Consider the following 57671-nt stretch of genomic DNA (forward strand, 5'->3'; position numbering starts at 1 on the left):
GACGCTGTGCCTGCAGGTCGGCCAGAACGGCGACGCCTACCACCTGTATCCGCTGTACTCGAGCGCCGGTGGCTACCTGTTCGGCCAGGGCGCGAACGGCGACTACGACCCCAAGGACCTGGGTGTCGGCAAGCCGGAGTCGGTCGCCGCGTTCAAGAAGATCGCCACGCTGGGTGAGAAGGGGTCGGGCGCCCTCAAGCGGTCGATCACGCCGGAGAACTCGATCGCGACGTTCACCGGCAAGAAGTGCGCGTTCCTGGTGAGCGGCCCGTGGGCGATCACCGACGTCAAGAAGGCGAACATCAAGTACGACATCAGCCCTGTCCCCGGTTTCGACGGCGGGCAGCCGGCCCGGCCGTTCCTGGGTGTGCAGAGCTTCTACGTCGCGTCGAAGGGCAAGAACAAGGCGCTCGCGCAGGAGTTCGTCACCAACTACGTCACCACGCCGGATCTGGCCGTCGCGCTCTATCAGGCCGAGCCCCGCCCGCCGGCCCTGACCGCCGCGTTCGACCAGGTCAAGGGTGCCGACGCCGACCTCGCGAAGTTCATCGACGCCGGCAAGGACGGCCGGCCGCTGCCCGCGATCCCCGAGATGGCGGCGATCTGGGACCCGTTCGGCAAGGCCGAGGCCTCCGTGGTGGGCGGCGCTGACCCGGACAAGACCATCACGGCCGCAGGCAAGACGATCTCGGCCGCGATCAAGTAATGACGGCGACGAAGCTCGGCGGGCCTGAGATCCAGGCCCGCCCGGCCCCGGGACCCGGCAAATCGCCCAAAAGCGTAACGGGCGCGCTGATCAAGGCCCTGCTCCTGGGCCTGACCATCGCGATCGCCATCTGGGCCGCCTTCCCGCTGATCGACAACGAGGCCTGGATCGGTCTCGCGATCCTCATCGCGACCACGGCGGGCCTGCTCCACCTGTACCTGACCCCGCGCCACATCCCCCTGAAATACCTGGCCCCCGGCACGATCCTGCTGATCCTGTTCCAGGTCTTCCCGGTGCTGTACACGGCGAGCACGGCCTTCACCAACTTCGGCGACGGCCACCGCGGCAGCAAACAAGAGGCCATTGTGGCCATCCAGACCGCGTCGGTCACCCAGGTGCCCGGTTCCCAGCAGTACGCGTTGACGGTGGCGACGACCGGCGACCCGGCCACCGGCCCCCTGGTCTTCCTGGTCACCGACCCGGTCACCAAGCAGGTCTCGGCCGGTGACGCCGACGGCCTCAAGCAGGTGGACGCCACCGTCAACAGCGCCGGGCGGGTCACGGCGGCCGACGGCTACACGATCCTCACCACCGGACAGGCGAGCCTGCGCAGCGCCGAGATCACCGACCTCGCCGTCCCCACGGCCGGTGGCGCCATTCGGTCGTCGGGCCTGTCCCGGGCGTACGAGGGAAGGGCCGGCCGTGCCTATGACGAGGGCTGCGACTGCATCCGGGACACGACCACCGGTCAGGCGTGGACGGCTGACGAAACTGCCGGCGCGTTCGTGGACGGCAACGGCGAACGGCTCGCGGAGGGCTGGAAGGTCGGCGTCGGGTTCAGCAACTTCACCCGCGTGCTCACCGACCCTGCGATTGCCGGCCCGTTCCTCCGTACGCTGGTCTGGAACTTCGCCTTTGCCATCGCGTCGACCGGCGGCACGTTCGTGCTCGGGCTGCTGCTGGCACTCGCCATGCACTCGCCCCGGGTCCGCGCCCGTACGGCGTACCGGGTCCTGTTGGTGCTTCCGTACGCGATGCCGTCGTTCGCGATGCTGCTGGTCTGGCGCGACATGTTCAACACCGACTTCGGCCTGATCAACAACCTGCTCGGGCTCGACGTCGACTGGTTCGGGGGCAGCGCCTCGGCCCGGCTCGCGGTGATCCTCGTGCAGCTGTGGCTGGGTTATCCGTACATGTTCCTGGTGGCGACCGGCGCTCTGCAGGCGATCCCGCGCGAGCTGTCGGAGGCGGCCCGCATCGACGGCGCTAGCGCGTGGGGCGGTTTCCGGCGGATCACCCTGCCGCTGCTGATGGTCGCGCTGACCCCGCTGCTGATCTCGTCGTTCGCGTTCAATTTCAACAACTTCAACGCGATCTATCTGACCACCGAGGGCGCGCCGTTCCCGGCCGACAACCCGGCCAACGGCGCCACCGACCTGCTGATCACCTACACGTACCGGATCGCGTTCGGCGGCGGTGGCGCCCAGTACGGCTACGCGGCCGCGATCTCGATCTTCATCTTCCTGATCGTCGCGCTGGTGTCCGCGATCAGTTTCCGGCGAACCCGCCACCTCGAGGAGGTCCACGCATGAAGAAGTTCAGCCGGGACCGCGAGGAGGTCCGCTCATGACATGGGTCAAGCAGGTCGGGTGGCGGCACCTGGTGGGCGTGCTCATGCTGGTGTTCGCGATGGCGCCGATCCTGTTCGTCGTCTCGGCCGCGATCAACCCGCTGGGCACCCTGTCGTCGAGCGAGATCGTGCCGACCGGCGCCTCGTTCGGCAACTTCTCGCGGCTGTTCGCCGACACCGAGTTCGGGCGCTGGTTCGTCAACTCGATCGTCATCGCCGCGGTCTCGTCGGCCGCCTCGATCTTCATCTCGGCGCTGGCGGCGTACGCGTTCAGCCGCCGCCGGTTCCGCGGCCGCCGGGTGGGTCTGCTGTCGGTGCTGCTGATCCAGATGTTCCCGCAGTTCCTGGCGATCGTCGCGATCTTCCTGATCTTCTCGGCGGTCACCGATTACTGGCCGGCGATCGGGTTCAACACGTGGTGGGGCCTGATCCTGCTCTACCTGGGCGGCGCGCTGGGCGTGAACACCTGGCTGATGAAGGGTTTCTTCGACACCGTGCCGCGCGAGCTCGACGAGTCGGCCACGATGGACGGCGCCACCCACCCGCAAGTGTTCTTCCGCATCCTGTTGCCGCTGGTCGCGCCGATCCTGGCCGTCACCGCGCTGCTCGCGTTCATCGGCACGATCAACGAGTTCCTGATCGCCAACGTGTTCCTGACCGACGCCGGCGCCAAGACCCTGCCGGTCGGGTTGACGGGTCTGGTGGCCGGGGAGCGCAACGCCAACTTCGGCATGTTCTGCGCGGGCACGCTGCTCACCGCTGTCCCCACCGTGCTGGTGTTCCAGCTGCTGCAGCGCTACATCACCGACGGGCTCACGGCCGGGGCGGTCAAGGGATGAACCCGCGCCCGCATCACGACGGCAGCGAGCTGTACGTCAGCGATCCCGCGCCGGCGCTCGGCGACACGGTCACCGTGTTCGTCCGGGTGCCGCGCGGGACCGGCGTGGCGCGCGTGCACCTGCGCTCGGTCCGTGACGGCGAGCCGGTCTTCACCTCGGCAACGGTCGACCGTAAGGACGGCGGCGACACCTGGTGGCGCGCCGAGCTGACCGCGCACAACCCGATCACCAGTTACCGCTTCCTGCTCGGCGCCACGAGCGGGGTGCGGTGGCTGACCGCGTACGGGGTCACCAACCACGACGTCCCCGACAGCACCGACTTTCGTCTGGTGGCGCAGCCGCCCGCCCCGCGATGGGCGCGCGACGCCGTCATCTATCAGATCTTCCCCGACCGGTACGCCCGTTCGCCCGCCGCCGATCTGCGTGAGACCCCGGACTGGGCGATCCGCGCGGCGTCCTGGGACGAGCCCGTCGAACCCGGCCCCGATGCCACGCGCGTGCTCTACGGCGGCGACCTCGACGGCATCGCGCGGCGGCTCGACCATGTGACCGCGTTGGGCGCCAACACGATCTATCTGACCCCGTTCTTCCCGGCGCGATCCAACCACCGGTACGACGCGGCCGGGTTCGACCGGGTCGACCCGCTGCTCGGCGGCGACCGCGCCCTCGAGCGCCTGTCCGCGGCGGCCCGCGAGCGCGGCGTACGGCTGATCGGCGACCTCACCACCAACCACACCGGGGACGCGCACCCGTGGTTCGCCGCGCGGCCCGAGTTCTACTACCCCGGCGTGTTCTGGCTCGGCGTGCCCAGCCTGCCCAAGCTGAACTGGGCCGACCCGGGCCTGCGACATGAGTTCCGCGCGATCGCGCAGCAGTGGCTGTCCGAGCCGTACGGGCTCTCGGGCTGGCGCGTCGACGTCGCCAACATGACCGGCCGGCACGGCGCCGACGACCTGAATCACGAGGTGGCCGCGCTGCTGCGGGGGGCCGTCCTCGACGGCTTGCTGATTGCCGAGCACGGCCACGACGCGACCGGTGACCTCGACCGCGACGGCTGGCACGGCACGATGAACTACGCGGGGTTCACCCGTCCGGTGTGGAGCTGGCTGCGCGCCGAGACGGTTCCGTTCGACGGTTTCCTCGGCAACCCCGAGGAGCTTCCCGTACGCGATGCGAGCGCTCTCGTGGCCACCATGTCGGCGTTCGCCGCGCAGATGTCGTGGCGTTCGTGGGAGGCGTCCTGGCAGCTGCTCGGATCGCACGACACGGCCCGTATCCGTACGGTGGTCGGCGACGCCGGACGGCAGCACGTGGCCGCGGGGTTGTTGTGCACGCTGCCCGGCACGCCGATGGTGTTCGCGGGCGACGAGATCGGGCTGACCGGCGGGGGCAACGAGTCAGCCCGGGCGCCGATGCCGTGGGATCGCCCGGACAACTGGGACAACACGACACTGGGCCGCTATCGCGACCTGATCGCGCTGCGAAAGGGCGCGCCGGCGTTGACCCGTGGCGGGCTGCGCTGGATACACGCCGAAGGCGACGTCCTGGCGTTCCTGCGCGAGAGCGCCGCACAGAGCGTGCTCGTGCTGGCCGTGCGGGGCGGCGACACCAAGATCAGGCTGACCGGTCTGCCTCCCGACACCACCCTGGAAAGCCTTTACGGCGGCGCCACGCCGCTGCACATTGAATCCGATGGTTCCACCGTCATCGATGTCTCGGGCCCGGCCGTCCAGGTCTGGGACCTCCCGTAGAAGGGGACATAGTGGTCTCTCGAAGCCGGCGGCTCCTCGCCGCCGCCATAACCCTGACACTGCCTTTCCTCATAGCCGTTCCCGCGCGGGCCACTCTTGCGGCTGCCCCCAAGGCCCCGGCCGACGCCGTCATCGCGCAGTGGGGCGCCGACAAGCCGGGCGACAACGAGCAGTACTACTTCGTGCTGCCCGACCGGTTCGCCAACGGCGACAAGGCCAACGACAAGGGCGGCCTCAAGGGTGACCGGCTCGCCACCGGCCTCGACCTGGCCGACAAGGGCTTCTATCACGGCGGCGACCTGGCCGGCGTGATCAACAAGCTCGACTACATCCAGGGGCTCGGCACCACGGCGATCTGGCTCGCGCCGGTCTTCAAGAACCGGCCCGTGCAGGGCAGCGGCGACGACGTCTCGGCCGGCTACCACGGCTACTGGATCACCGACTTCACCCAGGTCGACCCGCACTTCGGCACCAACGCCGAGCTCAAGAAGCTGGTCGAGAAGGCCCACAAGCGCGGCATGAAGGTCTTCCTCGACATCATCGCCAACCACACCGCCGACGTGATCCGTTACGCCGAGGCCAAGTACGACTACATCGACAAGGCGACCAGCCCGTACGAGGATGCGCAGGGCCGCCCGTTCGACGACCGCGGCGCCGAGTTCCCGAAGGTGTCGACGGCCTCCTTCCCCTACACGCCGGTCTTCCCGAGCGCGGCCGACAAGACGGTCAAGAAGCCGGCCTGGCTCAACGACCCGACGATGTACCACAACCGCGGCAACTCCACCTTCGCCGGTGAGAACAGCGAGTACGGCGACTTCTTCGGCCTCGACGACCTGTGGACCGAGCGGCCCGAGGTGGTGCGCGGGCTCACCGACATCTACGCGTACTGGATCGGCGCCACCGGCATCGACGGGTACCGTCTCGACACCGTCAAGCACGTCGACCTCGGCTTCTGGCCGCAGTTCGCCGCGGGCATCGAGAAGGCCGCGGCGCGCGCCGGCAAGAAGGACTTCTTCATGTTCGGCGAGGTCTACAGCGCCGACCAGGAGGTCGAATCGACGTACGTACGCCGGGGCGGCCTGCCCGCCACCCTGGACTTCTCGTTCCAGGAGGCGGCGAAGGGCTTCGTGGCCGGCAACGGCTCGGCGCGGGCCCTGGCCGACCTGTACGCCAAGGACGACCTCTACACCGCGCGGAACACCGACGCCGGGCGGTTGCCGACCTTCCTCGGCAACCACGACATGGGCCGGATCGGCTCGTTCCTGAAGGGCGACGACGCCCTGCGCCGCGACCAGCTCGCGCACGAGCTGATGTTCCTGACCCGCGGGCAGCCGGTCGTCTACTCCGGCGACGAGCAGGGCTTCACCGGGCCGGGCGGCGACAAGGACGCGCGGCAGGACATGTTCGCCTCGCGCACCGCCGACTACCTCGACGACGACCTGATCGGCACCGACCGCACGCACGCGGTCGACAACTACAACACCGCGCACCCGATCTATCGCACGATCGCCTCGCTGGGCGCGCTGCGCAAGGCCCACCCGGCGCTGCGGGGCGGGGTGCAGGTGACCCGGCACGCGGCCGAGGGGGCGGGCGTGTTCGCGGCTTCCCGGATCGACCGGGGTCAGCGGGTCGAGTACGTGGTGGCGGCCAACAGCGCGACCACCGCGCAGACCGTCACCCTCGACACGTGGACGCCGTCGGCGCGGTTCCGTGGCGTCTATGGCACTTCGGACGTTTCGCCGTCAACCCCTGACGGCAAGCTGACCATCACCGTGCCGCCGCTGTCGGCAGTGGCACTCCGCGCGGACAAATCGGTCCCAACGCCGAGTGCGGGTCCGGGCGCGGAGTTCACCTCCCCGACGGACGCCCTGGTGCCCACGCGCGCGAAACTGGCAGTGAAGACCACCGGCGACCCCCTCGCCACGGTCACCTTCGCGGCGCAGGTCGGCGACGGTCCCTGGCAGCTCGTCGGCTCGGGCGCCGGCTCGGCCCACCACGACCTGACCGGGCTCGCGGGCGGCGCCACCGTGCGCTACAAGGCGGTCGTCCGCGACAGCAAGGGCAGGCTGGCGTCGGCCACCACTTCGATCAAGGTCGGTACGCCCGTCACGACCACCAGCCCGGACTACGCGGTGGTGCACTACCAGCGTCCGGCCGGCGGCTACGACGACTACGGGCTTTACGTGTTCGGGGACGTCGACCCGTCGATGACGACGACGTGGCCCGCCGGGCAGCCGTTCGTCGGCGAGGACGCGTACGGGAAATTCGCCCTGGTGAAGCTGGCCCCGAACGCCAAGAACGTCGGGTTCGTCGTGGTCGGCAAGGACGGGGTCAAGGACGTCGACGCAGATCGCTTCTTCGACCCGTCGCAGCACGGCGAGATCTGGATCGAGCAGGGCGATGCCGGGATCGTCACCACGCCGCCCAGCGTCGAACAGGACCCGAACTCGGCGATCATCCACTATCGACGCGCCGACGCGGACGGATGGGGGCTGCACGTCTGGGACGGCGCCGCCAACCCGACCGACTGGGCCGCCCCGATGCCCCCCACCGGAACCGACTCGTTCGGCCCGTACTGGAGAGTGCCGCTCGCGGCCGGGGCCACCGCGCTGAAATACATCCTGCACAAGGGCGACGACAAGGACCTGCCCGACGACCAGCAGCTCACGTTCGCCGAGGGCGGCCGCGAGATCTGGTTGCTGGCCGGGACCTCGCCGCGGGTGGCGCCGGTGGTGAAGAAGACCGGCTCCGGCGGCGTGATCGACGTGACCAAGTCGTCGGCCGTCTGGCTCGACCGGGGCACGATCGCCTTCAAGCCCGGTGGCTCGACCGACGGCAAGGTCTACGACCTGGTGTACGCGCCCGGCGGCATCACCAACGACGTGACCGGCGACTCCGTACGCCTGACGGTCCGGCCCGGCGGCCTCACCACCGCGCAGCGGGCCCGGTTCCCGCACCTCTGGCAGTACGACGCGTTCCAGCTCCCCAAGGGGGTGAACGTCAAGGACGTGCTGCGCGGGCAGGTCGTGCTCACCGAACGGGACGCGGCCGGCGAACTGCTGGCGGCCACCGGAGTGCAACTCGCGGGGGTGCTCGACGACGTCTACGCGGCCGCGGCGGCCGACGCCCAGCTGGGTCCGGTCGGCACCACGCTCTCGGTGTGGGCGCCCACGGCCCGTACGGTGGAACTGCAGCTCTTCGACACGCCGGCAGCCCAGCCCTCGACCGTGGCGATGCGCCGTGACGACCGCACGGGAATCTGGTCCGTCCGCGGCCCGGCGTCGTGGAAGGGCAAGTACTACACGTATCGGGTCACCGCCTGGCAGCCCGCCGCGCAGAAGCAGGTCACGGCCGCGGTCACCGACCCGTACGCGCTGGGTCTTTCCACCGATTCGAAGCTGAGCCGGATCGTCGACCTGGCCGACCCGGCGCTCGCGCCCGCGGGATGGTCGTCGCTGCGCAAGCCGCCCCCGGTGCCGAACGCGAAGATCCAGATCTCCGAGCTGTCGGTGCGGGACTTCTCGATCGCCGACCAGACCGTCCCGGCGGCGCGGCGCGGCACGTATCTGGCCTTCACCGAGGCCGCCGGCGACGGCATGAAGCACCTGAAGGCGCTGGCCGGCGCCGGAGTCACGCACCTGCACCTGCTGCCGGCGTTCGACTTCGCGACCATCCCCGAGAAGCGCGCCGACCAGAAGACGCCGGCGTGCGACCTGCCCGCGCTGCCTCCGGACTCTGAGGAACAGCAGAAGTGCGTGGCCGCGGTGGCCGCCGAGGACGGCTACAACTGGGGTTACGACCCGCTGCACTACACGGTGCCCGAGGGCGGGTACGCGGTCGAACCCGATCAGCGGACCAGGGAGTTCCGGCAGATGGTGGCCGGGGTCAACAAGGCCGGGCTGCGCGTGGTGATGGACGTCGTCTACAACCACACGTCGGCCGCCGGCACCGATGCCAAGTCGGTGCTCGACCAGATCGTGCCCGGGTACTACCAGCGGTTGCTCGCCGACGGCACGATCGCGAACTCCACCTGCTGCGCCAACACCGCGCCGGAGAACGCGATGATGGGCAAGCTGGTCGTCGACTCGGTCGTGACCTGGGCGCGGGCGTACAAGGTGGACGGTTTCCGCTTCGACCTCATGGGCCACCACCCCAAGGCCAACATCCTGGCCGTACGGGCGGCGCTGAACCGGCTGACGGTCGCGCGCGACGGCGTCGACGGCAAGGCGATCAACCTGTACGGCGAGGGGTGGGACTTCGGCGAGGTGGCCGGGGACGCGCGCTTCGAGCAGGCCACGCAGGCCAACATGGCCGGTACGGGGATTGCCACCTTCAACGATCGGCTGCGGGACGCCGTACGGGGTGGAGGGCCGTTCGACGAGAACCCTCGGGTTCAGGGCTTCGCCACTGGGCTGTTGTCGGCGTCGAACGGCGACCCGGTCAACGGGGACCCGGCTGCCCAGCAGGCGCGGCTGCTGCATTACCAAGACCTGATCAAGGTGGGGCTGAGCGGGAACCTGGCTTCGTACCGGTTTGTGAACTCCGCCGGTGAGGCCGTCACCGGGGCGGAGGTGGACTACAACGGCTCGCCGGCCGGTTACACGGCGGCGCCGGGGGAGGCGATCACCTACGTCGACGCGCATGACAACGAGATCCTGTACGACGCCATGGCTTTCAAGTTGCCTGCCGCTACGGCGTCGGTGGAGCGGGCGCGGGCTCAGTCGGTGGCGTTGGGATTCACCGCTCTGGGGCAGGGGGCCGGGTTCGTCACCACCGGGTCCGAGCGGTTGCGGTCGAAGTCGCTGGATCGCAATTCGTACAACTCGGGGGATTGGTTCAACCAGATCATCTGGGATTGCGCTGCCGGCAACGGGTTCGGCCGCGGGTTGCCGCCCGCCGCTGACAACTCGGGCAAGTGGCCATATGCGCGGCCGTTGCTGGCGTCGCCTGCGCTCGTGCCGTCGTGTGCTGATGTGGCGCTGGCCGACACCCGCTACCAGGAACTGCTGAAGATCCGCGGCTCGTCGCCGGTCTTCGGCCTGCCGACCGCCGCCGAGGTGCAGAAGAGGCTGTCGTTCCCGCTCTCCGGAGCGGCCGAGACCCCGGGGGTCGTCACCATGACCCTGGACGGACGGGAAATCGACCGCACCTGGAAGTCGGTGACGGTGGTGTTCAACGGCACCTCGGCGGCCACCACCCAGACCGTCAAGCCGCTCGCGGGCCGGACGGTCGCTCTCCACCCGATCCAGCGCGACTCCGCCGACCCGCTGGTTCGCACGGCTTCGTTCGCAAAGGAAACCGGGACCTTCACGGTGCCGGCCCGGACCGTGGCTGTGTTCGTGCAGAGCTAGCCGGACCGTCTGAACGGGCGGCCGTGGATGACGTCCGCGGCCGCCCGCGTCGAGAATGCATCGCAGCGAGCCCATGAAAGCATTACCGGGATACCCCGGGAGCTCGTCGATTCTCGGGATTGGGTAATGTACGTGCGCGGTCCAAGTTGCGGTCTCGCGCGACCGGAATCTTCCATTCGCGGGTCCGGGGCGGCACCGGCCGCTACCGTTGTTTCGGCGCGAACGCATCTGCGGCGAGCCGATCCACAGGCGATCAGACAGTCGAGGAGCGTTCGTGCTCTCAGGGCAGTTCACCGCGGCCGGAAATGAGTGGCGGCGTAGCCGGTCATGCGTCGGCGAGGGGCATTGTGTCGAAGTTTCGACCGCTGACGGTGGCGCCCGGATTCGGATGCGAAACTCGACCGCGCCGGAGACCGTGCTGGTTTTCGACGTGGCGGAATGGCGTGACTTCCTGGACGCGATCAAAACCGGCGAGCTGCCGCTCACTCACTGATCGTCATGGCTGAGCAGGTCGCCGCGGGTCGGCCGGCAGAATTCGCGGGCCCGTGACGGCGGGCCGGCCCGCAAGGCCCGCAGATACTCATCGTTGACCAGATCGCGGAAGTGTTCCCGACGACGGCGCCCACTTTTGCGCTGTTGCCACTCGTTGTGTTTCTCCCAGAACATCCGGGGAACCTCGGAGTCAAAGAAGCTTCGAAGGTATTGGCGCACCTGCGTCTCGCCGAGGACGCCCAGATCGTAGAGTCGTGCCCAGTTCTTGATGACCTTGCTGCAGTAGTAGAAGAGGTCTTCGTCGACGCCGTCAGGTGCGACTCGCGCACCCCAGCATTGACGATACTGAGGATTTTCCATTGCCAGCAGTACCAATTCCTCGGCGAAGTCGGCAGCTGCGTCCCGCCGCATCTGCCGCAGCTGACGATACTGCAGGAGAATAGACGCCGCGACGACGAAGAGGGCGGCGCAAGCAACCATCGCGGACGCACCGCCGTAGGCTTGCCCGACGTCGGCGATCACCGAGTAGTCCTTGTCGTCGTAGAGTCGCCGCATGAACGCGGGAGAGACGATCACGCCGATGGTAGCGCCGGCGAATACGATCAATGTGAGCGCGGGCACAAGCATCTGCAGAATTCTTCGCGCAGGCGTTGACGCCTGGAGTTCACCGGCCATCATCCGAACTCCTCAGTTGCTACTGCCGTCATTATGACGGAAGGTGCAACGTTCTCGCGCAACTCATTCATCCGTGCCAGAAAGGAACCAAGCAATCCGCCATCATGCATTCCGCTATGTAGCAAATCGCTGGTTGGCGATGTGCGGGGCACGCGGCAAGAAGACGCTGCTCAATTAGATCACGAAGGTGATCCGCGTCGCACGAGCGACACTCGGCGACCCGCCACCGCCCGCGATTCCGAAGACTGCCATTTCGGTCAGCCGACGGTGACGCTTTCCCGCTCCTGAGCGGGCTGGTCGGACGGGCGGCGGATGCGGCCCGCGACGCCGAGCGCGACGGCGACGAGGATCGCCGTGCCCGAGACGACGCCGACGAGCGTGGTGGGCAGGTCGAACAGTTTCAGGGCGCTGGCCAGCAGCACGATCACGAGGGCGGCCCGCACCAGCCCGGCCGGGGCCCGCGACGAGACCCGCGAGCCGATCAGCACCCCCGGGATCGAACCGACCAGCACGGCGGCGGCCAGATCGAGGTGCAGGTCGCCGAAGAAGGCGTGGCCCAGCGCCGCCGCGGTGACCAGCGGAACGGCCTGCACCAGATCGGTGCCGACCAGGCTGTTGGCGCGCAGCGCCGGATACATGGCCAGCAGCGCCACGATGATCAGCGACCCCGAGCCGACCGATGTCAGCCCGACGATCAGGCCGCCCATCGCCCCGAGCAGGGCGGTCGGCAGCGGCTTGACCGTGATCCGGCCGTCCGGTTCGCCCTTCCTGCGGCTCGCCCAGGCCTTGAGCAGCAGCCCGCCCGCGGCCAGCAGCAGGGCGACACCCAGGGCGACCCGGATGGTGTGCTGCATCGACTCGTCGTCGCCGAGCAACCGCAACAGCAGCACCCCGAGGAACGCGCTGGGCACGCTGCCCGCGCACAGCCACCGCACCAGCGACCAGTTCACCGTGCCCCGCCGGGCGTGCACCCAGCCCCCGAACGGCTTCATCACCGCGCCGGCGGCAAGATCGCTCGAGACCGCGGCCACCGGCGGCACACCGAAGAACAGCACCAGAATGGGTGTCATGAGGGCGCCGCCGCCCATGCCGGTCAGCCCGACGACGATGCCGACACCGAGCCCGGCCAGCGCGAGGGTCCAATCCACCGGACGAGTCTGAAAGACCATCCCCTTCCTTGTCCACTAAATCAGTGGACTTTGTCGAGATTCCCACCTGATGGGTCGGCGACCGTGATCCGACGGGTGGGCCCGCCCGGGGTGGGTAAGTCACCGGACATGGAACAGCTGCAGTGGCTCGCCGTGGTCCGGCACGGCCAGAGCACCGGAAACGTCACCGCCCAGGACGCCGAGACCGGCGGCGCGGAAGAGATCGACATCCCCGAGCGCGACGTCGACGTGCCGCTGTCCGACCTGGGCCGGGAGCAGGCCGAGGCGGTCGGCGCCTTCCTCGCGAAACAACCCGACGACGAACGCCCCGGAATCGCGATCGTCTCGCCGTACCTGCGTGCCCGCCGGACCGCCGAGCTCGCGCTGGCCGGCACCGGCATCCGGGCCGTCGTCGACGAGCGTCTGCGCGACCGCGAGCTGGGAATCCTCGACCTGCTGACCGCGTACGGCGTGCAGCAGCGGCTGCCCGGCGAGGCGCGCCGCCGGGCCCGGCTGGGCAAGTTCTACTACCGGCCGCCGGGCGGCGAGTCCTGGGCCGACGTTCTGCTGCGCCTGCGCGCGCTGCTGCGGGAGCTGCGCGAGGACCACCCGGACGGCCGGGTCGTGCTGTTCGGCCACGAGGCGATCGTGCTGCTCGTCCGTTATCTGGCCGAAGGGCTCAGTGAGGCCGAGCTGATGGCTGTCGCGCACGACACCGCCGTCGCGAACTGCTCGATCAGCAGCTGGCGCCGGCAGGACGGCGAGCTGCGGCCCGAGCTGTTCAACTCGGTCGAGCATCTGCACCGCGACGGCACACCGCCGACCAAGCAGGAGGACGTCGATGCCAAGGTCGACTGACGAAACCGTCATCACGCCGGCCGTGCTGCGGGACTGGCCGCTGCCCGACCCCGGGAACAGCAAGGAGTCGCGCGGCACGGTCCTGGTTGTCGGCGGTTCCAAGTTCAACCCGGGCGCGGTGCTGCTGGCGGGCGTGGCAGCGCTGCGGGCCGGGGCGGGACGGCTGCAGCTGGCCGTCGCCGAGGAGTCCGCGGTGGCGATGAGCATCGCGGTGCCCGAGGCCAAGGTGATCGGCCTGCCCGACGGCGACGAGCTGACCGCGCTGGCCTCGAGCGCCGACGTGATCGCCCTCGGTCCCGGCCTCGACGACATCGACAAGACCACCGAGCTCATGCGTACGGTGCTGGGCGCGGCCGGCGAGGACACGGCGGTGGTGCTCGACGCGTACGCCCTGGGCGCGCTCAGCAAGGACGCAAACCTGCTCCGCCAGCGCCGCACCGTCCTGACCCCCAACTTCACCGAGGCCGAACACCTGCTGGGCCGCTCACCGGACGGCGACGACCCGGCCGCGGTCGCCGCCGAGCTGGCCGCGCGCTACCGGGCCGTGGTCTCCCTGTACGGCCACATCGCCACCCCCGACGGCCATCACTGGTCCGAACAGAGCGGCGACGCCGGCCTCGGCACCTCAGGCAGCGGCGACACCCGCGCCGGAGTCGTCGCAGGCCTCCTCGGCCGCGGCGCCGACCCGGCCCAGGCCGCCTGCTGGGGCGCCTACGCCCACGCGGTGAGCGGCCAGCGCCTGATGCTCCGCCACGGCCGCACCGGTTTCCTGGCCCGCGAGCTCGTCGACGAGATCGCCGGCACGATAGCCATGATCTGACCCCGCTCGACGGCCCAGCGTGCGCCTCCGCCTCGGGCCCGCGGTGCTGGGCCCAGAGCCGCCCCCTCGCCCTCCGGCTGACCCTCACGCCGGGGTCCCCGCCCGCCCTACTCGGCAACGGCCCTTCTCGGGAATCGCCGCCCAACTTCCCCGCCCCATTCCCTTCCCAGCCTGCCCACGTAGGTTCCTAGATCGTTGACCGGAAATTCGGTGCTGGTGGAGACACGCACGGCCGGGTTCGTGACGTAAAGACGAAGAGTGTCCATGATCGGCGTTGCTTACCCGAACGTCGAACCTCACAAGGAAGCCGTGTTGGACGCCGACCTGGACACTCTTCTGATCGCACTGTACGTGGAACTCGACGACCGGATCATCCCGGCCTCACGCCCCCGCCGGGCCCGGCGGGGACCTGGCAGGCCACCGCTGGTCACCGACGCGGAACTGTGCTGCCTGGCGGTGGCGCAGGTTCTGCTGCGCTACAACGACGAACACCACTGGCTACGTGCCGCGCCGGGCAGGGTCGGGCATTTGTTCCCCCGCCTGTTGAGCCAAAGCGAATACAACGAACGCCTCAAGAACGCAGCCGACCTGTTCGAAGCAGCCCTGCGCTGGCTCGCCGGGCGGACACCGGGCAGCGCCGAACCGCTGCGCCTGATGGACGCCACACCGATCGGGTGCGGGCAGTCCAAGACCACCGCGCAACGCTCGGATCTGTTCGGCTACGCCGGCTACGGCTACGAATCAGCGCACTCCCGCTGGTACTGGGGCACGAAACTGTTGCTGATCACCACCCCGGACGGCACGGTCACCGGGTTCAGCCTGGCGAACCCGAAACTGGCCGGCGAACGCGAACAGACCCGCCAGACCCTGACCCGCCAGCCGATCAACCGGCCCGAACCCGGCAGCATCATCGTCACCGACAAGGGCCTCTCCGGCGCCGACGTCGAAGAATTCCTCGACGACCTGGACCTGACCCTGGTACGCCCGGCCCGCCGGGACGAGAAAACCCCGCGCCCGTTCCCGAACTGGCTGCGCCAACGCATCGAAGCGATCATCTGGACCCTGAAAAACCAGCTCGGCCTCGAACACCACAACGCGCGTGTCCCCGCCGGACTCTGGACCCGCGTCCTGCAACGCCTCCTCGCCCTCAACGCCGTGATCTGGCACAACTGGACCATCGACGCACCGGTCAAACGCTCACTAATCGCCTACGACCACTAACCCCGCCACCAGCACACAATTTCCGGTCAACGATCTAGGACGCCGGTGCCCGCTGGTTTGCGCCGCTTGCCCGGGCTGGCTTAACCCGATTCCCCTAGGTTCCTAGGACGCCTTCGCGTCGGGCCGATCGGCTGGTCGTGCTCCGGCCGCGGGGCGGGGCCGCGTTCTGCGTCACAATCGTCGGTGGAGATCGCCAGGGTGGAGCGGGAGGCGTAGTGTACGAAACAGTTTCGTTTCGCAAAGCAGGCCGGATCGGGGGTTGTCATGGTTGAGCAGGCGCGAACCGCCTCGCCGGCTGTGCGGTCCCGGCGCCTCGACAGCGAGCGTGAGCAGGCGATCCTGCGCGCCGCGTACGAGTTGCTGAGCGAGACGGGCTATCAGGGGCTGCGGGTGGACGCGGTGGCCGCCCGGGCCCAGGCGAGCAAGGCGACCCTCTATCGGCATTGGCCCACCAAGGCCGAGCTGGTCACTGACGCCGTCCGGACGTGCAAGGCAGCCGAGGCGCCGCTGCCCGACACCGGGTCGCTCCGCGGCGACCTGCTGGCGTGGTTCGACGACATGGCCTGCATGATCAGGAGCGAGGAAGGCCCCCTCCTGGCCGGCCTGTTCATGGCCCTGCACACCGATCCGGAGCTCGCCGCGCAACTGCGCCGGATGCGTGAGTCCAAGATCCCGTTCGCGGAAACCATCTGCGCGCGGGGGGAGGCTCGTGGCGAGTTACGTCCCGGCTACGACACCAAGCTGATCGACGAGATCGTGCCGGCCGTGATCTTCATGCGTGGCTTCGCACTCGGCGAGTCTGTCGACCAGCCGTACCTCGAGCACCTCGTCGACGACATCATTCTGCCCCTGCTAAGACGCTGACCCCGTACGCCCGATCGACGCCCCGTCGCTGACGAGGGTGGATCTCCGCATGCCCTGAATTGGGGGACCCCTTCATGTCCATCTCGACCTCCGACGCCTCGACTCCGCCGGATATGTCGCCCAAACCACGAAACAGGTGGTTGGCGCTGACCGTTATCGCGGTCTCCCAGCTGCTTATCGTGCTTGACGCCACGATCGTCAACATCGCCCTGCCGACGGCCCAGACCGCGCTCAACATCAGCGACGCCGACCGGCAGTGGATGATCACGGCGTACACCCTGGCCTTCGGTGGCCTGTTGCTGCTCGGCGGCCGGATCGCCGACTTCACCGGGCGCAAGCGGGCGTTCATCATCGGCCTGCTCGGCTTCGCCGCCGCGTCGGCGCTGGGCGGCCTCGCCACCAACGCCGAGACGCTGTTCGCGGCCCGCGCTCTGCAGGGCGCGTTCGGCGCGCTCATGGCCCCGGCCGCGTTGTCGCTGCTCACGGTCACGTTCACCGAGCCGCGCGAGCGGGCCCGGGCGTTCGGCGTCTACGGCGCCATCGCCGGTGGTGGCGGCGCCGTCGGCCTGCTGCTGGGCGGGCTGCTCACCGAGTACGCCTCCTGGCGCTGGACCCTGCTGGTCAGCACCCCCATCGCGATCGTGGCCGCGCTGGCCGCCGTCCGCTTCGTCGGCGAGAGCCGCGCCGAGGGCAACACCCGGTACGACCTGCCCGGCGCCCTCACCTCCACGGCCGGCCTGGTCGCGCTGGTGTACGGCTTCACCAAGGCCAGCGAGGACGGCTGGGGCTCGCCCGTCACCGTCGCCTGGCTGATCGGGGCCGGTCTGCTGCTGGTCTTGTTCGTCGTGATCGAGCTGCGCAGCTCGCACCCGCTGCTGCCGATGCGCGTCATCCTCGACCGTAACCGCGGGGGAGCGTACGTCGCGGCTCTGCTGATCGGCTCCGGCCTGTTCGGCGTCTTCCTCTTCCTCACCTTCTACCTGCAGCAGACCCTCGGCTACTCGGCCCTGATGACCGGCGTCGCGTTCCTGCCGTTCACCCTCGGCATCATCGCCGGCGCCGGGTTCTCGGCCCAGGTGCAGACCCGGGTCGGCCCGCGGCTGCTGATGTTCGGCGGCCTGCTGCTCTCGACGATCGGCATGGTCATGCTGACCCGCATCGGCGTCGACACCGGCTTCTGGACGCACGTCTTCCCGGCCGAACTGGTGATCAGCTTCGGCATGGGCGTGACGTTCGGGCCCATGTCCAACACGGCTCTTGTCGGCGTGGCCAACCACGACGCCGGGGTGGCCAGCGCGCTGATCAACACGACCCAGCAGATCGGCGGCTCGCTGGGCACGGCCCTGCTCAACACCATCTTCACCTCGGCCGTTGCCGGTTACCTGGCCGACCACCGCGCCGAGATCACCAGCCCCGACCAGGTTCCGGCCCTGCAGGCGGTGGCGACGGTCCACAGCTACACCGTCGCCTTCTGGGTCAGCGCGGCCCTGATCGGCCTGGCCGCCCTGGTCGCGGTGATCCTGGTGCGCGCCGGCCGCGAAGAGGTCGCCGCGAACGAGGGCGTCCCGGTCGGCGTCTGACCTGCCGTACGGTCTGCCGCGCGGTCAACGGTGACCGCGCGGCAGCCGTACGGGCTGGTCCTGAAACGCCTCTGCCGCGGGGCCGGCGGTCAATCCTGGGTGCGCGGCAGACGCACAACGACTTTTGTGCCCGCCTGCTCCTGCGACGACAGCGTGATCGAGCCCCGGTGGCGTTCCACGACCACGCGGCTGAGCGCAAGCCCGAGCCCGGCACCGGGAATGCCGGTGTGCCGGGCGTTGCCGCCGCGATACAGCCTCCGGAAGAGCCGGGCCTGCTCGGAAGGCGCCACCCCCAGGCCCTGGTCGACGATCGTCAGCACCGCCAGCTCGCCGTGCTCGTCGTCGAGCGAGACCGTCACCGTCGAATCGGGGCGGCTGAACTTGATCGCGTTGCTGAGCAGCGCGTCCACCACCTGCCGCAGCCGCCCGCCGTCCCCGTCCACGACCAGCTCCGGGGGCAGCTCGGCCTCGACCGTGATCCGCCGGTGCTGCGTGCTCGCCGTCTGGGCCTCGATCACGCCGGCCACCACCTCGGCGAGGTCGACCGGCTCGATCACCAGCCGGGCGTGCCCGGACTCCAGCGCGGCCAGGTCCAGCAACTTCTCGACCAGGTCCCGCAGCCGGGCGTTGTTGCGCTGCACCACGTCGAGCAGCTCGCGCACCTCGCCCAGCAAGACGTCGTCGGGGGACTCGGCGATCAGATCCACGTACGCCCCGATCGAGGTCAGCGGCGTGCGCAGCTCGTGCCCGACCAGCGAGATGTACTCGTCGGTGGCCGCCGCCAGATGCAGGGCCAGCACCTCCGCCCGGCGCTGCTCCAAGAAGGTCCCGATGAGCGCGGCCAGCCCGGTCAGCAGCACAGCGAGGGCGGGGTCGGGCTCCTGCCGGGCGTACGTGAAAAAGGTCATCACCCCGATCACCCGGTCGCCGCCGTGCACCGGCACCGCCCCGGCCGCCGTGAAGGCGCTCTCGGACACCATCGTGGGCAGCACCGGCGACTCGGGCGAGTGCAGGTCGGGCACCCAGATCAGCTCGGCCCTCTCCCAGCACCGGCCGGCCAGCCCCACCCCGCGGGCGAAACTCACCGGCGTCGGCAGCGGACACTCCCCCGGGGCGGTGTAGCAGCCCGCCGGGCGCAGCAGGTCGGTGATCTCATCGACCAGCCACAGCCGCAGGTACGGCCACCCGAGCGTCTCGCCGATCGCGCACAGGATCCGGTCGGCGGCGTCCGAGGCGTCCTGGAAGTCGGCCAGCACCTTGAGCACCTGGTTCTCGCAGTCCTGGTACTGCTGGGTGCGATGCTGGGTCGTCACGTCGTGCATCGCCGACACCGCCCCGCTAATGGTGCCGTCCTTGTCCCGTACGGGGGTCGCGTTGACGGCGAACCAGCGGGGCCGGCCCGAATCGTCGTGGGCCAGGACCTCGGCCTGCTTGACGTGCTCGCCGGCCAGCGCCCGGGACAGGGCCCGCTCGTGGGTACGCAGGGGAGTGCCGTCCTCGCGCAGGATCGCGAACCGATGGTCGTCCGGGGCCTCGGGCACGTCGCCGACGCCGTCCGTGGTGAACATGCGCATCGCCTGGTTCACCAGCACCACCCGGCCGTGCCGGTCACACGCGGCCACCCCGGCCTCGAGACAGTCGAGCAGCGCCTCCAGGAAGGCCGGATCGCTGGGCACGATGTCCGGCTCGGCCGCGCGCGTCGGAACGGCGTCGAGGTGGGTGCGCAGCGCCGCGGTCAGCTCGGGCACCCCGAACGGCTTGCCGATCACCGCCAGCGCGCCGGTCGCGGCCAGCCGGGGGTCGCCGGGCAGCAGGTAGGCGGTGATCAGCACGACCGGTGTGGCGGCCACCCGCTGGTCGTCGCGGACCGCACGGCACAGTTCCAGCCCGTCCAGGTGCGGCATGTCGATGTCGGCGACCAGCAGGTCGGGCCGCCGGTCGAGGACCGCTCGGAGCGCCTCCCGGCCGTCACCGGCGACGACCACCTCGTGCCCGAGCCGGCGCACCACCTCAGCGATCACTCGCTGGTGATCGGGGTTGTCCTCGGCCACCACCACAACAGCCACGCGTGCCAGGCTAGGGTGGTCGTTACACGGCGCGAGCGGCTTTGGCCGATGATCCCCGCTTCGTGGCGCCTTGGCCCCTTCCGCTGCGTGACATCAGACTCTTCCGGCGGCCGGGCAGTGCGCTGCCGCCCCAACAGGGGTAGGTGAACAGAGTGCCGGTCAACAACGTCGGACTGAGGTCCGAGCGCGGGCCCGTCCTCGCCGCCGTGATGCTGTCCACCGCCCTGATCGCGATCGACTCCACCATCGTCGCGACCGCGGTGCCCTCGATCGTCAAGGACATCGGCGGCTTCACCGAGTTCCCCTGGCTGTTCTCGATCTATCTGCTGGCTCAGGCCGTGTCGGTGCCGGTCTACGGCAAGCTCAACGACCTGTTCGGCCGCAAACCGGTGATCCTCTGGGGCATCGCGCTGTTCCTGCTCGGCTCGATCCTGTGCGGCGCGGCCTGGAGCATGCTCTCGCTGATCATCTTCCGGGTGGTGCAGGGCCTCGGCGCCGGCGCGATCATGCCGACCACCATCACGATCGTCGGTGACCTTTACTCCGTACGGGAAAGAGCGAAGGTCCAGGGGTACGTGGCGAGCGTGTGGGGCGTCTCGTCGGTGATCGGCCCGACGCTGGGCGGCGTCTTCAGCGAGTGGGCCGACTGGCGCTGGATCTTCTTCATCAACATCCCGCTCTGCCTGCTCGCCGGCGCCATGATCATGCGGCGTTTCCACGAGCGGAAGCAGCGCGGCCGTCCCGTCATCGACTACCCGGGCGCCGCGCTGCTCACGGCCGGCCTGACCCTGGTGATCCTGGGCGTGCTCGAGGGCGGTCAGGCCTGGGCGTGGGCATCGCCGACCAGCCTGCTCGTCCTCGGCGGTGGCGTGGCGCTGCTCGTCGTGTTCGGTTTCGTCGAGCGTTCGGCCGCCGCCCCCGTGCTGCCGCTGTGGGTGTTCCGCCGCCGCTTGCTGGTGACCAGCGGCCAGCTCGCCATCGGCGTCGGCGCGATCCTGCTGGCGCTGAGCGCGTACGTGCCCGTTTTCGTGCAGGACGTGCTCGGTCACGGCCCGCTGGTGGCCGGTTTCGCCCTGGCCGCGCTCACCCTGGGCTGGCCCATCTCGGCGAGCCAGGCCGGCAAGGTCTACCTGAGGGTCGGTTTCCGGGTGTGCGCGCTGATCGGCGCCACCCTCGTGCTGATCGGCTCGTCGCTGTTGCTGCTGCTCGACGAGCAGTCGTCGGTCTTCACGGTCGGCGGGTTCTGCCTGTTCATCGGCCTCGGCATGGGCTTGACGGCGGCGCCGACCCTGATCGCCGCCCAGTCCAGCGTCGGCTGGTCCGACCGTGGCGTGGTCACAGCCAACAACATCTTTCTGCGTTCCCTGGGCAGCGCCCTCGGCGCGGCGGTCTTCGGCGCCATAGCCAACGCGACCATCGGTGGCGACGACGTCGACCCGGCCCGCCTCACCCTGGCCGTCCACCGCATCTTCATCGGCATGGTCCTGGTCGCGGTGGTGATGGTCGCGCTGGCCGCGTTGATCCCGCGCTCCGCCGACGCCGTCACCACACCGGAAAACCTCGACACCGCCCCGGACGACGCCCCCACATCCAGCCGTTGACGCATCGGCCGGTCGTCCGCAGTCGCAGACGCACCCCCCGGTGAACCGAGGGGTGCGTGTCGTTCGAGCTGGTCAGCCGGCCGTGTACGGGTTCCCCGTGCCCGGGACCTTGACACCCAGGCCCTTGCGCGCCTGCTCGGCCTTGCGGAACACGTCGACGATGTCGTACGCGATGCTCACGCCCGTCGTGAGCATGACGACGACCGAGATCCAGCCCTGCAGGTCGACGTCGGTGCCGTTGAAGCCGGTGAACGCCGGGTTGAAGAAGTTGTCGCTGCTCAGCAGATAGATGATCACGCCGCCGGTGACGAGGCTGAGTACGGCGTTGACCACCGCGACGGGGCGGGTCCAGCGGCCGAGGCGGTAGACCCAGAACACCCACAGGCCCTTGAGGACGATCAGCGCGATCAGCACGGGCCACCAGAAGGACCAGTTGGCCGGGTCGAGCAGCGGCTCCTCGGTGAAGGTGAACTGCTGCAGCACCAGGGCTCCGATCACCACAGCCGGCCACAGCAGGTTGGCCGCGAACTGCACCCGGGTGAGTGCCCCCGGCTCGTACCGGGGAAGGTCTTGCGGGGTCCACTGCCGGTTGAGGTCGGACTTGCCCGCGCCGGTGCGCTCGACGATCCAGAAGGTGAGCGTGACCCAGAAGGCCATGTGCGCGCCGACGTTGATGATCGTGCCGACCGCCGTGCCGATCACCTCGCCGAACCCGGCGTCGTCGGCCAGGACCTGCACAAAGGCAGTCACCAGGACGACGATCGGCAGCACGAGCGTGAGCAGCGCCGTCAGCGAGCGGCGCCAGACCGGGTAGAGCTCGGGCCCGATCAAATAGTTGGGCCGGCCGGCATAACTGTCGGCCAATCTGTCCGGATCACCCAGTTCGAGCAGCGTCTGCTCGATCGCGGTGTCACGCGGCTCGCCGGCCTCGACGCGGGCGTCCACCGCGTCCTCGATGGAGGCGCGCAACTCGCGGTCGATGTCGGCGCGCTGCTGCTCGGGCAGGCGGCGCAGGGCGGTGAGGACGTAGCGGTCGACGAGGTTCGCAGTCATGGCGCTCATTCCTTCGTGCGGGTGGCGGAGAGGTCGGTGATGGCCTCGTCGAGGCGGGCCCATTCGCCCCGCAGGGCCTCGGCGATCGCGTCGCCCTGCGGGGTGGTCGTGTAGAACTTGCGCGGCCGGGCCTCGTCGGTGTTCCACGAACTGGTCAGCAGTCCCTGGCTCTCGAGCCGGCGCAGCAGCGGGTAGAGCGTGTTGGCTTCGACTTCGAAACCGGCCTCGCTCAGCGTCTCGAGCAGTGAATAGCCGTAACCCGGCGCCCGCAGGACGGTCAGGCTGGCGACGACCACCGTGCCCCGGCGCAGCTCCTGCAAGTGGCTGGCTAGTGTCGCGTCCGTTGTCATGCTCAGAACAATACTGTGTCTCGCACACTATGGCAACAGCACACACCAACGTGCGTCCAAGAACAATGTCAGAACCACGAAGACGTACGCCTCGTCACCTCGCACAACCGCAGGCAGGGCCGCTCTCCGCCTTCGGCGGCTGCCGCAACGCGACGGAGGAAACTGGTGACGGCCGTAGCGCGGGCTACGGCCGTGGCGGCGGGCCGGGCACGACAGTCAAAGCCGCAGACGACGCTCCACCCGCAGCAGGTATTCCCGGCGGTCCAGCGGGTTGTCGTCCCAGCGCTCACGCGCCGGGTACGGCGGCGGCACCGGGCGGTAACTGTCGAACGTGGCCTCCAGCACGCCCTCATCGTGGGTCAGACCCGCAACGGCCGACTCCAGCGACCGCAGCCGGCTGACCGGAACCCGGCCCTCGACCACAAAGGCCGGCCCGTCGATCAGCGACGACTCCATGTACCGGCCGAACACCGCGAGGACGGCGCTGAGCGTGCCGACCGGCCCGTCCAGGCGGAACCGGTGCACGGGCTCACACACGACGGTGCCCGCCCGGGACAGCGCCGACATCACCACGAGTGGGAGCAGCTTGCGGAAGTCACCCGCTCCGGTGGCCGGCGAGACATAGCCCGTACGGGTCACACCCACCCGGACGTCGATCACCGGCCAGCCGTGCAGACCCTGCGCCAACGTACGGCGAAGGGTGTCCTCAAGGGCGTCGCGAAAGAACTCCTCGGTCTTGAAAAGGTGGATCGGCACCTGCTCGATGGGGACGTCGAGCTCGAAACCCACCCCGCTGCCGGCCGGTCCCGGCTCGACGGTCAGTTCCAGGGTGGCAAGGTACGGGTTGTCGCCCTGCCCCAGAACTTCGAGGGCCCGTCCACGGCCGGCGGGGCGTTCCACGTGGAGCACGGTGGTCCCGCGGAACACGACGTCGATGCCGTACTGCTCGGCCAGGGTCGACTCGAGCACTTCCTTCTGCACCTCGCCGTACAGCGAGACAACCGCCTCACCCCGCCGCTCGTCATACCGCAAGTTGATCAGCGGATCCTGCTCGGCCAGCTCGCTCAGGGCGGTGTGCAACTGCCGCCGTTGCTCCGGCCGCACCGCAACGACAACACTCTCAACCGTGGGCGGTGCAAAGAGCTCCCCTGTGTACCCCTCCGCCCCGCCCGCCCGCATCGAGCCGCCCGCTGCCGTCGAGTCGTCCGCCTGCGTCGAGTCGTCCGCTCGCGTCGAGTCGTCCGCCTGTGTCGAGTCGTCCGCCTGTGTCGAGTCGCCTGCTGCCGTCGAGTCGCCCGCCCTCGTCGAGTCGCCCGCTCCCGTCGAGTCGCCCGCCCTTTCGGGGCCGTCGGCGCCTGCCGAGCCATTCGTGCCTGCCGAACTGTCCGCGCCTGGGGTGCCCGCCGGGCCGATCGCGCTGTCTGTTTGTTTTGTCCGGCCTGTGCCTGCCGTGCCTTTCGCATCCGTTTCGGGGGATGAGCCGGCCGCTCCTGCTGGGTGCTCCGCGCTGGTTCTCTTTGCTGCGCTGGTTGTGCCGATCACATCGCCGATTCGGACGTCGCGCAGACCGTGCAACTTTGCGATCTGCCCGGCGGAAACGTGCGAAACCGCGGGACTGCCCACCGACGCGGCCTCGATCGCCGTGACCACCCCGTGCGCAGTCCGATCGCGAACCCTGAGCGTGCCACTGACCATCCGGACGTACGCGACCCGCGCCCCCGCTCGATCCCGCTCGATCTTGAACACTGTCCCGCCGAGCGGCCCGTCCGAATCACCCCCAGCGACCGGCAGCAGGTCGACAAGACCGTGCAACAACGCGTCAATCCCAGCCCCGGTGACCGCCGATCCGAAGAACACCGGATAGAAAGACGCATCGCGCGTGCACGAGCGCAGCACATCACGCAACTCCGCGTACGGAACCGAAGACTCATCCCGAACCCAGTCGGCAAGCAGCCGCGAGTCCCCCGAGAGGTCAACCAGCCGCTCCACAAACACCTCATCGGCCCTGCCAAGCGTGCGCGCGCGGTCGTCCTCACCGCCCCGGGCGTGCCCAGCCTCGTCCACGTTCGCGCCGCGCTGCCCGTCCCCGTCGTGCCGGGTGTGCGTGCCGGCGTCGGAGTTCGCGTCGCGCTGCCCGTCCCCGCCGTGGCGGGTGTCCGTGCCGTGTTGCTTGTTCGTGCCGTGTTGGGCGTGGCCAGTCCCGTCCGCGTTCGCGCCGTGCTGCCCGTCCCCGTCGTGCCGGGTGTGCGTGCCGGCGTCCAAGTTCGCGCTGTGCTGCTTGTTCCGGCCCTGCTGCTTGTCCGCGCCGTGCTGGGCGTGCGTGCCGGCGTCGGAGTTCGCGTCGCGCTGCCCGTTTCCGCCGTCGCGGGTGTCCGTGCCGTGTTGCTTGTCCGTGCCGTGTTGGGCGTGGCCAGTCCGATCCGCGTTCGCGTCGCGCCCTCCGTGCCCGCAGTGGCGGGTGTGCGTGCCGGCGTCGATGTTGGCGTCGTGTTGCTTGTTCGTGCCGTGTTGGGCGTGGCCAGTCCCGTCCACGTTCGCGTCGCGCTGCCCGTGCCTGCCGTGGCGGGTGTGCGTGCCGGCGTCGATGTTCGCGTCGTGTTGCTTGTTCGTGCTGTGTTGGGCGTGGCCAGTCCCGTCACCGCTCGCGTCGCGCCGCCCGTCTTCACCGTTTCTGGCGTGCCGACCGCCGTCCCCCACCGCGCGGCCGCGTTCGTGCGTGGTTGCGCTCGGGTTTGGCTGGTGTGGGGAGGACTGCGCAGTGCCGAGCGGATAGGCCGTCGCTTGCGGGGTGCCCGGGTCGCGCACGCCGCTCACCGGCACGATGTCGGGTGTCAACCGTGTGGCGATCTCGTCGAGGACGCCGTCGTAGCGCGCCCCGGCCCGGTCGATCTTGTTGACGAAGATCAGCGTGGGTACGCGCAAACGGCGAAGAGTGCGCAGAAGCACGCGAGTCTGCGCCTGCACGCCCTCGACCGCCGAGACGACGAGGACAGCCCCGTCGAGCACACGCAACGCCCGCTCCACCTCGGCGATGAAGTCCGGGTGGCCGGGCGTGTCGATCAGGTTGACGACGCGGTCGCCGAGCGGGAACGACGCGACAGCGGTCTTGATCGTGATGCCGCGCCGCCGCTCCAGGTCGAGCGAGTCGGTTCGGGTGGTGCCGGCGTCCACACTGCCGATGGCGTCGATCACGCCCCCGGCATAGAGCAGGCGCTCGGTCAGACTGGTCTTACCGGCGTCGACATGGGCGACGATTCCGAGATTGAGAAAGGGCACGCTGAGTCAGATCCTTCGAGGAGACGGCTTCCAACAGGCGGGGCGGGAAACCGTTTCGCATTGCTCCTCCTCCGTTCACGGACCTGACTCCCCGGACGTTAGCGCGCCCCCAAGCCCCCCGCCTCCGATTTACCGCCCGGCGATTCGTCCTCTTCGCCCACCCGAAGCGAAGGCGTCAACGGACCAACTACCGTCCCTCTCTGACCGCCCCGGACTTGGCCTTCCTCGCCATGCCGGCGGTGCGTCCGTCGTGCAGATCCAGGTCTCGCACGTTCTCACGTCGAGTCCGGTCAGTTGCCGCGTCCGGGTCTTGCGTGTTCCTGTGTCCGGGTGCACCGTCGTGGCCGGATCACGCATGTCTCACGGAAACGCGCACGTTCTTGTGTCTCGGCGTGCCGGGTGCTGCTCCGCAAAACGCGCATCTCCGAGTGTCCGGGGGCGCACGTTCCTGCATCAGGACCACAACGGTTCAGCAGCAGGCGACCGGCCTGCCGTACGTCATCTCCCCAACGCCATGACCCCGACCGGCTCTCCGCCCGCCGGCTGCTCGCCCATCGCCCGCCCGCCTCGTCCGCGCCGGTGGGCCGGGGACAGCACCAACAGCGGTCCGGCCGCACCGCTGAGGAACGCTCGCAGCCGACGACGAAGCACTGTGGCGGATCTGACAGCCCTCGCACGGCCGAAGAGCAACGACACGCGACATAGAACCGCCGCGAGCTGTCCTCACGCACGACTTCGAGCGGGCCGCGTATCTCCCTGAGCGCCCGGGGGCCTGTCGGCGGCAGAGGGCTTCTGATCAGAGTCGGCTCGGCAGGCGGTAGGGGCCGGGCGTCCTAGCGTGTGCGGCATGCCTGAGCTGATCGAACCGACCATCCGCCTGCACGCCGCGTTTCTCGACTGCCACGACGAGTGGGGGCCGGGCCTGCACGAGGACGGCTTCGGGCTGGGCGAGGACGACGACGTGCGTACTCCTGCCGGTTTCGCCGCTTGGGTGGCGCGGATTCTGCGCGGTTCCCACCCGACCGGCACGCCCTGCCCCGAGGGTAAACACGCGACAATGCGCTGGATCGTGGAGAACGGCCGAGTCCTCGGCGGCATCGCGCTACGGCACAGGTTCGACCACGAGCTCGGCCATATCGGGTACGGGGTCCGCCCCTCGGCCCGGCGGCGGGGGATCGCGAACTGGGCGCTGGGCGAGATGCTGGCGGAGGCGCGGGCAGCCCTGAAAATCGACCGGGTGCTGATTCCCTGTCTGGCCGGCAACCGCGCTTCGGCCCGCACGATCGAGAGCCGAGGCGGCGTGCTCGAAGAGATCTGGCAGACGGACCAAGGCCCGGTTCGCCGCTACTGGATCGACCTGACCGCCGAACCGCGCCGTTGAGGCCTGTTTCATGACCGGACCGGCTCCGGCCTCAAGCCAGGGCCTGGCCCGCTGACTGGGTCTCGGTGGGCTGCGGCGCCGCGTGGTGGGTCAGGATCGCGCCTGTCATGAAGACCCCGCCGACGGCGGCCGCGCCCAGGATGCCCAGGGAGATCTGCTGTTCCAGGCTCCGGTGACGGTCGAAGTCGGCCTGCGAGACCACGGTGGTGCGGCCGTCGTCGCTGCGCACGTACTGTCCTCCGCGCATCTGGATGTCGCCGTCCAGCCCGGCGAAGGCCATCACCACGGTGAGCCAGAAACCGAAGAAGAAGACGCCGGCCAGCATGCCGGCCCAGTGCGGCACGTGCGGCGGCACCCACGAGGTCAGGTTCCACCGCACCCGGGGGCGGGTCGTCCGATAGAGCCAGCGGTTGCCGAGCACCCCGGCGATCACGCCCGGCACGGTGAGGACGGCGGCCACCGCGACGGCCACGGCGGTGGGCACGAGGCGTACGCCGGCCAGCAGCGCGGCGATGAGCACGGCCGACCAGAGCAGCCCGGCGGAGCACATCGCGCTGCACAGGATCAACCACCGCTGCGGAATCATCACGTCCGACGCTAGCGGCCCGTACGCCTCACCGTGGCGGTTTCAGCACGGCCCGAGGGCCAGGTCGCTTCCACGCGTGCGGTTGGGCGCCGGCCTCCGGGCGTACGGGGAACCGGTTTTGACCTTGCGCGTGGCGGCGTCTCTAATCCTGGTCTCAGGTTGATCCGGGAGAATGAGCGGCAAAGCATCGACTGGAGGGGGCGTGCCGGGGTGCGGATCATGATCGCGGATGACGAGGCGGCCATCCGTGAGTCGCTGGAGCGGGTCCTTCAGGTCGAGGGTTACGACATCAGCACCGCCACCAACGGTCTTGCCGTGCTCGACGGGGTCGGTGGGGCCGGCGGTGACGCGCTCGACCTGCTGATCCTCGATGTGATGATGCCCCGCCTCGGCGGGCTGGAGACCTGCCGGCGGTTGCGGGCCGCGGGCCGGGATCTGCCGGTGCTGATGCTGACCGCCCGGGATCAGGTCTCCGACCGGGTCGCGGGGCTGGACGCGGGCGCCGACGACTACCTTCCCAAGCCGTTCGCCACCGAGGAGTTGCTGGCCCGGGTGCGGGCCCTGCTGCGCCGGCGTACGCCGAGCGACGGCGAGTCGCCGATCCTGTCGTTCGCCGACGTCCGGATCGATCCCGACAGGTTCGAGGCGTCGCGTGGCGGGCGGCCGTTGCGCCTGACCCGGACGGAGTTCTCCTTGCTGGAGGTTCTCGTGCGCAACGCGACCCGGGTCTTGACGCGCGACGCGCTGTTCGACGCGATCTGGGGTTTCGACATGAGCGCCACCGCCAACAACCTGCAGGTGTACGTGAGCTATCTGCGCCGCAAGTTGGAGGCCGAGGGTGAGCCGCGGTTGATCTACACGCTGCGCGGTCTGGGGTACACGCTGCGGGAGACTCCTCCGTGAGTCTGCGGCTGACCCGTTGGTGGCGCCGGCGGTCCTTGCGGGCCAGGCTGACGGTGATCGCGGCGACGGCCATCGCGGTCAGCGTGTTCCTGGCCTTCCAGGTGGCCAGCGAACTGCTGGGCCGGCAGTTGCGGGGCGCGGCGGAGGATCAGCTGCGCGCCGACTCCCGCGTCCTGGCGGCGGAGGCGGAGCGCGCCGGTCCGGCGCAGGTCCAGCTGCCGCCGTATCCCGGAGCCGGCCGGCTGGTGCGGGTCATCCTGCCCGACGGCTCGGTCCGGACGCCGGCCGGTCAGCCCGCGCTGCCTCCGGTCAGCGAGGAGGCCGGGCGCGTCGTGCGGGGCGGGCCGGCCGACCTGATGGAGTCGGACGACAGCGAGGAAGGCCACATCGTCTACACGCTGCGAGCGGGCGGCGGCGCGGTCCAGGTGGCCCGCGCCGCTGACGACAGCCCGGTCAACCAGTTCGGGTTCGGCATGCTGCTGATCGGCCTGCTCTGCGTGGCCGGGGGCGCCCTGGTCGGGCGGACCGTGGCGCGGACCGGGCTGGCGCCGATCGACCGGCTGACCGCCGCGGCGGTTCGTGTCGCGCAAACCCGTGATCTCGACGCCGACATCCCGGACGAGGGCGGTGGGGAGATCCGGCGGCTGATCCAATCGATCAACGACATGCTCGCCGCGCTCCGGGACTCCCGGCGGGCCCAGCGGCTGCTCGCCGAGGACGCCGCGCACGAGCTGAAGACCCCGCTCACCAGCCTGCGCCTCAACGTCGAGCTGCTGATCCGGCTCGATCGGCGCGGCACCCTGGACAGCGCGCTGCCGGCGGAGAGCCGGACCCGGCTGCTCAATGACCTCGGTGCCCAGGTGGCCGAGTTGAGCACCCTCGCCGCCGAGCTGACCGACCTGGCGCGCGGCGACGTCAGCGACGAGAGCACCGAGGTGCTCGACCTCGCCGACGTGGTGGTGGCCGCCGCGACCCGGGCGCGTTCTCGCGTGCCCGACATCGAGGTCGCGCTCGACGTGACGTCCGTGTGGGTGAGCGGGCGTCCCGCTGCGCTCCAGCGGGCGGTGCTCAACCTCGTCGACAACGCGAGCAAGTGGTCCCCCGCGGACCAGCCGGTCCAGGTCCGGCTCCGTGCCGAGGGGGCGTCGGCGGTGATCGAGGTCGACGACGCCGGGCCGGGCATCGACGCCGCCGACGTGCCGCGGGTGTTCGACCGGTTCTACCGTGCCGACAGCGCCAGGGCGTTGCCGGGATCCGGTCTGGGGCTGTCGATCGTGCAGCGGGTCGTCGACGCTCACGGCGGCCGGGTCGCCGTGGCCCGGTCCGTACGTGGTGGGGCGCTGCTTCGGGTCGACCTTCCGGCCGCGGCCCCGCCCGCCCTGACCGCGCACCGCGCCGCCGGGGAGGACGACGCGGTGCGTTGAGGACGGCAGGCTCGCTGCGCTCACCGTTGCAGCGCGAGCTCCTCGTCTTCGGCGAGCGGCCGTGGCACGTTCGGCGGTTCCGCCGTCGGCCGGGACAGCCGGCTCGGCCACCAGATCCGCCGGCCGATCAGCAGGGTGAGGGCGGGCACCAGGACCGACCGCACCAGCAGGGCGTCGAGCAGCACGCCGAACGCGACCAGGAACCCGACCTCGATCAGCATCACCAGCGGAAGTGAGGTGAGGACCGCGAACGTGGCCGCCAGGACCACGCCTGCCGAGGTGATGACGCCACCGGTGGCGGAGAGGGCCTTGAGCATGCCGTCTCTGGTGCCGAGGCGTACGGTCTCCTCCCGGGCCCGGCTGGTCAGGAAGATGTTGTAGTCGACGCCGAGCGCCACCAGGAACAGGAATGCCAGCAGCGGCACCGAATAGTCGATGCCCTTGAACCCGAGGATCGTTTCGAAGACGAACACGCTGCCGCCGAAGGCCGCGGCGAACGAGACGATCACGGTCGCCATCAGCACCAGCGGGGCCACGATCGCTCGGAGCAACAGCCCGAGGATGATCAGGACGACGGCGAGCACCAGCGGGATCACCAGCTTCTCGTCGCGGCGGGTGGTGACCTCGGTGTCCAGGTTCTCCGCGCTCGGCCCGCCGACGATCGCCTCCGCCCCGTTCACCGCGTGCACCGCGGTGCGCACCCGCTTGATCGTCTCGTACTCCGCGGGGGTGTCGGGCGCGTCGGTCGGGAACACGGAGATGTCGGTCCAGCCGCCGGTGGTCTGGCCCGGTTCGGCCTCGGCCACGCCGGGAGTGCGCTTGACGGCCTCGAGAACCTGCTCCTGGTACGCCGGTCGGGTGTAGATCGTCATCGGCTGCCCGCCCAGCTCCGGGAAGTGCTGGCGGAGAACGGCGAAGCCGGTGACCGATTCCGGCGCGGACAGGAACTGGTCCTGCTCCCGCAGGGCGCCGGTGTTTCCGGCCAGCCCGACGGCGAGCACGCCGAGGATCCCGAACGAGCCGAGCATCGCCATCCACCGGCGGCGGTTGATGGCGGCGCCGAGCCGTCCCCACAGTCCCGGCCTCTCCTGTACGGCCGTGCTGAACCGCGGGATGGCCGGCCAGAAGATCCGCCTGCCGAGCACCACGAGCACCGCCGGGAACAGCGTCAGCATGGCCACCAGCGCGCACAGGATGCCGGCCGCGCCGATCGGGCCCAGCCCGCTGGTGCTGTTCAGGTCCGCGGCGAGCAGGCAGAGCAGGCCGGCGATCACGGTGGCCGCGGACGCGACGATGGCCGGCGCCGCTCCGCGGAGCGCGTGGACCATCGCGACGCGGACGTTCTCGTGGTGGTGCAGCGTCTCCCGATATCGAGCGATGAGAAGCAGCGCGTAGTCCGTGCCGACCCCGAACACCAGGATCGTCAGCAGCGCCGAGTTCTGATCGTTGACCACGATCCCGAAGCCCTTGACGAGCAGGTAGACGGTCGCCATCGCGGTCAGTGCGGCCGCGCCCACGACCACCAGCGGGATGAACCACAACACCGGGCTGCGGTAGGTGAGGATGAGCAGGACCGTGACGACGATGACGGTGGTGAGGAAGACCTGCAGGTCGATCCCGTCGAAGACGGCGTCCATGTCGCCGTCGATCGCGGCCGGGCCGGTCACGTCGAGTTCCAGGCCGGCGGGGCGGTCCTTCGCGGCGTCACGCACCGGGCCGACGATGGTCTCCGGTTCGCCGTAGGCCGTGCTCACGTCGAGGGTGAACATCATCGCCCTGCCGTCGGTGGAGAGCCGGGTCGGTGGGCCGTCGTCGTCCTCACCGGCCGTCGTCGTCTTCGGCGGGTACCGCTTGACGAGGGTGTTGTAGTGGCGCTCGACCGTCGCGCGGTCGGCGTCGGTCATGCCACCGGCGCGGCTGTACACGAAGACGAACGTGTTGTCCTCACCCCCGGGGAGGCTGTCCTCCAGCGCCGCCACCTTGGTCGACTCGGCGTTGGCCGGCAGGGTGTCCACGGCCTTGTCGGTGGTGACCGAGCTCAGCTTTCCGCTCAACGGCACCATGACGGCCGCGAGCACCATCCACAAGCCGATCACCAGCCACGGCACCCATCGGCCTGCCAGCCGGCCGGGCGGAGCTGTGTTGATTTCCATCAGAAGCCTCCTGCGTACGAGTCACATCGCTTGCCTGACGCCGACTTCGTACCGAGCGAATCTGAGACGACGATTAATGCGGAGCTCACGCAGGCCGGAGTAGTGCCGCCTCCCGCCGAGGACCGTCTGCTTTCCTTGAAACGTGACTTATGCCTGGCTCGACGCCCCCGCGACCGCAGTCGCCGATACCGCGCGCCAACTCGTCGGCTGGCTGGCGGTCGCCAACGGCGTCACGATCCGGCTCACCGAGACCGAGGCGTATGCCGGACTGGGCGGCGACCCCGCCAGCCATGCCCATCGAGGGCGAACGTCACGTAACGCGGCCATGTTCGGACCGGCGGGTCACCTCTACCTGTACCGCATATACGGAATGCACACCTGTGCCAACGTGACGTGCGGACCGGCGGGGCAGCCTGCGGGTGTTCTCCTGCGCGCGGGAGAGGTCGTGAGCGGCGTCGACGTTGCCCGGTCCCGGCGCCCCTCGGCGAAGCGTGACATCGATCTCGCCTCGGGGCCGGCGCGCCTGGTCGAGGCGCTTGACCTGCCGCTCACTGCCTATGGCACATCCGTGGTTGACGGTACGGGCCCCCTGACCCTGCGCCCTCCGGCCGAGCCGGTTCCGGACAAGCGCGTCGTGGCAGGGCCTCGTGTCGGTGTGACCGCTGCGCACGATCTGGCGTGGCGGTTCTGGATCGCGGACGACCCGACCGTCAGCGCCTACCGTCGCCACGTCCCCCGTACCAGCCGAAAAGACCCTCGAGGCATGTCGTGACCCCAGCCGAGTGCACCTGGATTCACATGCCTCTGGGAGATGATGACCAGGTGGGGATGAGGGGTGTGCGACCCGATCCGGACCAGCTTCAGCACTGGGTGCTGCGCGACCGCGTACCGGCGGCCGAGATCGGCGCCCGGCTCGGTCTCAGCCGGGCCGCCGTCTACGAGTGGCTGCACCGTTACGGCATCGCCTCGGGCGTCGAGTTCCTGCCGCAGGATCGCCTGGTCGGGCTGTGGCGGGCCGGCATGCTCGCTTCCCGGATCGCCGCCGAGACCGGCATCAGCGCGCGTGCCGTCCGCGAACGGCTCGTGGCCGCGGCCGTGCTGGTTCCCGAGCGCAGCTACTTCGTCGTCGGCTCGCCGGAGGACCCGCTGCCCGAGCATCTGCTGCGCGACTGGGTGGTCCGCGACGGCTTCACCGCGGCCCAGGTCGCCGCGCTCACCGGCACCACGCCCCGGCAGGTCCGCTACCGGCTCGACCGTTACCGGTTGTCGACCGGCCGTCCCGGTCCGGCGCCGCGCCTGCGTCGCCGGCTCACCCGTGAGAGGCTCGTCGAGCTCTATCTGGAACAGGGGCTCAGCTGCACGCAGATCGCGTGCCGGGAAGGCGTGAGCGCCGAGGCGGTACGGGAGCTCCTGGTGGCGTACGGGATCGAACGTCGCCCCAGCGGGCGTCGAGCCCGACCGGCCCGGGTCACACCCGAGCGCGGGCTGCAACGGCCTCACCGGCATCAGGCGACGATCGACCGGGCGCGCGCCGCCTGCGCCCAGTCCGCCGAGCTGATCGCCGCCGTGCGCGAGACGATGGCCAAGCTCGCCGCGGTTTAGATCTTGATGAGCCGAGCCTTAAGGGATTCTTAAGGCGGCCGATCATGCCGCGGGCGCGACGCATAGTGGGGCCGCGTTGTTTCCCCGAGCTCGAGGTGACCTGTCCCGTGCCGATGTCCGCTGCCGCCCGTTTCCGGTACACGCTGGTGGCCGGGGCCACCGCGGTGGTGATCGGCGGCGGCTTCACCTTCGTCGGCCTCACCAAGGACACGGGCACGCCGGTCAGCAAGGCCTCCGAGCAGCGGACTCTTCAGGCCGGCCCCACGGTTCCGCCGTCGTCCGCGCCGCCCGCCGCGCTGCCGACGACCCCGCCGGCGAAGAAGGCCGCGAAGAAGACAACAGAGCCGACGGCGGACAAGACGGCCGGCAAGACGCCGAAGGCCACGACCGAGCCCAAGATCAACAAGGCGGCGACCGTACCGGAGACGAGCGGCCCTGTCCTCGAGCAGGTGCTGGCCCACATCAACGCCGCCCGCAAGGACGAGGGTCTGACCCCGTTCACCCTCGACGCCAAGCTGTCCCAGGCGGCCGCGCTGCACAACCAGCGGATGATCGACGGCTGCGGCCTCGCGCACCAATGCCGCGGCGAGGGTGGCATCGGCGACCGGTTCAGCGCGCAGGGCGTGAAGTGGTCGGGCGCCGCCGAGAACATCGGCTACGGCTCCAGCGGTCCCAGCGACTCGGCCCAGGTGCAGGCGGCCAACGGCCTGACCGACAGCATGCTGGCCGAAGTGCCGCCGAACGACGGGCACCGCAAGAACCTGCTCAACCCCGGCCTCAAGCGCATCGGCCTGAGCATCGTGCGCGACAGCAAAGGCGTCACCTGGATGACCCAGGATTTCGTCAACTGATCCAGGCGTGCCCCGGATGCACCAGCTCCAGGGCGTCGTTCAGCCAGTTCCGCTGGTCCGCGGTCAGCCGGGGCGCCACCGCCGCGTAGTCCTGCTCGTCCTTGGGCCGGCGATGCTTGGCCTTGAAGAGCAGCACGACCTCGGGGCTCAGATAGGGCACCCCGTCCTCGCTGGTCAAGACCATTTCCCCGTACGGGCGGCGCAGGCTCGCATCCCGACGCGAGATCCACGTGTCGCCGTCGTGCGGCTCGCGGAACACGTCGAAGCGCCACGCCTCGGCCGCGGTGTCGTACGCCCACGTCTGATACTGCTCGGCCAGGGCCTGAGGGGTGGCCGGCACGACCTTCCCGTCCCCGGCGACGTAGAAGGCCAGCTCGGGAAAGCGGCCCGCGACCGGCTCGAACCGTTCCCGCGGGACGGCGATCTCCAGGTCCTCGTGCTCGCGCAGCCCGCCCCCGAGGTGCAGGTCGATCGCCCAGCCCCCGGCCACGTACCAGGGAACCCCGACCCCGGCGAGACGCTCGGCCACCTGCTCCGGCCGCCACGGTCGCCAGGCTTCGATGTCCGGTGTCATGCCCGCAGCCTAGAGTGCAGCCGTGGCCAAGATTCTGAAGTCCCTCCTCGACCGCGTACGCCGTCCCGCACCCCCGCGGCGGCGCCGAGCCCAGCACGTGCCCACCGCCGAACGCGGCCGGCGCATCGAGTACTCGCCGAACCTGGACGGCGACGCCGACCCCGGTGAGATCGTGTGGACCTGGGTCCCCTACGAGGACGACCCGGCCCAGGGCAAGGACCGCCCGGTGCTGGTCGTCGGACGCGACGGCCACGACGTCCTGGCCCTCATGCTCTCGTCGCAGAGCGACCGCGACGGGCAGCTCAACTGGCTCGCGCTCGGCCCGGGGGAGTGGGACCGCGACTCACGCCCCAGCTGGATCCGCCTCGATCGGGTGATCGAAGTGGACCACGACGGCATCCGTCGCGAGGGCGCGATCCTCGACCGTTCCCGCTTCGACCAGGTTGCCGCCCGGCTACGCCAGGAGTACGGCTGGCGCTGAGCAGCGACCGATCGGTGGACAACGCGCCGCGGCGGCCGGATAGCGTTGGGGTCATGGAAACAGACGTAATGGTCGGTTTCGGTGGCAAGCAAGCGTGGCTCGCCATCCGTGCCGACGGCCGGGAGGGCGTCGCCGCGAGCGTGCCGGCCGCCCTCGGGCTGCGCGACCTCGGCGAGGTGCGGTGGCGCGACGGCATCGACCTGGCCCACCTCACCGACGACCGGGTCGCGATCACCCCGCCGCTGCCCGGCGCCCGCGACCAGCTGTGGGTGCTGGCTACCGGCCGCTATCTGATGCGTCCCGAGACCACGGTCGACGTGGTCGCGCTGTCCGCCGCGCTCGGCGCCGAGGTGCAGTTCTTCGCCACCCACCGCGTCACCGAGCTGCACCGCTGGCAACGCGCCGCCGAGGGTGAGCTGATCCGCGCCTTCGGCTATGTGGGGCAGACCGGCGACGTCACGTCCTGGCACGGCGAGCCCGACCCGGCCGAACGCGACGCCGGCCTGCCCGGAGTCCTCGACGACGAGACCACCGTCCTGGTGGGGGAGAAGGACGTGCTCGCCGTGGCCGGCGCGTGGAGCATTGATCCGACCACCTTGACCGGGCGCCCGGCACCGGGAACGCTGCGGATCGGCGCGGCCGGCTGATCATCGTCGGGCACGTGACGATGTTCGACCTGATCGAGAAGGGGCACCATGCGCAAGTTCGTGATCATGGGAGTGCAGGGCAGCGGCAAGGGCACCCAGAGCGAGTTGCTCTGCGGCGACCTCGACCTGGTGCACATCTCCGTCGGCGACATCTTCCGCTGGAACGTCAAGAACCACACCAAACTGGGCGCACAGGTCCGCCGTACGATGGCCGCCGGTGAACTGGTCAGCGACGACCTGGTCGAATCGGTCGTCCGCGACCGGCTCCACCGTCACGACTGGAACTACGGGTTCGTCGTCGACGGCTTCCCGCGCAACGGCCGGCAGGCCGAGTTCTTCATGGAGAGCTTCGACATCGACGGCGTCATCCACCTCGAGCTCGCCGAGGACGAGGTGCGCCGCCGGGTGCTCAGCCGCCGCCTCTGCCCGAACTGCGGCATGGACTACAACCTGATCGCCGACCGTCCCCGGCTCGAGGGCCGCTGCGACATCTGCGGGCACGAGCTGGTCACCCGGCCCGACGACACCCCCGAGGCGCTCGAGGCACGGCTGCGCGACTACCACGAGAAGACACGCCCGGTGCTCGAGCTCTTCGGCCGCAAGGAAGTCGTCCACGACATCGACGCCAGCCCCACGGCCGACGAGGTGCAGCAGACCATCCGTGACGCGCTGAGGCTGCCGCCCTACAAACCCGTGGCTCAGAACTCGTGACCCCGCTTGCGTAGCTCGGCCTCGACCGCGTCGCAGACCGCCTCCACCACGGCGAACCGCGCGTAGTGCTTGTCGTTGCCCCGGATCACGTGCCACGGCGCCCACGTCGGATCCGTACGCTCCAGCATCTCTTCGATGGCGGCCTCGTACAGGGGTCGCTTCTCGCGGTTGCGCCAGTCCTCCTCGGTCAGCTTCCACTGCCGCAGCGGATCGTTCGCCCTGTCGGAGAACCGGCGCAGCTGCTCGTCCTCGTCGACGTGCATCCAGAACTTGACAATGATCATGCCCTCGGCGACCAGCGTCCGCTCGAACTCGACGATCTCGTTGTAGGCCCGCGACCACTGCTCCTTGGTCGCGAACCCCTCGACCCGCTCGACCAGGACCCGCCCGTACCAGGACCGGTCGAACACCGCCATGCCGCCCCAGCCCGGCAGCTTGGGCCAGAACCGCCACAGGAAATGGTGCCGCTTCTCGTCGTACGTGGGGGCGGCGAACTGGGAGACCCGGACGAACCGGGGGTCGAGCGGCGCGACCAACCGCTTGATGGCGCCACCCTTGCCGGACGCGTCCCAGCCCTCGAACACGCAGGTCAGCGGGGGGCCGATCTTCTGCTCGCCGATTTGGCCGCCGAGGATCAGCCGCAACCGCAGCAACCGCTCCTGCGCGGCCTCCAGCCGGGCCACAGCCCTCTTCTTCGAGATCTCAATCGGCGGCGCACCGCTACCCAGGCGACTCATCCGTACAGCATGTCGCTCCCGCCGAGGTTTCGCACCGGCCGGGTTTCGTCTGGCGGGTCTCGTGCGGCGGGTCTCGTCTGGCGGGTCTCGTGCGGCGGGTTTCGTCTCGCCGGTCTCGTCCAGCGGGTTTCGTCCGGCGGCAAACCCGCTGTCTCTCGCGAGGGGCGGTGCGGGACAATCGGCAGGTGACTCTCGTAGACGACCTGACATGGCGTGGACTGATCCAGGACTCGACCGACCCGGCCGCGCTGGCCGAGGCACTCTCCGGCGACCCGATCACGTTCTATGTGGGCTTCGACCCCACCGCCGCGTCGCTGCACGTCGGTCACCTCATGCAGGTCATCACGGCCAGCCGGCTGCAGAAGGGCGGTCACCGCCCGCTGCTTCTCGTCGGCGGCGCCACCGGTCAGATCGGCGACCCGCGCGAGTCCAGCGAACGCACCCTCAACCCGCCCGAGGTGGTGCAGGGCTGGGTCCAGCGCATCCGTGAACAGCTCGCGCCCTTCGTCACGTACGAGGGAAGCAACGCCGCCACGCTGGTCAACAACCTGGACTGGACCGGTCCGACCTCGGTGATCGAATTCCTGCGCGACGTCGGCAAGCACTTCCCGGTCAACAAGATGCTCGCCCGTGACGTGGTGCGCAACCGGCTCGAGAGCGGCATCAGCTTCACCGAGTTCAGCTACCAGTTGCTGCAGGCCAACGACTTCTACCAGCTGCACGAGCGGCACGGCTGCGCGTTGCAGTTCGGCGGCTCCGACCAGTGGGGCAACATCACCGCCGGCGTCGACTTCGTACGCCGCCGCGGGGCCGGCCCCGTACACGCGTTCACCACCCCCCTCGTGCTCAAGGCCGACGGCACCAAATTCGGCAAGAGCGAGGGCGGCGCGATCTGGCTCGACCCCGAAATGACCACCCCGTACGCGTTCTACCAGTTCTGGATCAACGCCGACGACCGCGACGTCAACAACTACCTGCGGTTCTTCAGCTTCAAGAGCCGTGAAGAGCTGGAAGAGCTGGAAAAGGCGACCGCCGACCGCCCCCAGGCCCGGCTGGCCCAACGCGCCCTGGCCGAGGAAATCACCGCCCTGGTGCACGGCGCCGACGAGGCACGTCAGGCCATCGCGGCCAGCCAGGCGCTGTTCGGCCGAGGTTCCCTCGACGAGCTCTCGGCCGACACTCTGCGCGCCGCCCTGGGCGAGGCAGGCCTCTTGCCCGTACGGGGTGAGATGCCCACATACGCGACCCTGCTCAAAGAGTCGGGTTTGGTCGCGAGCGCCAACGAGGCCCGGCGCACCATCACCGAGGGCGGGGCGTACGTGAACAACGAGCGCATCACCGACGGTGAGGCGGTGCCCCCGATCGACTCCCTGCTGCACGGCCAGTTCCTGGTCCTCCGCCGCGGAAAGCGAACCTTCGCCGGCGTGCAGTACACCGCGTGACCTTGTAAGGCCGGCCGTCCCGCCCACGTGTCCCGTGCCGTGGGCGGGACGGCCCGGTTGTCCCTCCACAGAACCTCCACGCGGGCGCGGGCGGTCGGGTGTCCCGCCTACGTCCACGTTGCTTGAACCGGGCCGCCCCGGTGGCCCTTCCTGCGTGCTCGCGGTGTGGACAGGTAACACCCAGTTGTCCGTGCACGAATACCCGCGGGGTGGGCTTTGGGCGTAGGAGTTGTCCCGCTTACGTTCACGTTGCGTGGGTGGTCGTGGTCCGGTTGTCCCGTCCACGAACGCACCTGCGTGGGCTCGGTGGTCGTGGTCCGGTTGTCCCGTCCACGAACGCACCTGCGTGGGCTCGGTGGTCGTGGTCCGGATGTCCCACCTGCGAACCGTCGCGTGGGCTTGGGCGGTGCGGTTATCCCTTATGTTCACGTTGCGTGGCCAGGGCGGCTCGGTGGTTCACCCCAGGTGCATGTGGCGTGAGGCTGGTGACGCCAGTTGTCCGGCCCGCGAGCACCCGGCTTGGGCCGGTCCGCCGCGAGCACCTACCACACGTCCCAGGCCGGCCCAGCCCTGTCCACAGGCCGCAAGTTGTCCACATCCCACCCGCGCCCCGCGCACCCGCTCCCCCAAACCCGAGGACAATGGATCGAGGGGGCCCCCTGGGAGGGCGGGCCAGGGTGGTTGTTCTGATCTTGGTGAGGGCTGTGACGCGGGTCGCAGGGGGGCGATTTGGCGCCGGCGCCCACGCCCTGTAATGTTTTCCGAGCCGCCAGGGAGACGGGCGAGCGAGCGGGACTCTTCGGAGGCCCGGCGCGGCCGTCCTGGAGGACCCCAGAGAAAGCTCCGGCGAAAGCTGGTGTAGTTTTCTGCGGGCTCGGAGCAATTCCGGAAGGTCATTTCCCGCTGATTACGCGGATTTGACGGGAAGGAAAAGCCAGAGTAAAGTTTCGCAAGTGCCCCGGTGCAGTTGGCCGGGTGTGGTTGTTCTTTGAGAACTCAACAGGGTGCTTGATAAGCCAGTGCCAATTAGTTATACCCCGGCCGGCTTCTTTCGGGAAGTTTGGTTGTGGATTCCTTTGGCAGCATTACATGTTGCCGGGACGGTTTTCCAAGTTTTTGTTGGAGAGTTTGATCCTGGCTCAGGACGAACGCTGGCGGCGTGCTTAACACATGCAAGTCGAGCGGAAAGGCCCTTTCGGGGGTACTCGAGCGGCGAACGGGTGAGTAACACGTGAGTAACCTGCCCTGGACTTTGGGATAACCCTCGGAAACGGGGGCTAATACCGGATACGACACACTGACGCATGTTGTGTGTGTGGAAAGTTTTTTCGGTCTGGGATGGGCTCGCGGCCTATCAGCTTGTTGGTGGGGTGATGGCCTACCAAGGCGACGACGGGTAGCCGGCCTGAGAGGGCGACCGGCCACACTGGGACTGAGACACGGCCCAGACTCCTACGGGAGGCAGCAGTGGGGAATATTGCACAATGGGCGGAAGCCTGATGCAGCGACGCCGCGTGAGGGATGACGGCCTTCGGGTTGTAAACCTCTTTCAGCAGGGACGAAGCGCAAGTGACGGTACCTGCAGAAGAAGCGCCGGCCAACTACGTGCCAGCAGCCGCGGTAAGACGTAGGGCGCGAGCGTTGTCCGGATTTATTGGGCGTAAAGAGCTCGTAGGCGGCTTGTCGCGTCGACCGTGAAAACTTGGGGCTCAACCCCAAGCCTGCGGTCGATACGGGCAGGCTCGAGTTCGGTAGGGGAGACTGGAATTCCTGGTGTAGCGGTGAAATGCGCAGATATCAGGAGGAACACCGGTGGCGAAGGCGGGTCTCTGGGCCGATACTGACGCTGAGGAGCGAAAGCGTGGGGAGCGAACAGGATTAGATACCCTGGTAGTCCACGCTGTAAACGTTGGGCGCTAGGTGTGGGGGACCTCTCCGGTTCTCTGTGCCGCAGCTAACGCATTAAGCGCCCCGCCTGGGGAGTACGGCCGCAAGGCTAAAACTCAAAGGAATTGACGGGGGCCCGCACAAGCGGCGGAGCATGCGGATTAATTCGATGCAACGCGAAGAACCTTACCTGGGTTTGACATCGCCGGAAAACTCGCAGAGATGCGGGGTCCTTCGGGGCCGGTGACAGGTGGTGCATGGCTGTCGTCAGCTCGTGTCGTGAGATGTTGGGTTAAGTCCCGCAACGAGCGCAACCCTCGTTCGATGTTGCCAGCGCGTTATGGCGGGGACTCATCGAAGACTGCCGGGGTCAACTCGGAGGAAGGTGGGGATGACGTCAAGTCATCATGCCCCTTATGTCCAGGGCTTCACGCATGCTACAATGGCCGGTACAAAGGGTTGCGATGCCGTGAGGTGGAGCGAATCCCAAAAAGCCGGTCTCAGTTCGGATCGGGGTCTGCAACTCGACCCCGTGAAGTCGGAGTCGCTAGTAATCGCAGATCAGCAACGCTGCGGTGAATACGTTCCCGGGCCTTGTACACACCGCCCGTCACGTCACGAAAGTCGGCAACACCCGAAGCCGGTGGCCTAACCCCTTGTGGGAGGGAGCCGTCGAAGGTGGGGCTGGCGATTGGGACGAAGTCGTAACAAGGTAGCCGTACCGGAAGGTGCGGCTGGATCACCTCCTTTCTAAGGAGCAACTCGACCGTGAAAGCGGTCCAGTAGCCCACGCCACCCGAACGTGGTGGCGGGGTGCTCATAGGCGGAGACACTGGCCAGTCCGATCCGGCAACGGCCGGCTCAGCTAGTACAGCCACTCCGGTGGTGTGGAACGCAGGAGCTGGTGCGGCTGGGGAGGGCGACACAAGAGAGCACCCTGTTGGGTCCTGAAAGAACAACCTGTTGTGGTTGGGATTTCAGTGCCAGGCATGACCTGGTTTCGTATACCACTCGTGGGAGCCGGTAACGGCGCCGAGGTTCGGTACGGAACTGTTCGGGTTGTGGGTTGGTCGTTGGTTGAGAATTGCACAGTGGACGCGAGCATCTTGTTTTCTGTGGTTAAGTTGTCAAGGGCGAACGGTGGATGCCTTGGCACCAGGAGCCGATGAAGGACGTGGGAGGCCGCGATAGGCCTGGGGGAGCTGTCAACCTAGCTGTGATCCCAGGGTGTCCGAATGGGGAAACCTGGCACGAGTCATGTCGTGTCATCCATGCCTGAATACATAGGGTGTGTGAGGGGAACGCCGGGAAGTGAAACATCTCAGTACCGGTAGGAAGAGAAAACAATAGTGATTCCGTGAGTAGTGGCGAGCGAAAGCGGATCGAGCCTAAACCTTGCGTGTGTGATACCTGTCAGGGGTTGCACGTGGGGGGTTGTGGGACCTGCTTACCTCATCTGACAGTGGGGTGGAGAGTTACAAAGTGTGCGGTTAGTGGAACGGTGTGGGAAAGCCGGCCGTAGAGGGTGAGAGCCCCGTATACGAAAGTCGCATGCCTCTTTGCAGTGTTCCCGAGTAGCAGCGGACTCCTAGAATCTGCTGTGAATCTGCCAGGACCACCTGGTAAGGCTGAATACTTCCTGGTGACCGATAGCGGACGAGTACCGTGAGGGAATGGTGAAAAGTACCCCGGGAGGGGAGTGAAATAGTACCTGAAACCGTTCGCCTACAATCCGTCAGAGCCTTAGCTGCAGCAATGCGGCGGGGTGATGGCGTGCCTTTTGAAGAATGAGCCTGCGAGTTAGTGGCACGTGGCGAGGTTAACCTGTGTGGGGTAGCCGTAGCGAAAGCGAGTCTGAAGAGGGCGTTTTTAGTCGCGTGTTCTAGACCCGAAGCGGGGTGATCTAGCCATGGGCAGGTTGAAGCGTGGGTAAGACTGCGTGGAGGACCGAACCCACCAACGTTGAAAAGTTGGGGGATGACCTGTGGTTAGGGGTGAAAGGCCAATCAAACTCCGTGATAGCTGGTTCTCCCCGAAATGCATTTAGGTGCAGCGTCGTGTGTTTCTTGCCGGAGGTAGAGCACTGGATGGTCTAGGGGGCCTACAAGCTTACCGAAATCAGCTAAACTCCGAATGCCGGTAAGTGAGAGCGCGGCAGTGAGACTGCGGGGGATAAGCTTCGTAGTCGAGAGGGAAACAGCCCAGATCACCAGCTAAGGCCCCTAAGCGTGTGCTAAGTGGAAAAGGATGTGGGGTCGCTTAGACAACCAGGAGGTTGGCTTAGAAGCAGCCATCCTTTAAAGAGTGCGTAATAGCTCACTGGTCAAGTGGTTCCGCGCCGACAATGTAGCGGGGCTCAAGCACACCGCCGAAGCTGTGGCACTCACACATTCATCCGCAACAGGACTTGTCTTGTTGTGCAGTGGTGTGGGTGGGTAGGGGAGCGTCGTGCTACCAGGGAAGCGGCGGGGTGACCCAGCCGTGGAGGTTGCACGAGTGAGAATGCAGGCATGAGTAGCGAATGAAGAGTGAGAACCTCTTCCGCCGGATGACCAAGGGTTCCAGGGCCAGGCTAATCCGCCCTGGGTGAGTCGGGGCCTAAGGCGAGGCCGAGAGGCGTAGTCGATGGATAACGGGTTGATATTCCCGTACCCGCAAAAGAACGCCCAAGACGAACCTGCTTGTACTAACCGCGCAAAGCTTTCAATGGTTTCGGCCGGCGAGAGTGGAGTCCGGGATCTCGGGTGGTAGTAGTTTAGTGATGGGGTGACGCAGGAAGGTAGCTGGTCCCAGGCGGTGGTTGTCCTGGGGTAAGCGTGTAGCCCGGACTATAGGCAAATCCGTAGTCCATTGAGGGTGAGACGTGATGCCGAGCCGTTTCAGGTGAAGTCAGTGATCCTATGCTGCCGAGAAAAGCCTCTAGCGATGTTCTGAGCGGCCCGTACCCTAAACCGACACAGGTGGTCAGGTAGAGAATACTAAGGCGACGGGTGAACTGTGGTTAAGGAACTCGGCAAATTGCCCCCGTAACTTAGGGAGAAGGGGGGCCGGACGCGTGAAGCCACTTGCTGGTGGAGCGTGGTATGGCCGCAGAGAGCAGGGGGAAGCGACTGTTTACTAAAAACACAGGTCCATGCCAAGTCGTAAGACGATGTATATGGACTGACGCCTGCCCGGTGCTGGAACGTTAAGGGGACCTGTTAGCCTGTGAGGGCGAGGCGGAGAACTTAAGCGCCAGTAAACGGCGGTGGTAACTATAACCATCCTAAGGTAGCGAAATTCCTTGTCGGGTAAGTTCCGACCTGCACGAATGGCGTAACGACTTCCCCACTGTCTCAACCACAGGCCCGGCGAAATTGCAGTACGAGTAAAGATGCTCGTTACGCGCGGCAGGACGGAAAGACCCCGGGACCTTTACTATAGCTTGACATTGGTATCCGAATTTAATTGTGTAGGATAGGTGGGAGCCGGTGAAGCTCGGACGCCAGTTCGGGTGGAGGCAATCTTGAAATACCACTCTGTTGGGTTTGGGTATCTAACTTGCGGCCCTGATCGGGTCGAGGGACAGTGTCTGGTGGGTAGTTTAACTGGGGCGGTTGCCTCCTAAAGGGTAACGGAGGCGCCCAAAGGTTCCCTCAGCCTGGTTGGCAATCAGGTGTTGAGTGTAAGTGCACAAGGGAGCTTGACTGTGAGACTGACGGGTCGAGCAGGGACGAAAGTCGGGACTAGTGATCCGGCACTTGCGTGTGGAAGCGGTGTCGCTCAACGGATAAAAGGTACCCCGGGGATAACAGGCTGATCTTCCCCAAGAGTCCATATCGACGGGATGGTTTGGCACCTCGATGTCGGCTCGTCGCATCCTGGGGCTGTAGCAGGTCCCAAGGGTTGGGCTGTTCGCCCATTAAAGCGGTACGCGAGCTGGGTTTAGAACGTCGTGAGACAGTTCGGTCCCTATCCGCCGTGCGCGTTGGATACTTGAGAAGGGCTGTCCCTAGTACGAGAGGACCGGGACGGACGAACCTCTGGTGTGCCAGTTGTCCCGCCAGGGGCACGGCTGGTTGGCTACGTTCGGAAGGGATAACCGCTGAAAGCATCTAAGCGGGAAGCTCGCTTCGAGATGAGGTATCCCACCACCTTGAGTGGGTAAGGCTCCCAAGAGACTATTGGGTTGATAGGCCGGAGATGTAAGCCAGGTAACTGGTTCAGTTGACCGGTACTAATAGGCCGAGGGCTTAACCACCCTAAACATATGAGCGCGTCCACTGTGTGATTCACAGCAAACGAACAACCAGAAGCACCAGCCCCCAATTGCGTCGGGGTGTGGGTTGCTGACACTGGTTTGTTCTGCTGATAGCTGTTTCGGTGGTCATAGCGGAGGGGAAACGCCCGGTCTCATTCCGAACCCGGAAGCTAAGCCCTCCAGCGCCGATGGTACTGCACTCGGGAGGGTGTGGGAGAGTAGGACGCCGCCGGACTTAACGTCACAGCCGAGGGCCACCCCGTCCGGGGTCGGCCCTCGGCTGCTTTTCTATGTCTGCCCCCGAGTAACTTTGAACGTTGAGGCGAGCCCGCCAACCTGAGGGCCGGCCGTACCGGAAGGATTGATCCGTGACTACTGGACCGCAGGATGACGGCGGCTCCGGCCCCCGCGACAACGAGCGCCAAGGCGGCCGCGGCCGCGACGGAGACCGTGGCGGTTTCCGGGGCGACCGGGAGCGGGGAGACCGCGGAGACCGGGGCGGCTTCCGTGGCGGCGACCGCGACCGGGGCTCCTCGAGCGGCGACCGCGGTGGCTTCCGTGGCGGCGACCGTGACCGTGGTGGTTACTCGGGCGGCGACCGTGGCGGTTTCCGGGGTGGTGACCGTGACCGGGGTGGCTACCGTGGCGGCGGCGACCGTCCGCAGGGCGGCGACCGTGGCGGCGACCGTGACCGTGGTGGTTACTCGGGCGGCGACCGTGGCGGTTTCCGCGGTGGTGACCGCGACCGCGGCGGCTACCAGAGCGGCGACCGCCGTGGCGTGACCGGCGGCGACCGTGACCGTGGTGGCTACTCGGGCGGCGACCGTGGCGGATTCCGCGGTGGTGATCGTCCCCAGAGTGGCGGGTATCGCGGTGACCGTCCCCAAAGTGGCGGCTTCCGCAGCGGTGGTGACCGTCCCCAGGGCGGTGGGTATCGCGGTGACCGTCCCCAGGGTGGCGGCTTCCGCAGCGGTGGCGACCGTGACCGCGGCGGTTACTCGGGCGGCGACCGCGGTGGTTACCAGGACCGTGGTGGGTTCCGTGGTGGTGACCGTGACCGGGGTGGTTACCAGGACCGGGGTGACCGTCCCCAGGGCGGTGGCTTCCGTGGCGGCGACCGCGATCGGGGCGGCTACCAAGACCGGGGCCAGGGCCGGGACGACCGTGGCGGGTTCCGTGGCGGCGACCGTCCGCAGGGTGGCGGCTACCGCAGTGGTGGCGACCGTCCGCAGGGTGGCGGCTACCGCAGTGGTGGCGACCGTCCGCAGGGTGGCGGCTACCGCAGTGGTGGCGACCGTCCGCAGGGTGGCGGCTACCGCAGTGGTGGCGACCGTCCGCAGGGTGGCGGCTACCGCAGTGGTGGCGACCGTCCCCAGGGTGGCGGCTTCCGGAGCGGCGACCGTGACGGTGGTGGCTACCAGAGCCGGGGCGACCGTCCGCAGGGCGGCTATCAGGACCGTGGCGGCTACCAGAACCGGGATGACCGGCAGGGCGGCGACCGTGACGCCGGCGGCGCGCGGAGCAGCTACCAGGGCGACCGCGGCGGGTTCCGTGGCGGCGACCGTGACCGTGGCGGCTATCAGGACCGGGGCGACCGTGGCGGGTTCCGTGGTGGTGACCGTCCGCAGGGCGGCGACCGGCCCGGCAACCGGGGTGGCAGCGGCTTCCGTGACCGTCCGCAGGGCGACCGGCCGTTCCGCGACCGGCCCCAGGGCGACCGCGGCGGGTTCCGTGGCGGTGACCGTGACCGTGGCGGCTATCAGGACCGCGGCGGCCAGGATCGCGGCGGCTACCAGGACCGTGGGCCGCGCCAGGGTGGCTTCCGGGACCGCGACGACCGGGGTCCCCGCGGGGGCGGCTTCAACCGGGACGACCGAGGCCCGCGCGACGGCGGGTTCCGCGACCGGGACGACCGTCCGCGGGTGCGTGACGACCGGGACGACCGGCACCCGGCCCGCGACGACGACCCGCAGGCTTTCCAGGCGCCCGAGATCCCCGAGGAGATCGAGGCGGCCGACCTCGACAAGGAGGTGCGTTCCGAGCTGCTGACGCTGGCCAAGGACATCGCCGACAAGGTCGCCCGGCACCTCGTGGCGGCCGGTCAGATCATCGACGAGGACTCCGAGCTCGCGCTGCAGCACGCCATCGCGGCCCGGCGCCTCGCGTCGCGGATCGCCGTGGTGCGGGAGGCCGTGGGCCTGGCGGCGTACGCGGCCGGGGACTGGACGACCGCGATCGCCGAGCTGCGCACCTACCACCGGATGACCGGGCGGCAGACGCACCTGGCCGAGCTGGCCGACTGCGAGCGCGCGCTGGGCCGTCCCGAGCGGGCCATCGACCTGTTCCGCGGCGCCGACATCGAGAAGATGGACAAGAGCGGCGCCATCGAGCTGCTGATCGTGGCGGCCGGCGCCCGCGGTGACCTCGGGCAGCACGAGGCGGCGGTGGCGATGCTGCAGGTGCGGGAGCTGACGGCGGACGAGGACGCCGAGTGGGCGGCGCGGCTGCGTTACGCGTACGCGGATGCCCTGCTGGCCGCCGGCCGGCGGGAGGAGGCGCGGGACTGGTTCACCCGGGCCGCGGCGGCCGACGACGAGGGTCTGACCGACGCGGCCGAGCGGCTGCTCGAGCTCGACGGCGTGACGATCGAGGACGAGGAGTTCGAGCCGTCCGTGTCCGACGAGCAGACCGGCACGACCGCGGACGAGGAAGAGGACGAGTTCGAGGACGACGACGAGCCGCGCGCCGGCCTCGACGAGGACGAGGACGACGACTACGACGCGGACGACGAGGATGACGAGCCGCAGGTCCGCCGCGTCGAGAGCGCCGAGTTCGGAGCCGGCGAGGACGACGAGGATGACGATGACGATGACGAGGACGACGACCGTGTGACCGAGCCGGTCGCGGTCGACGGCGAGGGTGACGAGCCGGTCGATGTGGCGGAGACCGACGTCAACACCGACCCGGTGGCAGTCGAGGACGTGGCCGAGGAACTCGAAGCCGACGCCGAGGAGCTCGCGGACGCGAAGGCCGACGAGGACGCGAAGGCCGACGAGGACGGGAAGGCCGACGAGGACACCGACGCCGGCGTCGTGAAGGACGAGAAGGCGGGCGACCAGGACGGCAAGACCGCCGGCGACGAGTTCGTCAGCGGGACCGAGCACGAACCGAAGAGCCCGCAGGCGTGAGCGGCGACGATCTGGCCGGCGGCTACGACCTGGTCGTCTTCGACCTCGACGGCGTCGTCTTCCTGATCGACAAGCCGATCGCCGGCGCTCCCGAGGCGGTCGAGCGGCTGCACGAGCGGAACACCGCGGTGGCGTACGCGACCAACAACGCGTCACGCCGCGCCGCGGAGGTGGCCGAACTGCTGACCGGCATGGGTGTGCCGGCCCGGCCGGCCGAGGTGCTCACCTCGGCCGGCGCCGCGGCCGCCGTGCTCGCCGACAAGCTGCCCGCCGGTTCGCCGGTGCTGGTGGTGGGTGCGGACGCGCTGCGGGCCGAGGTGACCGAGGCCGGCTTGACCCCGGTCGAGTCGCTCGACGACGAGCCGGTCGCCGTGGTGCAGGGCTACGGCCCCGAGGTGGGGTGGCGCGTTCTGGCCGAGGCGTCGCTGGCCGTGCGGGCCGGCGCGCTGTGGGTGGTCACGAACACCGACCGGACCCTGCCCAGCCCGCGCGGCCCGCTGCCCGGCAACGGGTCGCTGGTCGCCGTGCTGCGCACCGCCCTCGACCGCGGACCCGACCTGGTGGTCGGCAAGCCGGAACCGGCCCTGTTCACCACGGCGGCCGCGCTGTCGCACGCCGAGCGGCCGCTGGTCGTCGGGGACCGGCTCGACACCGACATTCAGGGCGCGGTCACCGCCGGTGTGGACAGTCTGCTGGTGCTGACCGGGGTGAGCGGCCCGGCCGACCTGCTGTCGGCCGAGCCGGGCCGGCGTCCCACCTTCGTGGCGGCCGACCTGTCGGGCCTGTTCCGCCCGGCGGAGGACGCGGCTCTGCCGTTGCGCGCCGGCGAGGCGGGTGGCTGGCGGGTGTCACGCGACGGCGGCTCGGCCACGCTGGACGGCTCGGGCGACCCGGTCGTGGCTCTGCGCCTGCTCTGTGCGGCCACTTGGGACGGTGTCGCGCCTGCCGCCGTCAGTGGCGCCTCGGACGCGGCACGCGAGCTCCTGTCCTCCTGGGGTTTGTGAAAGGCCCAGGGGCGTCCGTACGATCCGCCCATGACCGGGGAACCCGCCGACCCCGGCCGAGCCCGGACCCTCGACGACCTGATCGGGGTGTTGCGGTCGCTGAAGGCGTGGGCCGGCGACCCGTCGTACGACACGATCACGACCCGGGTCAACGCCGCGTGGGTGTCCGCGGGGCGTCCGGCCGGTGACCTGACCCGCAAGTCGACGCTGGTCGACTGTTTCAAACTGGGCCGCCGGCGGCTCAACACCGACCTGGTGCTGGCCGTCGTCCAGGCGCTGCACCCCGACGAGGGTTACGTGGCGCGGTGGCGGCAGGCCCTGCGGGTCGTGCTCGGCGAGTCCGAAGCCGCCGCCCAGGTTCGGGTGCAGGATTTCCTCCCACCTCCGTCACCGCGGTTCACCGGACGCGACGCCGAACTCGAGCGGCTGCGCCGGGCCGCACCGGACAAGCGGGCGGCCGGTGACACCGTGGTCATCTCGGCCGTCGAGGGCATGGCGGGGGTCGGCAAGACGCAGCTCGCCGTCCACCTCGGACACCAGTTGTGCCGCGAACGAGCGTACGAGCAGGTGTTGTTCGTCAATTTGCGCGGGTTCCATCCCGATCCGGCGCAGCCCCCGGCCGACCCGTCGGCGGTGCTCGACGGCTTCCTGCGCCTGCTCGGTGTGCCCGGCCAGCAGATCCCGCACGAGCTGGCGGACCGCAGCGCGCTCTATCGCGACCGGCTGGCCGGAACCCGCGCGCTGGTGGTGCTGGACGACGCGGCCACCGCCGAACAGGTGCGCCCGCTGCTGCCCGCCACGTCCGGGTCCCTCGCCGTGGTCACGAGCCGCCGGAGCCTGCCCGGCCTGCGTTCGGCGACCCGGCTCAACCTCGACGTCTTCCGCCCGTACGAGGCCGTCTCGTTCCTGACCGACGCGGTGCCGGACGTGCCGATCGGGCCAGACGCCGACGCCGCGGCCCGCATCGCCCGTCGCTGCGGGCACCTGCCGCTCGCGCTGGGCCTGGTCGCCGCGCACATCCGTGGCACACCGGGCTGGACGCTGACCGACCACGCCGAGCGGCTCGACGAGCGGCACCGCGACCAGCGGCTGGACGACGGGGTCGAGCTCGCCCTGGACCTGTCTTATCGGCACCTGCCCGCCGAGCAGCGCCGTCTCCTGCGACTGGCCGCCCTGCACCCGGGTCACGACCTCGACCCGTACGGGGTCTCGGCTCTGACCGGTGTCGACGAGAGCGCCGCCCGCGCGGGGCTGGACCAGTTGTGCGCCGACCACCTGCTGCAGCAGTCCGCGCCGGGCCGATACACCTTTCACGACCTCGTACGCGCTTACGCCACCGTCCGCGCCGTCGAGGAGGAACGCCCGGCCGATCGTCGTGCCGCCCTGACCCGGCTGTTCGACTACTACCTGGCCGCAGTGGGCGCGGCCCTGGACACTGTGCATCCCGGGGACGCGCACCGCCGGCCGCCGGCGCCCACGATCGGCACGCCGTTGCCCGCGCTGGGCGAGGAGGACGTCGCCGTGCCGTGGCTCGACACCGAACGGCCGACCCTGGTGACCATCGCCGCGCACACCGCCACGCACGGCTGGCCCGGTCACACGGTGCGGCTGGCCCGGGCCCTCTTTCGCTATCTCGACGGCGGTTACTACCACGACGGTCTGACCCTGCACGGGCACGCCGTGCAGGCCGCCCGCCGCCTCGCCGACGGCCCGGCCGAGGCGCACGCCCTGGCCAACCTGGCCATCGCCTGCATGCGGCTGGGCCGCTACGGGCCGGCGAGCGAACACTCCGAGCAGGCCCTGGAGTTGTTCCGGCGGGCCGGCGACACCGAGGGGCAGGCGCGGGTCGTCGGGAACCTGGGCATCATCGCGAAGCGGGCCGGCGACTATCCGGCGGCGGCGGAGCAGCACCGGCGGGGTCTGGCCCTGTACCGGCTGGTCGGCGATCGCGTCGGGGAGGCCAGCCAGCTGGGCAGCCTCGGACTGCTGGCGCAACGGTCGGGCCGTTACGAGGAGGCCGTCGGGCACTACGCGCGGGCGCTGCCGTTGTGCCGCGAGGTGGGCGACCGGATCGGGGAGGCGCACATGCTGCACGGCCTCGGTGTGGTCGAGGCCAAGGCCGGGGCGTACGGGCCCTCGGACGAGCACCTGCGGCAGGCGCTGGCCCTGCACCGGCAACTCGGCAACCGCGGCGGCGAGGGCGGGGTGCTCGACGAGCTGGGGTCGCTGTACCTGCGCATGGGTGAGCCCGAGCGGGCCGCCGAGCACTACCGGCGGGCGCTGGGCATCTTCCGGGAGCTGGGTGACTCCGACAGCGAGGCGTGGGTGCGCAACGGGCTCGGCGAGGCGGCCGGGGCCACGGGACATTCGGCCGAGGCCGTGACCCAGCACGCGGCGGCGCACGCCATCGCCGTCGAGATCGGCATGCCGGACCAGCACGCCCGTGCCCATGCGGGGCTCGGGCGCGCTCACCGCGCGCTCGGCGACCTTTCCGCCGCGCGGACGCATTACGACCGCGCGGCCGCGCTCTACGGCGGGCTGGGCTGGCCCGAGGCGAGTGAGCTGCGGGCCGAGGCGGGCGGGCTCGGTGGTGACCCGGGGGCGGGCGCCTGAGCCGTCAGAGCAGTTTGCGCAGCTTGAGCAGGTCGAACGGGTTCGCCTTGACCTTCACCTGGCCGGAGGCCACCGCGCGGGTGACGTCGAGCCGGCCGGCGACCAGGGCGACGAGGTCGTCGCTGCCGGCGATCAGGGCGATCTTGGCGTTGGGGTCGTCGCCGTCGGCGATGTCGGTCAACAGGCCGCCCGACAGCCGGCCGTGGAAGGCCGTTTCGAGATCGGGCACGCGGCACGCCAGCGTGCGGTCGAAATCGAGTTTGCCGCGCGTCTCCGCGTTGCGCTCGAGCCGTGCGGCAAGGCCGTGCAGCGCCTGCCGGCACTCGTCCACCGTGGCCATCGGACCCCTTTCCTCGCGACATGCGGTCGGCGTACCGCACCGTACCTCACGAACTCCTCCCAACCGCCCGGTAGCGTTGCACCCGAAGAGCCGCGAGAGGAGCGGAACATGCCGGACGCATGGCGGGCGTATCTGGAGATGGCGCTCGGACTGACCGAAGCACCACGCAAGCGTGCCCAGAAGGTGGCGGGCGAACTGGTCAACCGGGGCGGGGCCACGGCCGCGCAGCTGCAGGGGCTGGTCGACGATCTGCTGTCGGCCGGCATGGCCAACCGTGAGGCGCTCACGAACATCGTGCGCTACGAGGTCGACAAGGCGCTCGGCGTGGTGGGGCTGGCCACCGCCGATGAGGTCACCGAGCTGACCACCCGCGTACGGGATCTGGAACGTCAGCTCCGGGAGGCCGAGGCGCGGGCGCCGGGCAGCACGCCCAGCGAGGGTGTCGGCGGCGCCCGGGTCGACGAGCCGGCGCCGCTGCCGCGCAAGACGGTGGCGAAGAAGGCGGTGGCGAAGAAGGCCGCCCCCAACAAGATGCCCTCGGCGGGCACCGGCCCGGCCTCGCCGCCCGCGAACATCGCACCGGTCGCGGAGCCTGCGGCAAAGGCGGTTCCGGCGGCCAAGGCGGTTCCGGCGACAAAGGCTGCCCCAGCGAAGAAGGCTGCCCCGGCGAACAAGGCGGCCGCCGCGGAGATGGCGGCTCCCGCGGAAAAGCCGGTGAAGAAGGCCGTGGCAAAGAAGGCGGTGGCCAAAAAGGCGCCCGCCAAGGCCGTTCCGCCGCCCGACGAGGTGATCCCGGCCGAGGTGCGGGCGACCGCGAAGGCCGCACCGGCCACTGAGCGGGCCGAGTCGCAGGGCGCTCGCCCGGCCCGCAAGACCGCCGCCAGAAAGGCGGTCGCGAAGAAGACGACCCCGCCCGCCCCGGCCGGCACGGCTGACGCGCCGACCACCCCGGTGAAGGAGGCCGCGGCCGCCACCGAGCTGCCGCCGGCCAAGAAGGCGCCGGCTCGCAAGGCGGCGCGCAAGGCCGTCGCGCCCTCGTTCGTCGAGCCGCAGAACCCGGAGGCGTAACGGATGACGTTCCCCAAGCCGGGTCCTCCGCCCGGCGGTTTCCGGCCCGGCCCGCCGCCGTCGCCGCAGCCCGCGCCCGCGGCGGTGAGCCTGCCGCCGGCGGTCGACGAGGCCACCGGCCGGATCGTCGAGCAGACCGGGCATCCGGCGGTCGACGAGGTGCTGCGGTCGCTGGCCAACGCCGCCCGTCTGGCCCCGGCCGAGCAGATCGCCGAGTACGAGGCGGCTCACCAGGTTCTCCAGGAGACCCTGGCGAGCATCGATCGCTGAGACATGGACATGAGGAACTGATGGCTCGTCGTGCTCGTCTCGACGCCGAGCTGGTGCGCCGCAAGCTGGCCCGCTCGCGTGAGCAGGCCGCCACGCTGGTCGAGGCCGGCCGCGTGCAGGTGCGCGGCTCGGTGGCCCGCAAGGTGGCCGCGATGATCGACCCGGCCGACCCGGTGGTGGTCACCGGCGACGACCCGGCGACCGAGTACGTGTCACGCGGCGGCCACAAGCTGGCCGGCGCGCTGGCCGCGTTCGGGCCGCGAGGGCTCGCCGTGACCGGCCGCCGCTGCCTGGACGCCGGCGCCTCGACCGGGGGCTTCACCGACGTGCTGCTGCGCGCAGGCGCCCGGCAGGTGGTGGCGGTCGACGTGGGGTACGGCCAGCTGGCCTGGCCGATCCGCACCGACGAGCGGGTCGTCGTGTTCGAACGCACCAACGTGCGGGCGATCACGCCCGAGTCGATCGGCGGCCTCGTCGACCTGACTGTGGCGGATCTCTCGTTCATCTCGTTGCGCCTGGTGCTGCCCGCCCTGGCCGCCTGCACGGACACCGGCGGCGATCTCGCGCTGATGGTCAAGCCGCAGTTCGAGGTGGGCAAGGAACGGGTCGGCGCGGGTGGCGTCGTACGGGATTGGCAGTTGCGGGCCGAAGCCGTGCTCGACGTGGCTCAGGCCGCTGGTGAGCTGGGGCTGGGGGTGGCCGGGGTGGCGGCGAGCCCGTTGCCGGGGCCGAGCGGCAACGTCGAGTTCTTCGTCTGGTTCCGCCGGGGTGCTCCGGCCGCCGATCGTGCGGAGATCGAAGAAGTGGTCGCCGCCGGGCCCGCGATCAAGGTAGCTTCTGCCGGGCCGGAGCAGCCGGCAGCCCCCTTGGAGGACACATGACGCGCTCGGCCCTGCTGGTCACGCACACCGGCCGGCGGCAGAGCACCCAGCACGCGCGTACGGTGGCGCGTGACCTGCTGGCGGCCGGTTTCGAGGTGCGGGTCATCGCCGAGGAGGTGGCCGATCTCGACCTGCCGCCCGAGGTGACCACGGTGGAGGGCCCGACGCCGGCGGCGGCCGAGGGCGTCGAGATCGTGCTGGCGATGGGCGGCGACGGCACGTTCCTGCGCGCCGCCGAGCTGGCCCGCCCGGTCAAGGCCCCGCTGCTCGGCATCAACCTGGGCAAGGTCGGGTTCCTGGCCGAGGCCGAGATCGACCACCTCGACGAGGCCGTTCAGGACGTCGTCGACGGCGCGTACAAGGTGGACGAGCGCCTGACGCTGGAGGTGCGGGCCGAGTACGGCGGCCGCGTGATCGCCGAGTCGTGGGCGCTCAACGAGGTCAGCGTCGAGAAGGGGCAGCGGGCCCAGATGCTCGAGTTGCTGGTCGACGTCGACGGCCGCCCGCTGGCCCGGTACGGCTGCGACGGCGTGGTCTGCGCGACGCCGACCGGTTCGACGGCGTACGCGTTCTCGGCCGGCGGCCCGGTGGTGTGGCCCGAGGTCGAGGCGCTGCTGCTGGTGCCGATCAGCGCGCACGCGTTGTTCAGCAAGCCGTTGGTGACCGCGCCGACGTCGTCGTTCGCGTTGACGGTCGACCCTTACACCTCTTTCGCGGTGCTCTGCTGTGACGGTCGCCGCACCTGGGATCTGCCGCCGGGGGCCAAGGTCACCGTCGAGCGCGGCGAGCTGCCCGTACGGCTGGTTCGCCTGCAACCGCGGCCATTCACCGACGTGCTCGTGGCCAAGTTCGCGCTCCCGGTGGAGGGGTGGCGCGGCAGCAAGCGGTGACCACCGGTGGGCAAATGTCGGGGGGCACCGATACTGTCTGCCCTGTGCTGGAGGAACTGCGCATCACCGGGCTCGGCGTCATCGACGACACGACGCTGCGGCTGACGGCGGGCATGAACGTGATCACCGGTGAGACCGGTGCCGGGAAAACCATGGTGGTGACCGGTCTGGGCCTGCTGTTCGGCGGCCGGGCCGACGCCGGGCGGGTGCGCGCCGATCCGGGCCGCGCGGTGGTCGAGGGCCGGCTGCGCCTGGGCGGCAAACTGGCCGGCGAGGTGGCGACCCGGGTGTCCGACGCCGGTGGCGAGGTCGACGACGACGGTTCGGTGCTGCTGAGCCGCACGGTCACCATCGAGGGCCGGTCCCGGGCCCACGTGGGCGGCCGCAGCATGCCGGTGTCGATGCTGACCGACCTGGGTGAGCGGGTGCTGGCCGTGCACGGCCAGTCCGACCAGCTGCGCCTGCTGCGCCCGGCCGAGCAGCGGGCCGCGCTCGACCGGTTCGCCGGCCCCGAGCACGAGAAACTGCTCGACACCTATCGCGAGGCGTTCACCCGCTGGCGGGCCGTGGCCGACGATCTGGCCGACCGCCGCCGTAACGCGCGGGCCCGCTCGCAGGAGGCCGACCTGCTCAAGCTCGGCCTCGACGAGATCAGCCGGGTCGACCCGCAGCCCGGTGAGGACGACGAGCTGCGTAACGAGGTGCAGCGCCTCGAGCACGCCGAGGGCTTGCGGGTCGCCGCCGCGCTGGCGGCCCAGGCCCTGGCCGGCGGGGTCGAGGTCACTGAGGAGACGCCCGACGCCACTCAGCTGCTGGGCACGGCCCGGCGCACGCTCGAGGCGCAGGCCCAGGTCGACCCGATGCTGGGCGAGCTGGCCGGGCGCATCGAGGAAGCCGCGACCCTGGTCGGTGACGTCTCGTCCGAGCTGTCGGCCTATCTGAGCAGCCTCGACGCCGACCCTGCCCGCCTCGAGCAGATCTACGAGCGCCGCGCCGCCCTGCGCGGGCTCACGCGCAAGTACGCCGACGACGTCGAGGGCGTCATCGCCTGGGCCGAGCAGGCGCGCGCCAAACTGGCCGTGCTCGACTCGTCCGACGAGCTGCTCGACGAGCTCGACAAGGAACGCCGCCGGCTCGAGGCTCAGGTGACCGAGCTGGCGGCCCGGCTCACCGAGGCGCGGGCCGAGGCGGCAGGCCGGTTCAGCGAGGCGGTCAGCGTCGAGCTGGCGGGCCTGGCCATGCCGCACGCCCGGGTCGAGGTCGCCGTGGTGCCGCGCGCGGTCGGCAAGGACGAGCCGCCGATGGGCCCGGACGGCGCCGACGAGGTCGAGCTGCGGCTGCTGGCCCATCCGGGCGCCCCGTCGCTGCCGCTGCAGAAGGGCGCCTCCGGTGGCGAGCTGTCCCGGGTGATGCTGGCGATCGAGGTGGTGTTCGCCGGCGCCGGTGGCCCCGAGACGCTGGTCTTCGACGAGGTCGACTCGGGGGTGGGCGGCACGGCCGCGGTCGAGATCGGCAAG

Annotated in this window: 41 protein-coding genes, 3 rRNA genes and 1 pseudogene (2 of these 45 cut by a window edge); 33 read left to right on the top strand and 12 right to left on the bottom strand. The window is 69.5% G+C overall.

The features are described 5' to 3' along the window. The 6 genes from C8E87_RS27045 to C8E87_RS27070 form a co-directional block, all read left to right on the top strand. On the top strand, positions 1–706 hold the 3' portion of the coding sequence (locus C8E87_RS27045; RefSeq protein ID WP_133875695.1) for a sugar ABC transporter substrate-binding protein. It extends 563 nt beyond the left edge of the window; the window shows 706 of its 1269 coding nt (coding positions 564–1269); its start codon lies off the left edge, out of view; the stop codon is at positions 704–706. Beyond that, positions 706–2298, top strand: a complete 1593-nt coding sequence (locus tag C8E87_RS27050) for an ABC transporter permease subunit (RefSeq protein ID WP_133875696.1) — start codon at positions 706–708, stop codon at positions 2296–2298. The genes C8E87_RS27045 and C8E87_RS27050 overlap by 1 nt, the downstream gene beginning before the upstream one ends. A 34-nt stretch (positions 2299–2332) precedes the next feature. After that, positions 2333–3175 carry a sugar ABC transporter permease gene (locus tag C8E87_RS27055; protein ID WP_133875697.1) on the top strand — a complete coding sequence of 281 codons (843 nt, stop codon included), beginning with the start codon at positions 2333–2335 and terminating at the stop codon, positions 3173–3175. Continuing rightward, positions 3172–4926, top strand: coding sequence for a glycoside hydrolase family 13 protein (locus C8E87_RS27060; RefSeq protein WP_133875698.1), 1755 nt, complete (start codon positions 3172–3174; stop codon positions 4924–4926). Before C8E87_RS27055 ends, C8E87_RS27060 begins: the two co-directional genes overlap by 4 nt. An 11-nt stretch (positions 4927–4937) precedes the next feature. Then, the gene (gene pulA, locus C8E87_RS27065) at positions 4938–10277 is read left to right on the top strand and encodes a pullulanase-type alpha-1,6-glucosidase (protein WP_133875699.1); all 5340 of its coding nucleotides are present in this window, start codon (positions 4938–4940) and stop codon (positions 10275–10277) included. A gap of 274 nt (positions 10278–10551) precedes the next feature. Beyond that, positions 10552–10770 carry a DUF397 domain-containing protein gene (locus C8E87_RS27070; protein ID WP_133875700.1) on the top strand — a complete coding sequence of 73 codons (219 nt, stop codon included), beginning with the start codon at positions 10552–10554 and terminating at the stop codon, positions 10768–10770. On the opposite strand, the gene C8E87_RS27075 is transcribed toward C8E87_RS27070, so the two are convergent. After that, entirely contained in the window at positions 10764–11447 is a 684-nt protein-coding gene (locus C8E87_RS27075; RefSeq protein ID WP_133875701.1) for a DUF6082 family protein, read from the bottom strand. The genes C8E87_RS27070 and C8E87_RS27075 overlap by 7 nt on opposite strands. Before the next feature lie 254 nt (positions 11448–11701). Then, positions 11702–12592: a sulfite exporter TauE/SafE family protein gene (locus C8E87_RS27080; RefSeq protein WP_133875702.1), complete on the bottom strand. Its 891-nt coding sequence runs from the start codon at positions 12590–12592 to the stop codon at positions 11702–11704. 129 nt (positions 12593–12721) lie between these two features. On the opposite strand from C8E87_RS27080, the gene C8E87_RS27085 reads away from it, so the two are divergent. The 5 genes from C8E87_RS27085 (at position 12722) to C8E87_RS27105 (ending at position 17935) form a co-directional block, all read left to right on the top strand. Next, complete coding sequence (locus C8E87_RS27085) at positions 12722–13450, top strand: histidine phosphatase family protein (RefSeq protein WP_133875703.1); 729 nt, start codon at positions 12722–12724, stop codon at positions 13448–13450. Continuing rightward, positions 13434–14270 (top strand): NAD(P)H-hydrate dehydratase, encoded by an 837-nt coding sequence (locus tag C8E87_RS27090; RefSeq protein WP_133875704.1) that lies wholly within the window; start codon positions 13434–13436, stop codon positions 14268–14270. Before C8E87_RS27085 ends, C8E87_RS27090 begins: the two co-directional genes overlap by 17 nt. A gap of 312 nt (positions 14271–14582) precedes the next feature. Further along, on the top strand, positions 14583–15491 hold the full coding sequence (locus C8E87_RS27095) for an IS982 family transposase (RefSeq protein ID WP_133876609.1): 909 nt from the start codon (positions 14583–14585) through the stop codon (positions 15489–15491). 264 nt (positions 15492–15755) lie between these two features. Continuing rightward, positions 15756–16355: a TetR/AcrR family transcriptional regulator gene (locus C8E87_RS27100; protein ID WP_133875705.1), complete on the top strand. Its 600-nt coding sequence runs from the start codon at positions 15756–15758 to the stop codon at positions 16353–16355. 113 nt (positions 16356–16468) lie between these two features. Beyond that, positions 16469–17935: an MFS transporter gene (locus tag C8E87_RS27105; RefSeq protein ID WP_438866194.1), complete on the top strand. Its 1467-nt coding sequence runs from the start codon at positions 16469–16471 to the stop codon at positions 17933–17935. A gap of 89 nt (positions 17936–18024) precedes the next feature. Here the strand turns inward: C8E87_RS27105 and C8E87_RS27110 are convergent, their stop codons facing one another. Further along, complete coding sequence (locus C8E87_RS27110; protein WP_133875707.1) at positions 18025–20001, bottom strand: hybrid sensor histidine kinase/response regulator; 1977 nt, start codon at positions 19999–20001, stop codon at positions 18025–18027. 152 nt (positions 20002–20153) lie between these two features. Here C8E87_RS27110 and C8E87_RS27115 point away from each other — a divergent pair, with 152 nt between their 5' ends. Beyond that, positions 20154–21602, top strand: coding sequence for an MFS transporter (locus C8E87_RS27115; RefSeq protein WP_239080732.1), 1449 nt, complete (start codon positions 20154–20156; stop codon positions 21600–21602). 72 nt (positions 21603–21674) lie between these two features. On the opposite strand, the gene C8E87_RS27120 is transcribed toward C8E87_RS27115, so the two are convergent. From C8E87_RS27120 to C8E87_RS45730, 4 genes and pseudogenes are all read right to left on the bottom strand, one after another. Then, positions 21675–22655: a permease prefix domain 1-containing protein gene (locus tag C8E87_RS27120; RefSeq protein ID WP_133875708.1), complete on the bottom strand. Its 981-nt coding sequence runs from the start codon at positions 22653–22655 to the stop codon at positions 21675–21677. A gap of 5 nt (positions 22656–22660) precedes the next feature. Then, positions 22661–23005 (bottom strand): PadR family transcriptional regulator, encoded by a 345-nt coding sequence (locus C8E87_RS27125; protein WP_133875709.1) that lies wholly within the window; start codon positions 23003–23005, stop codon positions 22661–22663. A 216-nt stretch (positions 23006–23221) separates the two neighbouring features. Next, positions 23222–24862, bottom strand: coding sequence for a hypothetical protein (locus tag C8E87_RS45725; RefSeq protein WP_438866195.1), 1641 nt, complete (start codon positions 24860–24862; stop codon positions 23222–23224). Beyond that, positions 24851–26281 (bottom strand): annotated as a pseudogene (locus C8E87_RS45730) (GTP-binding protein); the annotation flags it as partial. The gene C8E87_RS45725 and the pseudogene C8E87_RS45730, both read right to left, overlap by 12 nt. A gap of 847 nt (positions 26282–27128) precedes the next feature. On the opposite strand from C8E87_RS45730, the gene C8E87_RS27135 reads away from it, so the two are divergent. Beyond that, complete coding sequence (locus C8E87_RS27135; protein WP_133875711.1) at positions 27129–27662, top strand: GNAT family N-acetyltransferase; 534 nt, start codon at positions 27129–27131, stop codon at positions 27660–27662. A gap of 31 nt (positions 27663–27693) precedes the next feature. On the opposite strand, the gene C8E87_RS27140 is transcribed toward C8E87_RS27135, so the two are convergent. Then, positions 27694–28248, bottom strand: a complete 555-nt coding sequence (locus C8E87_RS27140) for a hypothetical protein (protein WP_166661248.1) — start codon at positions 28246–28248, stop codon at positions 27694–27696. Between the two features lie 219 nt (positions 28249–28467). On the opposite strand from C8E87_RS27140, the gene C8E87_RS27145 reads away from it, so the two are divergent. Together C8E87_RS27145 and C8E87_RS27150 are read left to right on the top strand one after the other, a co-directional pair. Further along, a complete protein-coding gene (locus C8E87_RS27145) occupies positions 28468–29151 on the top strand; it encodes a response regulator transcription factor (protein ID WP_203721031.1) in 684 nt (227 codons plus the stop codon). After that, entirely contained in the window at positions 29148–30575 is a 1428-nt protein-coding gene (locus tag C8E87_RS27150) for a HAMP domain-containing sensor histidine kinase (protein ID WP_133875713.1), read from the top strand. The genes C8E87_RS27145 and C8E87_RS27150 overlap by 4 nt, the downstream gene beginning before the upstream one ends. Before the next feature lie 20 nt (positions 30576–30595). Here C8E87_RS27150 and C8E87_RS27155 read toward each other — a convergent pair whose 3' ends face one another. After that, positions 30596–32728 (bottom strand): MMPL family transporter, encoded by a 2133-nt coding sequence (locus tag C8E87_RS27155; protein WP_133875714.1) that lies wholly within the window; start codon positions 32726–32728, stop codon positions 30596–30598. A 142-nt stretch (positions 32729–32870) separates the two neighbouring features. Here C8E87_RS27155 and C8E87_RS27160 point away from each other — a divergent pair, with 142 nt between their 5' ends. From C8E87_RS27160 to C8E87_RS27170, 3 genes are all read left to right on the top strand, one after another. Continuing rightward, entirely contained in the window at positions 32871–33500 is a 630-nt protein-coding gene (locus tag C8E87_RS27160; RefSeq protein WP_133875715.1) for a DNA-3-methyladenine glycosylase, read from the top strand. Between the two features lie 65 nt (positions 33501–33565). Beyond that, the gene (locus C8E87_RS27165; RefSeq protein WP_133875716.1) at positions 33566–34330 is read left to right on the top strand and encodes a helix-turn-helix domain-containing protein; all 765 of its coding nucleotides are present in this window, start codon (positions 33566–33568) and stop codon (positions 34328–34330) included. Positions 34331–34443: 113 nt separating this feature from the next. Further along, positions 34444–35181 carry a CAP domain-containing protein gene (locus C8E87_RS27170; RefSeq protein WP_239080734.1) on the top strand — a complete coding sequence of 246 codons (738 nt, stop codon included), beginning with the start codon at positions 34444–34446 and terminating at the stop codon, positions 35179–35181. Here the strand turns inward: C8E87_RS27170 and C8E87_RS27175 are convergent. Next, a complete protein-coding gene (locus tag C8E87_RS27175) occupies positions 35174–35755 on the bottom strand; it encodes a nucleotidyltransferase domain-containing protein (RefSeq protein ID WP_133875718.1) in 582 nt (193 codons plus the stop codon). The two genes, C8E87_RS27170 and C8E87_RS27175, sit on opposite strands and share 8 nt — an antisense overlap. A 22-nt stretch (positions 35756–35777) precedes the next feature. Between C8E87_RS27175 and C8E87_RS27180 the strand changes: the two genes are divergently transcribed. Genes C8E87_RS27180 through C8E87_RS27190 form a run of 3 tightly spaced genes read left to right on the top strand, consistent with a single transcriptional unit; the run spans position 35778 to position 37594 of the window. Beyond that, on the top strand, positions 35778–36236 hold the full coding sequence (locus C8E87_RS27180; protein WP_133875719.1) for a type II toxin-antitoxin system PemK/MazF family toxin: 459 nt from the start codon (positions 35778–35780) through the stop codon (positions 36234–36236). Between the two features lie 53 nt (positions 36237–36289). Beyond that, entirely contained in the window at positions 36290–36883 is a 594-nt protein-coding gene (locus C8E87_RS27185; protein WP_133875720.1) for a hypothetical protein, read from the top strand. Positions 36884–36931: 48 nt separating this feature from the next. After that, positions 36932–37594: an adenylate kinase family protein gene (locus C8E87_RS27190; RefSeq protein ID WP_133875721.1), complete on the top strand. Its 663-nt coding sequence runs from the start codon at positions 36932–36934 to the stop codon at positions 37592–37594. Here the strand turns inward: C8E87_RS27190 and C8E87_RS27195 are convergent. Continuing rightward, positions 37582–38331, bottom strand: a complete 750-nt coding sequence (locus tag C8E87_RS27195; RefSeq protein WP_133875722.1) for a polyphosphate kinase 2 family protein — start codon at positions 38329–38331, stop codon at positions 37582–37584. The genes C8E87_RS27190 and C8E87_RS27195 overlap by 13 nt on opposite strands. 185 nt (positions 38332–38516) lie before the next feature. On the opposite strand from C8E87_RS27195, the gene tyrS reads away from it, so the two are divergent. From tyrS to C8E87_RS27230, 7 genes are all read left to right on the top strand, one after another. Continuing rightward, positions 38517–39773, top strand: a complete 1257-nt coding sequence (gene tyrS, locus C8E87_RS27200) for a tyrosine--tRNA ligase (protein WP_203721030.1) — start codon at positions 38517–38519, stop codon at positions 39771–39773. A 1116-nt stretch (positions 39774–40889) separates the two neighbouring features. Beyond that, a 16S ribosomal RNA gene (locus C8E87_RS27205) occupies positions 40890–42410 on the top strand. Positions 42411–42777: 367 nt separating this feature from the next. Continuing rightward, positions 42778–45900 (top strand): 23S ribosomal RNA (locus C8E87_RS27210). Positions 45901–46018: 118 nt separating this feature from the next. After that, positions 46019–46135, top strand: a 5S ribosomal RNA gene (gene rrf, locus C8E87_RS27215). Together the 16S, 23S and 5S rRNA genes form the textbook arrangement of a ribosomal RNA operon. Positions 46136–46268: 133 nt before the next feature. Beyond that, positions 46269–49088, top strand: a complete 2820-nt coding sequence (locus tag C8E87_RS47000; RefSeq protein WP_438866147.1) for a tetratricopeptide repeat protein — start codon at positions 46269–46271, stop codon at positions 49086–49088. Beyond that, complete coding sequence (locus C8E87_RS27225; RefSeq protein ID WP_133875724.1) at positions 49085–50092, top strand: HAD-IIA family hydrolase; 1008 nt, start codon at positions 49085–49087, stop codon at positions 50090–50092. Before C8E87_RS47000 ends, C8E87_RS27225 begins: the two co-directional genes overlap by 4 nt. A 30-nt stretch (positions 50093–50122) precedes the next feature. After that, a complete protein-coding gene (locus C8E87_RS27230) occupies positions 50123–52705 on the top strand; it encodes an ATP-binding protein (RefSeq protein WP_133875725.1) in 2583 nt (860 codons plus the stop codon). 4 nt (positions 52706–52709) lie between these two features. Here the strand turns inward: C8E87_RS27230 and C8E87_RS27235 are convergent, their stop codons facing one another. Further along, complete coding sequence (locus tag C8E87_RS27235) at positions 52710–53045, bottom strand: alkyl sulfatase C-terminal domain-containing protein (protein WP_133875726.1); 336 nt, start codon at positions 53043–53045, stop codon at positions 52710–52712. A gap of 108 nt (positions 53046–53153) precedes the next feature. Between C8E87_RS27235 and C8E87_RS27240 the strand changes: the two genes are divergently transcribed. The 5 genes in view from C8E87_RS27240 to recN are tightly spaced (at most 44 nt apart) and all read left to right on the top strand, a layout consistent with a single transcriptional unit that may run on beyond the window. Further along, positions 53154–54113 carry a phasin family protein gene (locus C8E87_RS27240; RefSeq protein WP_438866149.1) on the top strand — a complete coding sequence of 320 codons (960 nt, stop codon included), beginning with the start codon at positions 53154–53156 and terminating at the stop codon, positions 54111–54113. A gap of 3 nt (positions 54114–54116) precedes the next feature. Next, the gene (locus C8E87_RS27245) at positions 54117–54383 is read left to right on the top strand and encodes a hypothetical protein (protein WP_133875727.1); all 267 of its coding nucleotides are present in this window, start codon (positions 54117–54119) and stop codon (positions 54381–54383) included. A gap of 20 nt (positions 54384–54403) precedes the next feature. Next, on the top strand, positions 54404–55264 hold the full coding sequence (locus C8E87_RS27250; protein WP_133875728.1) for a TlyA family RNA methyltransferase: 861 nt from the start codon (positions 54404–54406) through the stop codon (positions 55262–55264). After that, a complete protein-coding gene (locus C8E87_RS27255; protein ID WP_133875729.1) occupies positions 55261–56154 on the top strand; it encodes an NAD kinase in 894 nt (297 codons plus the stop codon). Before C8E87_RS27250 ends, C8E87_RS27255 begins: the two co-directional genes overlap by 4 nt. A gap of 44 nt (positions 56155–56198) precedes the next feature. Beyond that, a protein-coding gene (gene recN / locus C8E87_RS27260; RefSeq protein WP_133875730.1) for a DNA repair protein RecN crosses the window boundary here: on the top strand, positions 56199–57671 show its 5' portion. The gene runs 258 nt beyond the window's last position; only the first 1473 of its 1731 coding nucleotides appear in the window; the start codon lies at positions 56199–56201; its stop codon lies beyond the right edge, outside the window.

Origin of the sequence: Paractinoplanes brasiliensis (assembly GCF_004362215.1) — a bacterium.
GTDB lineage: Bacteria > Actinomycetota > Actinomycetes > Mycobacteriales > Micromonosporaceae > Actinoplanes > Actinoplanes brasiliensis.

Excerpts from the sequence above, each read along its gene's own strand:
- C8E87_RS27050 (WP_133875696.1), top strand. The coding sequence starts at position 706 with ATGACGGCGACGAAGCTCGGCGGGCCTGAGATCCAGGCCCGCCCGGCC.
- C8E87_RS27055 (WP_133875697.1), top strand. The coding sequence starts at position 2,333 with ATGACATGGGTCAAGCAGGTCGGGTGGCGGCACCTGGTGGGCGTGCTC.
- C8E87_RS27060 (WP_133875698.1), top strand. The coding sequence starts at position 3,172 with ATGAACCCGCGCCCGCATCACGACGGCAGCGAGCTGTACGTCAGCGAT.
- C8E87_RS27075 (WP_133875701.1), bottom strand. The coding sequence starts at position 11,447 with ATGATGGCCGGTGAACTCCAGGCGTCAACGCCTGCGCGAAGAATTCTG.
- C8E87_RS27085 (WP_133875703.1), top strand. The coding sequence starts at position 12,722 with ATGGAACAGCTGCAGTGGCTCGCCGTGGTCCGGCACGGCCAGAGCACC.
- C8E87_RS27090 (WP_133875704.1), top strand. The coding sequence starts at position 13,434 with ATGCCAAGGTCGACTGACGAAACCGTCATCACGCCGGCCGTGCTGCGG.
- C8E87_RS27100 (WP_133875705.1), top strand. The coding sequence starts at position 15,756 with ATGGTTGAGCAGGCGCGAACCGCCTCGCCGGCTGTGCGGTCCCGGCGC.
- C8E87_RS27105 (WP_438866194.1), top strand. The coding sequence starts at position 16,469 with ATGTCGCCCAAACCACGAAACAGGTGGTTGGCGCTGACCGTTATCGCG.
- C8E87_RS27120 (WP_133875708.1), bottom strand. The coding sequence starts at position 22,655 with ATGACTGCGAACCTCGTCGACCGCTACGTCCTCACCGCCCTGCGCCGC.
- C8E87_RS27125 (WP_133875709.1), bottom strand. The coding sequence starts at position 23,005 with ATGACAACGGACGCGACACTAGCCAGCCACTTGCAGGAGCTGCGCCGG.
- C8E87_RS27135 (WP_133875711.1), top strand. The coding sequence starts at position 27,129 with ATGCCTGAGCTGATCGAACCGACCATCCGCCTGCACGCCGCGTTTCTC.
- C8E87_RS27140 (WP_166661248.1), bottom strand. The coding sequence starts at position 28,248 with ATGATTCCGCAGCGGTGGTTGATCCTGTGCAGCGCGATGTGCTCCGCC.
- C8E87_RS27145 (WP_203721031.1), top strand. The coding sequence starts at position 28,468 with ATGATCGCGGATGACGAGGCGGCCATCCGTGAGTCGCTGGAGCGGGTC.
- C8E87_RS27155 (WP_133875714.1), bottom strand. The coding sequence starts at position 32,728 with ATGGAAATCAACACAGCTCCGCCCGGCCGGCTGGCAGGCCGATGGGTG.
- C8E87_RS27170 (WP_239080734.1), top strand. The coding sequence starts at position 34,444 with ATGTCCGCTGCCGCCCGTTTCCGGTACACGCTGGTGGCCGGGGCCACC.
- C8E87_RS27175 (WP_133875718.1), bottom strand. The coding sequence starts at position 35,755 with ATGACACCGGACATCGAAGCCTGGCGACCGTGGCGGCCGGAGCAGGTG.
- C8E87_RS27185 (WP_133875720.1), top strand. The coding sequence starts at position 36,290 with ATGGAAACAGACGTAATGGTCGGTTTCGGTGGCAAGCAAGCGTGGCTC.
- C8E87_RS27190 (WP_133875721.1), top strand. The coding sequence starts at position 36,932 with ATGCGCAAGTTCGTGATCATGGGAGTGCAGGGCAGCGGCAAGGGCACC.
- C8E87_RS27195 (WP_133875722.1), bottom strand. The coding sequence starts at position 38,331 with ATGAGTCGCCTGGGTAGCGGTGCGCCGCCGATTGAGATCTCGAAGAAG.
- C8E87_RS27230 (WP_133875725.1), top strand. The coding sequence starts at position 50,123 with ATGACCGGGGAACCCGCCGACCCCGGCCGAGCCCGGACCCTCGACGAC.
- C8E87_RS27235 (WP_133875726.1), bottom strand. The coding sequence starts at position 53,045 with ATGGCCACGGTGGACGAGTGCCGGCAGGCGCTGCACGGCCTTGCCGCA.
- C8E87_RS27240 (WP_438866149.1), top strand. The coding sequence starts at position 53,154 with ATGCCGGACGCATGGCGGGCGTATCTGGAGATGGCGCTCGGACTGACC.
- C8E87_RS27245 (WP_133875727.1), top strand. The coding sequence starts at position 54,117 with ATGACGTTCCCCAAGCCGGGTCCTCCGCCCGGCGGTTTCCGGCCCGGC.
- C8E87_RS27250 (WP_133875728.1), top strand. The coding sequence starts at position 54,404 with ATGGCTCGTCGTGCTCGTCTCGACGCCGAGCTGGTGCGCCGCAAGCTG.
- C8E87_RS27255 (WP_133875729.1), top strand. The coding sequence starts at position 55,261 with ATGACGCGCTCGGCCCTGCTGGTCACGCACACCGGCCGGCGGCAGAGC.